50 protein-coding genes and 2 pseudogenes (1 of these 52 only partly in view) are annotated in these 56,742 nt (G+C 71.4%); 23 read left to right on the forward strand and 29 right to left on the reverse strand.

Annotated features, from left to right (window positions below; all coding sequences use genetic code 11):
* Positions 1-3,116 (reverse strand): DNA-directed RNA polymerase subunit beta (gene rpoB / locus NYZ98_RS13705; RefSeq protein WP_262843123.1); only part of this gene is annotated, 3,116 nt, incomplete at its 3' end.
* 267 nt (positions 3,117-3,383) lie between these two features.
* A complete protein-coding gene (locus tag NYZ98_RS13710) occupies positions 3,384-3,626 on the reverse strand; it encodes a hypothetical protein (protein WP_262843124.1) in 243 nt (80 codons plus the stop codon).
* Between the two features lie 126 nt (positions 3,627-3,752).
* Between NYZ98_RS13710 and NYZ98_RS13715 the strand changes: the two genes are divergently transcribed.
* A complete protein-coding gene (locus tag NYZ98_RS13715) occupies positions 3,753-4,181 on the forward strand; it encodes an NUDIX domain-containing protein (RefSeq protein ID WP_262843125.1) in 429 nt (142 codons plus the stop codon).
* Between the two features lie 152 nt (positions 4,182-4,333).
* Here the strand turns inward: NYZ98_RS13715 and NYZ98_RS13720 are convergent, their stop codons facing one another.
* Entirely contained in the window at positions 4,334-5,047 is a 714-nt protein-coding gene (locus NYZ98_RS13720) for a class I SAM-dependent methyltransferase (protein ID WP_262843126.1), read from the reverse strand.
* A gap of 115 nt (positions 5,048-5,162) precedes the next feature.
* On the opposite strand from NYZ98_RS13720, the gene NYZ98_RS13725 reads away from it, so the two are divergent.
* Entirely contained in the window at positions 5,163-5,741 is a 579-nt protein-coding gene (locus NYZ98_RS13725) for a TetR/AcrR family transcriptional regulator (protein WP_262843127.1), read from the forward strand.
* Positions 5,742-6,004: 263 nt separating this feature from the next.
* Here NYZ98_RS13725 and NYZ98_RS13730 read toward each other — a convergent pair whose 3' ends face one another.
* Positions 6,005-6,874: an SDR family oxidoreductase gene (locus tag NYZ98_RS13730; protein ID WP_262843128.1), complete on the reverse strand. Its 870-nt coding sequence runs from the start codon at positions 6,872-6,874 to the stop codon at positions 6,005-6,007.
* A 337-nt stretch (positions 6,875-7,211) separates the two neighbouring features.
* On the opposite strand from NYZ98_RS13730, the pseudogene NYZ98_RS41700 reads away from it, so the two are divergent.
* The 3 genes and pseudogenes from NYZ98_RS41700 to NYZ98_RS13755 all read left to right on the forward strand — a co-directional run.
* Positions 7,212-8,649, forward strand: a pseudogene (locus NYZ98_RS41700) (DUF4158 domain-containing protein); the annotation flags it as partial.
* A gap of 73 nt (positions 8,650-8,722) precedes the next feature.
* Complete coding sequence (locus NYZ98_RS13750) at positions 8,723-8,992, forward strand: hypothetical protein (protein WP_262843132.1); 270 nt, start codon at positions 8,723-8,725, stop codon at positions 8,990-8,992.
* A 191-nt stretch (positions 8,993-9,183) separates the two neighbouring features.
* Positions 9,184-10,350, forward strand: coding sequence for an alpha-hydroxy-acid oxidizing protein (locus NYZ98_RS13755; RefSeq protein WP_262843133.1), 1,167 nt, complete (start codon positions 9,184-9,186; stop codon positions 10,348-10,350).
* A gap of 29 nt (positions 10,351-10,379) precedes the next feature.
* Here the strand turns inward: NYZ98_RS13755 and NYZ98_RS13760 are convergent, their stop codons facing one another.
* The 5 genes from NYZ98_RS13760 to NYZ98_RS13780 form a co-directional block, all read right to left on the reverse strand.
* The gene (locus NYZ98_RS13760; RefSeq protein ID WP_262843134.1) at positions 10,380-12,083 is read right to left on the reverse strand and encodes an alpha-keto acid decarboxylase family protein; all 1,704 of its coding nucleotides are present in this window, start codon (positions 12,081-12,083) and stop codon (positions 10,380-10,382) included.
* Between the two features lie 623 nt (positions 12,084-12,706).
* On the reverse strand, positions 12,707-13,147 hold the full coding sequence (locus NYZ98_RS13765; RefSeq protein ID WP_262843135.1) for a type 1 glutamine amidotransferase family protein: 441 nt from the start codon (positions 13,145-13,147) through the stop codon (positions 12,707-12,709).
* Positions 13,148-13,364: 217 nt separating this feature from the next.
* Positions 13,365-13,568 (reverse strand): hypothetical protein, encoded by a 204-nt coding sequence (locus NYZ98_RS13770; protein ID WP_262843136.1) that lies wholly within the window; start codon positions 13,566-13,568, stop codon positions 13,365-13,367.
* A gap of 335 nt (positions 13,569-13,903) precedes the next feature.
* The gene (locus NYZ98_RS13775) at positions 13,904-14,533 is read right to left on the reverse strand and encodes a sensor histidine kinase (RefSeq protein WP_262843137.1); all 630 of its coding nucleotides are present in this window, start codon (positions 14,531-14,533) and stop codon (positions 13,904-13,906) included.
* A gap of 45 nt (positions 14,534-14,578) precedes the next feature.
* A complete protein-coding gene (locus tag NYZ98_RS13780) occupies positions 14,579-14,908 on the reverse strand; it encodes a hypothetical protein (protein ID WP_262843138.1) in 330 nt (109 codons plus the stop codon).
* A 585-nt stretch (positions 14,909-15,493) separates the two neighbouring features.
* On the opposite strand from NYZ98_RS13780, the gene NYZ98_RS13785 reads away from it, so the two are divergent.
* Positions 15,494-16,309 carry a glycerophosphodiester phosphodiesterase gene (locus tag NYZ98_RS13785; RefSeq protein WP_262843139.1) on the forward strand — a complete coding sequence of 272 codons (816 nt, stop codon included), beginning with the start codon at positions 15,494-15,496 and terminating at the stop codon, positions 16,307-16,309.
* A gap of 419 nt (positions 16,310-16,728) precedes the next feature.
* Positions 16,729-17,082, forward strand: coding sequence for a hypothetical protein (locus NYZ98_RS13790; protein ID WP_262843140.1), 354 nt, complete (start codon positions 16,729-16,731; stop codon positions 17,080-17,082).
* A gap of 163 nt (positions 17,083-17,245) precedes the next feature.
* Here NYZ98_RS13790 and NYZ98_RS13795 read toward each other — a convergent pair whose 3' ends face one another.
* A complete protein-coding gene (locus tag NYZ98_RS13795; RefSeq protein WP_262843141.1) occupies positions 17,246-18,691 on the reverse strand; it encodes an MFS transporter in 1,446 nt (481 codons plus the stop codon).
* 643 nt (positions 18,692-19,334) lie between these two features.
* Positions 19,335-19,628: a helix-turn-helix domain-containing protein gene (locus tag NYZ98_RS13800; protein ID WP_262843263.1), complete on the reverse strand. Its 294-nt coding sequence runs from the start codon at positions 19,626-19,628 to the stop codon at positions 19,335-19,337.
* A gap of 1,272 nt (positions 19,629-20,900) precedes the next feature.
* Between NYZ98_RS13800 and NYZ98_RS13805 the strand changes: the two genes are divergently transcribed.
* On the forward strand, positions 20,901-21,203 hold the full coding sequence (locus NYZ98_RS13805) for a hypothetical protein (protein WP_262843142.1): 303 nt from the start codon (positions 20,901-20,903) through the stop codon (positions 21,201-21,203).
* 448 nt (positions 21,204-21,651) lie between these two features.
* Here the strand turns inward: NYZ98_RS13805 and NYZ98_RS13810 are convergent, their stop codons facing one another.
* Both NYZ98_RS13810 and NYZ98_RS13815 read right to left on the reverse strand, forming a co-directional pair.
* Positions 21,652-22,182: a hypothetical protein gene (locus NYZ98_RS13810; RefSeq protein WP_262843143.1), complete on the reverse strand. Its 531-nt coding sequence runs from the start codon at positions 22,180-22,182 to the stop codon at positions 21,652-21,654.
* A 469-nt stretch (positions 22,183-22,651) separates the two neighbouring features.
* A complete protein-coding gene (locus NYZ98_RS13815) occupies positions 22,652-23,452 on the reverse strand; it encodes a methylenetetrahydrofolate reductase (RefSeq protein ID WP_262843144.1) in 801 nt (266 codons plus the stop codon).
* A 171-nt stretch (positions 23,453-23,623) separates the two neighbouring features.
* Here NYZ98_RS13815 and NYZ98_RS41515 point away from each other — a divergent pair.
* A pseudogene (locus NYZ98_RS41515) lies at positions 23,624-23,779 on the forward strand (pentapeptide repeat-containing protein); the annotation flags it as partial.
* A gap of 105 nt (positions 23,780-23,884) precedes the next feature.
* Here NYZ98_RS41515 and NYZ98_RS13820 read toward each other — a convergent pair.
* A complete protein-coding gene (locus tag NYZ98_RS13820; protein WP_262843145.1) occupies positions 23,885-24,766 on the reverse strand; it encodes a GNAT family N-acetyltransferase in 882 nt (293 codons plus the stop codon).
* A gap of 576 nt (positions 24,767-25,342) precedes the next feature.
* Entirely contained in the window at positions 25,343-27,004 is a 1,662-nt protein-coding gene (locus tag NYZ98_RS13825; protein WP_262843146.1) for an FAD-dependent monooxygenase, read from the reverse strand.
* 113 nt (positions 27,005-27,117) lie between these two features.
* On the opposite strand from NYZ98_RS13825, the gene NYZ98_RS13830 reads away from it, so the two are divergent.
* Together NYZ98_RS13830 and NYZ98_RS13835 are read left to right on the forward strand one after the other, a co-directional pair.
* On the forward strand, positions 27,118-27,321 hold the full coding sequence (locus NYZ98_RS13830; RefSeq protein ID WP_380707835.1) for a helix-turn-helix domain-containing protein: 204 nt from the start codon (positions 27,118-27,120) through the stop codon (positions 27,319-27,321).
* 7 nt (positions 27,322-27,328) lie between these two features.
* Positions 27,329-27,811 (forward strand): Clp protease N-terminal domain-containing protein, encoded by a 483-nt coding sequence (locus tag NYZ98_RS13835; RefSeq protein ID WP_262843147.1) that lies wholly within the window; start codon positions 27,329-27,331, stop codon positions 27,809-27,811.
* A gap of 12 nt (positions 27,812-27,823) precedes the next feature.
* Here NYZ98_RS13835 and NYZ98_RS13840 read toward each other — a convergent pair whose 3' ends face one another.
* Together NYZ98_RS13840 and NYZ98_RS13845 are read right to left on the reverse strand one after the other, a co-directional pair.
* Entirely contained in the window at positions 27,824-28,189 is a 366-nt protein-coding gene (locus NYZ98_RS13840) for an STAS domain-containing protein (protein ID WP_262843148.1), read from the reverse strand.
* Between the two features lie 257 nt (positions 28,190-28,446).
* Complete coding sequence (locus NYZ98_RS13845) at positions 28,447-28,857, reverse strand: ATP-binding protein (protein ID WP_262843149.1); 411 nt, start codon at positions 28,855-28,857, stop codon at positions 28,447-28,449.
* Between the two features lie 428 nt (positions 28,858-29,285).
* Between NYZ98_RS13845 and NYZ98_RS13850 the strand changes: the two genes are divergently transcribed.
* Positions 29,286-33,176, forward strand: coding sequence for an AfsR/SARP family transcriptional regulator (locus NYZ98_RS13850; RefSeq protein WP_262843150.1), 3,891 nt, complete (start codon positions 29,286-29,288; stop codon positions 33,174-33,176).
* A 19-nt stretch (positions 33,177-33,195) separates the two neighbouring features.
* Here NYZ98_RS13850 and NYZ98_RS13855 read toward each other — a convergent pair whose 3' ends face one another.
* Positions 33,196-33,726: a hypothetical protein gene (locus NYZ98_RS13855; RefSeq protein ID WP_262843151.1), complete on the reverse strand. Its 531-nt coding sequence runs from the start codon at positions 33,724-33,726 to the stop codon at positions 33,196-33,198.
* A 558-nt stretch (positions 33,727-34,284) separates the two neighbouring features.
* Here NYZ98_RS13855 and NYZ98_RS13860 point away from each other — a divergent pair.
* Both NYZ98_RS13860 and NYZ98_RS13865 read left to right on the forward strand, forming a co-directional pair.
* Positions 34,285-35,265 carry an ATP-binding cassette domain-containing protein gene (locus NYZ98_RS13860; RefSeq protein ID WP_262843152.1) on the forward strand — a complete coding sequence of 327 codons (981 nt, stop codon included), beginning with the start codon at positions 34,285-34,287 and terminating at the stop codon, positions 35,263-35,265.
* Positions 35,262-36,092: an ABC transporter permease gene (locus NYZ98_RS13865; protein ID WP_262843153.1), complete on the forward strand. Its 831-nt coding sequence runs from the start codon at positions 35,262-35,264 to the stop codon at positions 36,090-36,092. The genes NYZ98_RS13860 and NYZ98_RS13865 overlap by 4 nt, the downstream gene beginning before the upstream one ends.
* 71 nt (positions 36,093-36,163) lie before the next feature.
* Here the strand turns inward: NYZ98_RS13865 and NYZ98_RS13870 are convergent, their stop codons facing one another.
* On the reverse strand, positions 36,164-37,627 hold the full coding sequence (locus NYZ98_RS13870; protein ID WP_262843154.1) for an FAD-dependent monooxygenase: 1,464 nt from the start codon (positions 37,625-37,627) through the stop codon (positions 36,164-36,166).
* A gap of 354 nt (positions 37,628-37,981) precedes the next feature.
* On the opposite strand from NYZ98_RS13870, the gene NYZ98_RS13875 reads away from it, so the two are divergent.
* Positions 37,982-38,350: a nuclear transport factor 2 family protein gene (locus NYZ98_RS13875; RefSeq protein ID WP_262843155.1), complete on the forward strand. Its 369-nt coding sequence runs from the start codon at positions 37,982-37,984 to the stop codon at positions 38,348-38,350.
* Positions 38,351-38,426: 76 nt separating this feature from the next.
* On the opposite strand, the gene NYZ98_RS13880 is transcribed toward NYZ98_RS13875, so the two are convergent.
* The 4 genes from NYZ98_RS13880 to NYZ98_RS13895 form a co-directional block, all read right to left on the reverse strand.
* The gene (locus tag NYZ98_RS13880) at positions 38,427-39,569 is read right to left on the reverse strand and encodes a winged helix DNA-binding domain-containing protein (protein ID WP_262843156.1); all 1,143 of its coding nucleotides are present in this window, start codon (positions 39,567-39,569) and stop codon (positions 38,427-38,429) included.
* A gap of 111 nt (positions 39,570-39,680) precedes the next feature.
* On the reverse strand, positions 39,681-40,463 hold the full coding sequence (locus tag NYZ98_RS13885) for a TetR/AcrR family transcriptional regulator (protein ID WP_262843157.1): 783 nt from the start codon (positions 40,461-40,463) through the stop codon (positions 39,681-39,683).
* Positions 40,464-40,525: 62 nt separating this feature from the next.
* A complete protein-coding gene (locus tag NYZ98_RS13890) occupies positions 40,526-41,188 on the reverse strand; it encodes a response regulator (protein ID WP_262843265.1) in 663 nt (220 codons plus the stop codon).
* Positions 41,189-41,356: 168 nt separating this feature from the next.
* Positions 41,357-42,532 carry a sensor histidine kinase gene (locus tag NYZ98_RS13895; RefSeq protein ID WP_262843158.1) on the reverse strand — a complete coding sequence of 392 codons (1,176 nt, stop codon included), beginning with the start codon at positions 42,530-42,532 and terminating at the stop codon, positions 41,357-41,359.
* A 260-nt stretch (positions 42,533-42,792) separates the two neighbouring features.
* On the opposite strand from NYZ98_RS13895, the gene NYZ98_RS13900 reads away from it, so the two are divergent.
* The 4 genes from NYZ98_RS13900 to NYZ98_RS13915 all read left to right on the forward strand — a co-directional run bounded on the left by NYZ98_RS13900 (position 42,793) and on the right by NYZ98_RS13915 (position 47,247).
* Positions 42,793-43,710: an ABC transporter ATP-binding protein gene (locus tag NYZ98_RS13900; protein ID WP_262843159.1), complete on the forward strand. Its 918-nt coding sequence runs from the start codon at positions 42,793-42,795 to the stop codon at positions 43,708-43,710.
* Positions 43,707-44,507, forward strand: a complete 801-nt coding sequence (locus NYZ98_RS13905) for an ABC transporter permease (RefSeq protein WP_262843160.1) — start codon at positions 43,707-43,709, stop codon at positions 44,505-44,507. The genes NYZ98_RS13900 and NYZ98_RS13905 overlap by 4 nt, the downstream gene beginning before the upstream one ends.
* 328 nt (positions 44,508-44,835) lie before the next feature.
* On the forward strand, positions 44,836-45,777 hold the full coding sequence (locus NYZ98_RS13910) for a GNAT family N-acetyltransferase (protein ID WP_262843161.1): 942 nt from the start codon (positions 44,836-44,838) through the stop codon (positions 45,775-45,777).
* A gap of 249 nt (positions 45,778-46,026) precedes the next feature.
* The gene (locus tag NYZ98_RS13915; protein ID WP_262843162.1) at positions 46,027-47,247 is read left to right on the forward strand and encodes a cytochrome P450; all 1,221 of its coding nucleotides are present in this window, start codon (positions 46,027-46,029) and stop codon (positions 47,245-47,247) included.
* A gap of 134 nt (positions 47,248-47,381) precedes the next feature.
* On the opposite strand, the gene NYZ98_RS13920 is transcribed toward NYZ98_RS13915, so the two are convergent.
* Complete coding sequence (locus NYZ98_RS13920) at positions 47,382-47,705, reverse strand: ArsR/SmtB family transcription factor (protein WP_262843163.1); 324 nt, start codon at positions 47,703-47,705, stop codon at positions 47,382-47,384.
* A 300-nt stretch (positions 47,706-48,005) separates the two neighbouring features.
* Between NYZ98_RS13920 and NYZ98_RS13925 the strand changes: the two genes are divergently transcribed.
* The gene (locus NYZ98_RS13925; protein WP_262843164.1) at positions 48,006-48,971 is read left to right on the forward strand and encodes a cation diffusion facilitator family transporter; all 966 of its coding nucleotides are present in this window, start codon (positions 48,006-48,008) and stop codon (positions 48,969-48,971) included.
* Positions 48,972-49,078: 107 nt separating this feature from the next.
* Positions 49,079-50,068, forward strand: a complete 990-nt coding sequence (locus NYZ98_RS13930) for a sulfotransferase family protein (RefSeq protein ID WP_262843165.1) — start codon at positions 49,079-49,081, stop codon at positions 50,066-50,068.
* 18 nt (positions 50,069-50,086) lie between these two features.
* Here the strand turns inward: NYZ98_RS13930 and NYZ98_RS13935 are convergent, their stop codons facing one another.
* Positions 50,087-50,863: an SDR family NAD(P)-dependent oxidoreductase gene (locus NYZ98_RS13935; protein WP_262843166.1), complete on the reverse strand. Its 777-nt coding sequence runs from the start codon at positions 50,861-50,863 to the stop codon at positions 50,087-50,089.
* Positions 50,864-51,061: 198 nt separating this feature from the next.
* Here NYZ98_RS13935 and NYZ98_RS13940 point away from each other — a divergent pair, with 198 nt between their 5' ends.
* Complete coding sequence (locus NYZ98_RS13940) at positions 51,062-52,060, forward strand: LacI family DNA-binding transcriptional regulator (protein WP_262843167.1); 999 nt, start codon at positions 51,062-51,064, stop codon at positions 52,058-52,060.
* 49 nt (positions 52,061-52,109) lie between these two features.
* Here NYZ98_RS13940 and NYZ98_RS13945 read toward each other — a convergent pair whose 3' ends face one another.
* Both NYZ98_RS13945 and NYZ98_RS13950 read right to left on the reverse strand, forming a co-directional pair.
* A complete protein-coding gene (locus NYZ98_RS13945) occupies positions 52,110-53,015 on the reverse strand; it encodes a glycoside hydrolase family protein (RefSeq protein WP_262843266.1) in 906 nt (301 codons plus the stop codon).
* A 112-nt stretch (positions 53,016-53,127) separates the two neighbouring features.
* Complete coding sequence (locus tag NYZ98_RS13950; protein ID WP_262843168.1) at positions 53,128-54,468, reverse strand: aminotransferase-like domain-containing protein; 1,341 nt, start codon at positions 54,466-54,468, stop codon at positions 53,128-53,130.
* 150 nt (positions 54,469-54,618) lie between these two features.
* Here NYZ98_RS13950 and NYZ98_RS13955 point away from each other — a divergent pair, with 150 nt between their 5' ends.
* Positions 54,619-55,425: an alpha/beta fold hydrolase gene (locus NYZ98_RS13955; protein WP_262843169.1), complete on the forward strand. Its 807-nt coding sequence runs from the start codon at positions 54,619-54,621 to the stop codon at positions 55,423-55,425.
* Positions 55,426-55,485: 60 nt separating this feature from the next.
* Here NYZ98_RS13955 and NYZ98_RS13960 read toward each other — a convergent pair whose 3' ends face one another.
* Positions 55,486-55,977, reverse strand: coding sequence for a MarR family winged helix-turn-helix transcriptional regulator (locus NYZ98_RS13960; protein WP_262843170.1), 492 nt, complete (start codon positions 55,975-55,977; stop codon positions 55,486-55,488).
* 101 nt (positions 55,978-56,078) lie between these two features.
* Positions 56,079-56,742, reverse strand: the 3' portion of a protein-coding gene (locus NYZ98_RS13965) for an SDR family oxidoreductase (protein WP_262843171.1). Its footprint extends 101 nt past the window's final position; 664 of the gene's 765 nt are visible here — the last part of the coding sequence; the start codon falls outside the window, past its right edge — the gene reads right to left on this strand; its stop codon occupies positions 56,079-56,081.

The raw sequence follows: 56,742 nt of genomic DNA on the forward strand, positions 1-56,742 counted from the left end.
TTACCGCCGAGCGGCTGCTGGGTGATCATGGAGTACGGGCCGGTCGACCGGGCGTGGATCTTGTCGTCGACCAGGTGGAGCAACTTCAGGATGTACATGTAGCCGACCGCGATGGGATAGGGGAACGGCTCGCCGGAGCGGCCGTCGAACAGCAGGGCTTTGCCGCTGCTCTGCACGAGGCGGTCACCGTCGCGGTTGGGGACGGTGCTGCCGAGCAGCCCGACGATCTCTTCCTGGTGGGCGCCGTCGAAGACCGGGGTGGCCATGTTGGTGCGCGGCGCGATCTTGTCGAAGCCCTTGTCGCGGAGCCGCTCTGCCCATGCCTCCTGCATGCCGGTGATGTCCCAGCCTCTGGCGGCGATCCACCCGAGGTGGGTCTCCAGCACCTGGCCGACGTTCATGCGGCCGGGCACGCCCAGGGGGTTGAGGATGATGTCCACCGGGGTGCCGTCCTCGAGGAACGGCATGTCCTCCACCGGGAGGATCTTGGAGATGACGCCCTTGTTGCCGTGGCGCCCCGCCAGCTTGTCCCCGTCGGTGATCTTGCGCTTCTGGGCCACGTACACGCGCACCAGCTCGTTGACGCCCGGGGGGAGCTCGTCGCCCTCCTCGCGGGAGAAGACCCGCACGCCGATGACCTTGCCCCGCTCGCCGTGCGGCACCTTCAGCGAGGTGTCACGCACTTCGCGGGCCTTCTCACCGAAGATCGCGCGCAGCAGGCGCTCCTCGGGGGTCAGCTCGGTCTCGCCCTTCGGGGTGACCTTGCCGACCAGGATGTCGCCGGGCACGACCTCGGCGCCGATGCGGATGATCCCGCGGTCGTCCAGGTCGGCCAGGACCTCCTCGGAGACGTTCGGGATGTCCCGGGTGATCTCCTCAGGGCCCAGCTTGGTGTCACGCGCGTCGACCTCGTGCTCCTCGATGTGGATCGAGGAGAGCACGTCGTCCTGCACCAGACGCTGGGACAGGATGATCGCGTCCTCGTAGTTGTGCCCCTCCCACGGCATGAACGCCACGAGCAGGTTCTTGCCCAGCGCCATCTCGCCCTTGTCGGTGCACGGGCCGTCGGCGATCACCTGACCGGCCTCCACCCGGTCGCCTTCGGCGACGATGGGCTTCTGGTTGAACGAGGTGCCCTGGTTGGAGCGCTTGAACTTCGCCACGCGGTAGGTCGTCCGCGTGCCGTCGTCGTTCATGACGGTGATGTAGTCGGCCGAGACCTCCTCGACCACGCCGGCCTTCTCCGCGCCGATCATGTCACCGGTGTCGGTCGCGGCCCGGTACTCCATGCCGGTGCCGACCAGCGGGGCCTCGCTCTTGAGCAGCGGCACCGACTGGCGCATCATGTTGGAGCCCATGAGCGCGCGGTTGGCGTCGTCGTGCTCCAGGAACGGGATCATCGCGGTCGCCACCGACACCATCTGGCGGGGCGACACGTCGATGTAGTCGACCTCCTCGGCCCGCAGCAGCTCGGTCTCGCCGCCCTTGGTGCGGACCAGGACGCGCGCCTCGGCGAACGTGCCGTCGGGGTTGACCGCCGAGTTGGCCTGCGCCTTGACGAAGCGGTCCTCCTCGTCGGCGGTGAGGTAGTCGATCTGGTCGGTCACCTTCCCGTCGACGACCTTGTGGTACGGCGTCTCGATGAAACCGAAGGCGTTCAGCCGGGCGTAGGAGGCCAGCGAGCCGATCAGGCCGATGTTCGGGCCTTCCGGCGTCTCGATCGGGCACATCCGGCCGTAGTGGGACGGGTGCACGTCGCGGACCTCGAAGCCGGCCCGCTCACGGGACAGACCGCCCGGGCCCAGCGCGGACAGACGCCGCTTGTGCGTCAGGCCGTCCAGCGGGTTGGTCTGGTTCATGAACTGCGACAGCTGGGAGGTGCCGAAGAACTCCTTCATGGACGCCACGACCGGGCGGATGTTGATCAGGGTCTGCGGCGTGATCGCCTCGACGTCCTGGGTGGTCATCCGCTCGCGGACCACGCGCTCCATGCGGGCCAGGCCCAGGCGCACCTGGTTCTGGATGAGCTCGCCCACGCTGCGCAGCCGGCGGTTGCCGAAGTGGTCGATGTCGTCGGTCTCCACGACGATCTCACCGTTGGGCCCCGGCATCGAGGTCTCGGCGGCGTGCAGCCGCACGATGTACTCGATGGTGGCGACGATGTCCTCTTCGGTCAGCGTCCCCTGGTTGATCTCGGCGTCGACACCGAGCTTCTTATTGATCTTGTAGCGGCCGACCTTGGCCAGGTCGTAGCGCTTGTGGTTGAAGTACAGGTTCTCCAGCAGCGTCTGGGCCGACTCCTTGGTCGGAGGCTCACCCGGGCGCAGCTTGCGGTAGATGTCCAGCAACGCGTCATCCTGGCCGGAGGTGTGATCCTTCTCCAGGGTGGCGCGCATCGACTCGTACTGGCCGAAACGCTCGAGGATCTGCTCGCTGGTCCAGCCCAGCGCCTTGAGCAGGACCGTGACGGCCTGCTTGCGCTTGCGGTCGATGCGCACACCGACGCTGTCCCGCTTGTCGATCTCGAACTCCAGCCAGGCGCCCCGGGAAGGGATCACCCGGCAGCCGAACAGGTCCTTGTCGGAGGTCTTGTCGACCGACCGGTCGAAGTAGACTCCGGGCGACCGGACGAGCTGCGAGACGACGACGCGCTCGGTGCCGTTGATGATGAAGGTGCCTTTGTGCGTCATGAGCGGGAAGTCGCCCATGAACACGGTCTGGCTCTTGATCTCGCCGGTCGCGTTGTTGATGAACTCCGCCGTGACGAACATCGGGGCGGAGAAGGTCATGTCCTTGTCCTTGCATTCGTCCACCGAGTACTTGGGCGGCTCGAAGCGGTGGTCGCGGAACGACAGGGACATGGTCCCGGAGAAGTCCTCGATGGGACTGAGCTCTTCGAAGATCTCTTCAAGGCCCGACTGGGCCGGAACGTCCTTGCGCCCGGCCTGGCGAGCGGCCTCTACCCGGGCCTTCCACTTCTCGTTGCCGAGCAGCCAGTCGAACGACTCGGTCTGCAGGGCGAGAAGATCGGGAACCTCGAGCGGCTCCTGGATGCGCGAGAAGGAGACACGATGGGGACCAGCGGGTACTGCGGAGGCGTTGCGCGAGGCTGCCAACAGATGTCCTTCCGGAGGGCACGGATGGAATCGAACTGCGCGCACACCAAACGCCCCGGCGGAATCCAGGGCGTCGAAAAGCAGCGCGAGGCAGTAGCATAGCGCAAATTAGAAACGTATGTCCAAAATTATTATGAGTGTCAACCTCATTGCCGGTTTTCATGATGTCACAGCCTGGCGGGACTCGTCAACTCCGCTGTCGCGGGCGGGGTTATTCGATTGCGGGCCTGGCACGGGTATGCGAGTTTTGGCGGGCCGCGACGGCGATCACGCCGGGCGGGGGGAACCGGCGATCGGGGGACGGGCATGACGGTGGCCGATCCGACGGGAGACCAGGTCAGCGGGCCTGGCGGGCCTGTTGGGCCTGGCGACGGGCAGCGGACCGGGCGGGGCCAGGGCACCTACGGTCGGGACACTTACGGTCATGACGTTCACGGCCAGGATGTCGAAGGTGACGGCGTTCACGGTGACGGCGTTCACGGTGACGGCGTTCACGGTGACGGCGTTCACGGTGACGCGCTGGTCGCCACGCTCGCGCGTTACCGCCCCCGTACCCCCCTGGAAGCCGCCGACCTCGCGCGGATCCGCGCCCTGGCCGCCGGGCGGGACCCCTGGAGCCGTGCCACCCCCCTGCACGTGACCGCGTCCGCGCTGATCGTCCACCCGCCCACCCGCCGGGTGCTGCTGCGCTGGCACCCGCGCCAGCAGGGGTGGCACCAGATCGGCGGGCACGCCGACCCGGGCGAGACCGACCCGATGGCCGTCGTCCTCCGCGAGGGCCGGGAGGAGACCGGGCTGCCGGACCTCCGGCCCTGGCCCGACGACTCGCTGGTGCACGTCGTCACTGTCTCGGTGGTCGCCGGCTCGGGCGAGCCCGCCCACGAGCACGCCGACCTGCGTTACGTCCTGGCGACCGGTACGCCGCAGGACATCCGGCCGGAGAACCCGGAGGCGCGGCTGCGGTGGCTGCCCGCCGAGGAGGCGCCATGGGCCGTCACCGAGGACAACGTCCGCGAGACCCTCGCCCGCACCGCCCGCCTCCTCGACCTGCACACGACCCCCTGACCGCTTCCCCCTGACCGCTGACTCCCTGCACCCGACCCCTTGCCCGCGACCCCCTGACCACCGACCCCTGACCGCCGACCCCCTGACCGCCGGGTCCTCGGGCGCCGGGTCCTCGGGCGCCGGACCCCGGAGGGGTTCCGGCGGCGGCCACGTCAGCGGTCCGCTCCGGGCCGTGTCGCCCGCAGGTGGTACAGGACGGGACCCAGCGGGGCGGTGTCGCCCAGGACGAACCCCGCGTCTTGGAGCAGGGTGGTGAAGCGGTCGCGCAGGTCGTCACGCATCGCCGGGCCGGTGAGGCGGCCGGCGAGATAGGCGGCCAGGCGGCCCGACGGCGGGCGGAACTCGGCGATCAGCAGCCGGCCGCCGGGGCGCAGGACCCGGTACATCTCCCCGATCGCAGCGGGCAGGGCCGGCGCGGGCATGTGGTGCAGGGACACGCTGGCCACCACGGCGTCGAAGCGCGCGTCGGGGAAGTCCATCGCCTGGCCCTGGCCGATCACGTAGTCGCAGGCGCCCGGGGCGCGGCGGCGGGCGTGGGCGATCATCGCGGGGGAGGGGTCGAGCCCGGTGACCTGGCCACCGGGGTTCACCAGGGGCGCGATCAGGCGGGTGAGGTAGCCGGTGCCGCAGCCGACGTCCAGCACCCGCTCGCCGGGCCGGGCGCCGCTGAGCGCGGCAAGGCGGGTGAACAGGGCACGGCGGTGACCGGCGAAGGCCACGTTGACCAGGATCTCGTAGACGCGCGGGTGGTCGATCGTGGCGCCGACCCCGCCGACCCCGACCCCGGCCTCAACCCCGGCTCCGGCCTCGGCCTCGGCGTCGTCTGAGCGGGAGTGGGAGTGGCGCAGCAGCTTGTCCAGGCCCATGGTGGGATTCCCTCCGGTCGAACAGATTGTTCGTTTACGTATGCTCTGTTCAGACGGAGCCGAGGGTCAACGAGCAGATCGGCCTGGTCGTGCCGTACCGAACAGGAGGGGCCGGATGTCCGGGAACGGGGATCGGCGCGTGCGGCGCAGCCGGCGGGCCGTCCAGCAGGCGCTCATCGAGCTGATCCTGGAGAGGGGGTACGACCGGGTGAGCGTCACCGAGATCATCGACCGGGCCGACGTGGGCCGCTCCACCTTCTACGCGCACTTCACCGGCAAGCAGGCCGTGCTGGCCGCCAACCTGGACGATCTGTCGGACACGCTGCGCCACGGCCCCGGCGGGGCACCGCTGGACTTCAGCCTGCCGATGCTGGAGCACATCGCCGGGCAGCGCCGGCTGGTGCGGGCGCTGCTGGGACGGCGCGGGGGCGCGGTGGTGATGGCCCAGGCGGAGCGGACCCTGGCCGAGATCGTCCGCGCGGAACTGCTGGCGGCGCTGCCCGCGGGTGCGCCGCCGCCCGGCGGACTGGAGGTGGCGGTGATGTGCGTCGTGGGCGCTTTCATGACCATGCTCCGCACCTGGGTCGAAGGCGACCTGACCGCCACCCCGGCCGAACTCGACACGGCGTTCCGCGCCCTGCTGCTCCCAGGCCTCACCACATTCCTGCGACAACCGGCACCGGACCACGCATAGGGGCCCTCCCGCGCGAAGGGACCATGGCGGGGGTCCTTGGTCGGCCGGTCGGACGGGTTCGGTGGTGGAAGTAGTCGACCGGCGGTTTCGGTGGGTTCAGGGGCGGAAGACGCCGGGTGGTCGGCCGCCGGTCCGATGGTTCGGGGGCGGAAGTCGCCGGGATGGTCGGTCGGCCGGTTCGGGGGCGGATACCAGCGGGATGGTCGGTCGGGCGGTCCGGTGGGTTCGGGGGCGGTACCAGCGGGATGGTCGGTCCGATGGGTTCAGGGGTGGAAGTCGGGCGCGTGGTCGTGGGCCCATTGGGCGAAGGTGCGGGCGGGTTGGCCGGTGACCTGCTCGGATGTCGGCATCGGCCCCAGGTCGCGGGGATTCCACGCGGTCTGCTCCTCAAGGTCGGGTTCGCCGCCCGAGTAGTCCTCGGCGCCGGTGAGGAACCCGGCGTTCAGCGCGGCGAAGCCACCCTGCCGCAGGTAGAGTTCCCGCGCGCGCTCGGGGGTGATCTCCTCCAGGCGGATCTCGCCGCCGATGGCCGAGGCGATGGCGCCCACCTGCTCGCGGTGGCTGATCAGCTCGGGGCCGTTCAAGGTGTAGGCGCGTCCGGCGTGCCCGTCGTGCAGCAAAGCGGTGGCGGCGACGTCGGCGATGTCCGCCTCGTGGACGGGGTACCAGGCGGTGTCGGGGAACGGGTCGCGCACCACGCGCTCGGCGCGGATGGACGGTCCCCACAGCCACAGCTTGTTCAGCGCGAACTCGCCCGGGCGCACGTGCGTCCACTCCATCCCCGACTCCTGCGCGGCCAGCTCCACGGGAAGGTGGAACGCGGTGTCGGCACCCATGGTGACCGCCCCCGACGACAGCACCACGGCGCGCCGCACGCCCGCGCGGCGCGCCAGGCGGGTCACCTCGCGCGCGGTCTCGGCGACCGGGAACAGGTAGACGCTGTCGACGCCCTCGAAGGCGGCCGGCAGCGTCGCGGGGTCGGTGAGGTCGCCCTGGACCACCTCCACGCCGCCCGGGAAGCTCGCGCGGCCGGGTGCGCGGGTCAGCGCCCTGACCCGCGCGCCCGCCTCGACCAGGCGGGCGACCACCAGGCGGCCCACGTTCCCGGTCGCCCCCGTCACCAGAATCGTCATGGCGTCCCCCTTTCCGCCCTGTCCCGGGCGGCCTTGTCGATGTCCTACTGCGTGGAGCGGCTCTAGAATCTCCCGGGCCCCATATAAGCACATTTGATTACCAAAATGGTACACCGATGTCTCATCAGCCATTGGCGCTGACTCGGGGTGTCGGTAAGACTCGTGCAACCAGGTACACGCGATTGAGCTCGCCCAGCGCAGCGGCGGTGCTCAGATGGCGGTGAGGGATCTTTCCCGATCGTCGGGCATCGGTGATCGTAGGCGGCCAGTATGTGATCCGAATTCGTGGGGTATGCGGCGGCTGGGCTGCCCGCTTCGTGAGAGAGCCGGATACCGCGTGGTGCGTGTGCTGGAAGAGGACGAACTCGGTGGGAACTGGACGCTGGTCGGGGAGGAGTTGGATCAGCTGTCAGGTCGGCGGGGCGCGACGAAGCTGGGGTTCGCGCTGATGCTGCGCTTTTACGCGGTGCATGGCCGGTTCCCGGCGGGCCGTGCGGAGATCCCCGATCAGGTTGTCGCCTACGTGGCGCGGTTGGTGGACGTGCCCTCCTCCGAGCTGGGTCTGTATGAGTGGGACGGCCGGACGATCAAGGCGCACCGCGGGGACGTCCGGAGGTATTTCGGGTTCCGGGAGTGCTCGCTCGCGGATGCCGACTGGCTGGCCGTCAAGGTGTGCGGCAAGGAGCGGCAGGTGGACCGCGTTCGCGCCGAACTGCTGGCGTACTTGCGGGAGGAGCGGATCGAGCCGCCGGCTCGCGATCGGATCCGGCGGATCATCGGGACGGCGCTGCGGCAGGCCGAGCAGTCGCAGACCGCCCACATCTCCAGCCGGCTCCCGGCCGAGGCGATCCCGCGGCTGCTGGCCCTGATCGGCAAGAGCGCCGACCCGGGCGGGGATGCCGAATCGGAGGCCGAGGATGACGGGGTGCTGTTCGGCGTCGCGGAGGCGGCGGGGGGGTGGATGTGTTCGCGGTGATCCGGGAAGAGCCGGGCAACGTGAGCGTGAAGACGATCGAGCGGGAGGTGTTCAAGCTGGCCGCGATCCGCGCGGTCGGCCTTCCTGATGACTTGCTCGCCGAGGTCGCGCCGAAGGTGCTGGCGGCCTTGCGGGCCCGGTCGCTGCCGAGGCCCCGTCCCACCTGCGGTCCCACCCGCACGACATCAAGGTGACCCTGCTCGCCGCCTACTTGCACTGCCGGGCCCGTGAGATCACCGACACCCTGGTCGGTCTGCTCATCTCCACCGTGCACCGGATCAACGCCCGCGCCGACACCAAGGTCACCAGCGACTTCGTGGCGGAGCTGAAACGGGTGTCGGGCAAGGAGAACATCCTGTTCAAGATGACCGAGGCCGCGTTGGAGTCTCCCGAGTCGCGGGTGGAGGACGTGATCTACCCTGCGGTGCCGGGCGGCTACACGACGCTGGTCTCGCTGCTGCACGAGTTCAAGGCGAAGGGCACCTCCTACCGGCAGCACAAGCAGCGGGTGTTCAAGGCCTCCTACACCAACCACTACCGGACGGGGCTGAACCAGATCCTGGAGGTGCTGGAGTTCGGCTCGACGAACACCGTGCACGGCAGCGCATTCTGCGCACCGTGTACGAGTGCGGGGTGTTCCAGACCCTGCGGGAGAAGCTGCGATGCAAGGAGATCTGGGTGGTGGGCGCCGACCGATGACGCAACGACGCCCTAGGCGGCAGGGGCCTGGCCTGGCTGAAGATCGCCGAACGCCGGAACGCGGGCGCGATCCGGCTCCAGCCCGCTGGACGCCGCACCCGGCGCAGAACCACCAGCCTGCCCTTCGACGCCGTACGACACGCCCTGACCAGCAGCCGCGCCCGAACCCCCGCGTGGGCGGAGGCGGCCGCACCTACCTCGTGGAAGGCGCGCAGCTCAACAGGGAGAAGCTGACGGAGAACATCGAGCGGTCGATCATGATGGTGACCGCGCTGAGCCCCATGATCGGCTACGACCGGGCCGCCCGAATCGCCCACCGCGCACTGGACGAGAACCTCACCCTCCAACAGGCCGCACTGAAGTCGGGCATCACCGAATCACTCTTCGACCGGATAATCGACCCCGAGCGCCTAACCCACCCCGACACAGCCAACGGTCACTAGAGCGGCAACGCCCAGCTCACTTCCACGGGCGTCATGGGAACTTTGCACCAAATTGGAGAAACGCGAGAGGATCCTTGCCCTGACCACCGCTGACCAATCAGGAACGCAGGGAAGGCATAGGGAAGGTGCCCGGCCCTGTCGGCATCGATCTCGATTCACCCGAAACCGGCCCGTCGTGATTGGCGCACAATATGCCAGCGTATCAGTACGGCGATTTCCAAAATGAGATCTACAGCGCTGGGATCAATGGGATCGTCCCAAAATATCCCTTCGATTACGTGAGTCTGGAAAGGGCGGGTTCGGAGGTTCTTCCGTGGTGGGTCCTTTCGTATGTCGCGGGAGGGGCCGGCGATGAGCAGACCCAGCGTGCCAATGTAGCGGCGTTCAGGAAATACGGGATTGTGCCTCGCATGCTCAACGGGGCCTATGAGAGGGATCTCTCCATCTCGCTTTTCGGCATCGACCTGCCGACACCGCTCTTCATGTGCCCTATTGGCGTGATCGGGCTATGCGCCCTTGATTTCCACGGCGATGTCCAGATCGCCAAGGCGGCGGCACTGACCGGCGTGCCAATGGTGGCGTCCACGTTGATGATGGATCCGATGGAGGAGGTCGCCTCTCACTTCGGCGACACACCAGGGTTTTTCCAGCTGTACACCCCGCGCGACCGCGACCTCGCGGCCAGCTTCGTCGCACGCGCCGAACGATCGGGGTTCAAGGCGATCGTCATCACGCTGGACACGTGGACGACCGGATGGCGGCCTCGCGACCTGAACACCGGCAACCTTCCCGAACTGCGCGGTTACTGTCTGGAAAACTACTTCACGGACGACATCTTCCTGCGCCGGCTGGACAGGTCGCCGAAGGAGGACCTGAACGCCGCCAGGCTGGAGTGGCTGAAGATCTGGGGTAACTCGCTGCAATGGGAGGACCTTGACTGGCTGCGCTCCCTGACGAAGCTTCCCCTCCTGCTCAAGGGAATCTGCCATCCCGACGATGTCCGGCGCGCACGGGATCACGGGATCGACGGCATCTACTGTTCCAACCACGGCGGACGCCAGGCCAACGGCGGACTTCCCGCGCTCGACGTACTTCCCGAGGTGGTCGAGGCGGCAGGAGACATGCCCGTCCTTTTCGACTCCGGCATCCGTAGCGGATCAGACGCGGCCAAGGCCATCGCCATGGGAGCAACGGCAGTCGGGATAGGCCGGCCCTACGCGTATGCTCTCGCCGTCGGCGGGACCGACGGCGTGGTGCACTATCTCCGCTCGGCCCTCGCCGAACTCGACCTGCTGATGGCCATCGACGGCTTTCCGACCCTCCGCGATCTGGCCGCCGCGGAGGTCCGCGCGGTCTGACGTCAATCCGGCAGACTCTGGGCCGAGCATCACCCCTGTTGCGGCGGGCGCGAATTGGCATGGGCCACTCTCGCTCCCCATTTGAGCAGCTGGCGACTGCAGTCGTCGTGCTGAATCTGGCATTCGATCAGTATCGGACCACCATGGTGGTTGCGGGCTCTTTCGATCGCGGAGGCCAACTCCTCCGCCGTTGTCGCCTTAAGGCCCAGGCCATGGCCGTCCTCCGCATTCCAGGCGGGGATGAGGCCCGCGTAGTCCCAGTTCTTGATGTAGTTGTACGGGCCGTCGTGGATCTCGGACTCGACAACGTATCCCCGGTTGTTGACGAGGAAGACAAGCGTCTCCTGGCCGTGCCGGATGATGTTGGCCACCTCCTGGGCGGTCAATTGGAAGGAGCCGTCGCCGATGACGGAGATCAGTCGCCTGCCGGGTTCCAGCCCCATCGCGTAGCCGAAGGTCGCCGGGACGGCCCAGCCGATGGATCCCCATTGCATCTCGATCTCGAATCGCGCGCCGTCGGGCAGGTGGGTGTACATCCCGTTGAACCAGGAGTCGCCGGTTTCCACGAGCAAGGTCGTCTTCGCGTCGATTTCCTGCTCGATCTGCCGCCACAGCTCGGCCCGGGTCAGCGCGGCCCCGGGGTTGGAGGAGGCGGGGGGCCGAGTCTCGCCGACCGGCTTTCCCATGAGGCGTCGATACTGCTCCAGGGTCGCGTTTTTCGGGCTCACTTTCCTGGCCACGGCAGAAAGGAAGTCGGCCAGCGCGACATTGGTGCATTCGGCGTCCGGGAACCGCACATGGCCCGGTTGCGCGTCGATCAGGTGCTCGGGTGGCGGCAGGGCCGTCCAGCCCGCAGTCGTGTAGTCGGTGAACATCGGTCCTGCGGCCAGGATCGTGTCCGCCCAGTCGACGATGGGCTCGCAGCCGGGGGTGCTCACCCCGCCCCAGTAGATGCCGATGTACTGCGGATGTTCCTCGGGAAAAAACCCCTTGGCGTTCGGCATGACCGCCACCGCGCAGCCCAGGGCTTCGGCGAGTTCACGGAAAGCGTCGATCGCGCCGAAGGCGCGCAGGTGGACGCCCGCCAGGAGAAGCGGCTTCTTCGCCTCGGCGAGAAGAACGGTCGCCCGTTTGACGGCCGCGTCCAGAGCAGAGGAGCCGCTGGACCGCTGAAAGATCACGGTCTCGAACGGCCCCGGTGCGAGACAGGGCGCGTCGGAGAGATTGCACGCGATCTCGATGTACGCCGGCTTACGCTCGTGCAGCGCGGTGCCGATCGCATGGTCGATCATGGATGGCGCATTGTCGGCGTGCAGAACGCGAACGGCCGCACAGGTGACATGCCTGAACATCTCATACTGATACGAGAAGTCGTGAGTGCCAATCGTATGATGAAGGACATGATTGGCAGCCGGGTCGTTGGTGTTGTGCCCGGATGACACGAGGATCACCGGCAATCTTTCGGCATAGGCCCCGGCCAAACCATTGAGCGCAGAGAATGCCCCCACGTTGAACGTGGTGATCAGGGCACCACATCCATTGGCCCTCGCATATCCATCCGCCGCATACGCGGCGTTAAGTTCGTTGCAGCAGCCGATTTGCTCGATGTTCCTATTCGACAGGAGCTCATCGAGCAGGACCAGGTTGTAGTCCCCCGGGACCATGAAGTAGTGTTTTAGTCCAATTTGCTCCAATCTCGTCGCGAGATAGTTTCCCACCGTGAAGGCACCCATGGTTACCTCTTCTTTCCCTTGAACGCGTGGCGCAACAGGGATGCGGCCCGGAGGAACCAAAGGCAATATTACGCAATGAATTGGACTCTTCACCCGACGATAACTGAAGTTCGCCGTGAGTTTAGCGAAATCTGGTGGATGTAGCGCCGCGTTTGCAGTGGCCCAGGACGAAATTTCGGAATTTTTGCGAACAGCGCGTCAACGCGTGTGCCGGAACGATGAGCGCACACTTTCCCAGTTCCAGCGACTGATCGCCTTCGCAGTGACTTCCCGTGGCTTGCCCTTGGTCACCCGTGGCAGCGAGTCCTGCCTCGATCACTCAAGCTCGGGCATTCACGCCCTAAGGTGAGGAGATCTCCACCCAGGCGCCGAACCGGCCGAAAGTACGGTCTGGTCCGCCGTCAAGTCTCCTTTCGACCGATCCGGCATGGAAACCGGGGCCGCAGGATGAGGCCTCATGCCACCTGAAACGCTCCCCGCAACGCCGGAAACCGTCGGATCAGGGCGCGCCGTCTACCGCAAGCTCACCGAGGAAGTCGCCGAGGCCAACCGCATCGCCACCGCCCGCCGCCAGCGCCCCGCCCGCGCCTACGGCAGCGAGCCGGACCCTTCTTCTACGGACACTATGGATGACCGTAGAACTGACGTCGGTGAGCAGGGCCAGGGCGATGACCTACGGACATCGGGGGCCGTAGGACCTCCTGCTTCTCACCCACCGGCGCCGCATACTCGACCGCGGCCCGGGCGGCCTTCTCATGCCGCAAGGGATCGAGCGGCAGACGCTCCAGCAGCGTGTCGTCGGCCACGACATCACGCGTCCTGATACCGCTCCCCATCAGGACCACGTCGGCTTCGGCAACGAACTCCAGCGGCCGCTGACAGCGCACCTCCACGCCGTTCATCGACGTCACCTCGGGTGTCGGCGAGGTGATGTACGCGCTCACGTCCTGACCTTGGGCGCGAGCGCGATTGATCAGGCCGGAGGCGATGAAGCTGTCCAGCTCGTTGAATCCGTCATAGTGACGACCGCTATCTGCAAGGCCACTCCCACGCAGCTGTGCCACCCCGGATCTGCAGGGCACCCATCCGACACTCTGTAGATCATGGGCCAGCTTGGTGACAGCCGACCGCCGCAGGCAGCCGGTCCGACCGACGTGCTCAATGGGGAGCCCTCGCCTGACCGGCGGATCTTTCGGCACGAGTCGCTTCTTCACGCCGCGTCGGCGGGCCGGCAAAGTTCTATCCGACCTGGACGGTCTCGAACGTCACGTCATCGTCGGCCTACGTGAAAACGCTGAAGATCACCTTCACGCCCGCCGCTTCTGGTGCCACCATCGGGTCGGGGGGGACCTGGTTGACGGCAACGGTAATAACAGGTGGCATGGGGTGCGGAGCGTTGGACCAGTGTCTTCCGCCGGTATCACCAAGACTTTCAGCTTCAACCGCACCGTGAATTTCGGTGGCAACGGCAAGCAGCCGTGACATATCGGTGATCTTCGTATCACCGGCCCGGCTTCCACGCGTTACTCAGCGATTCGTCGCCGGATCGACCTATGGCCAATTCAACAGCACGACTCAAAACGAATGATGCCGCCGAACCGAGCGACCGCCCCGGCCCTCTAGGAAGATGGCCGGGGCGCCACGGCACCAGAGAACGCGAAAGTCTTGCCTGCGGGGACTCCACGGTTTTCGGCTCTGGCACGAATGCGGTGGTGGCGGTGCGTGGGCGATCAGGGCGGGATCCCCACGCCAGCACGCACCGATGTCCAGGTAACCCGCGCGTATCGCGCGTGCGGCAGGTCGCGTCTGGGAGTAGTCGATCACTCTGGGCTTCGGAGTCGGATCGAGTGCCGCAAGACCCAGGCGCGCTCGCTTCGTTGGCAGCGGTCCTGCTCCATTAAGCGCAGCGCCGTCCCGGTGGCGGCCAGAAGCTCGGCCAGAGTGTGGGCGCCGGTCGCTTGCTGGGCGGCCAGGATGAGGTGCGCGGCGGCTTCGGCGTCCTCCACCGGGTCGGCATGCAGATAGCTCTGGCTACCCGCGGCGTAGTCCTGCTGGTAGAGACCGGCTTGGGGGAACAGCTGCGGAGCCAGGTGGTGGAGGCGGTAGCGGCACACGCCCGGCGCTGCTGTGGCGATCTGGTCGGGGAGCAGGTCGGCCTGCACATCGACGGTGACCGGCACGAATACGCCACCGGTCAGCGCCATCAACGCAGGGCCGAGACCATCATCGAGGCTGCTGGGGCGCAGGCCGTGGGCGATCTGGCGTAGCTCGTCGATGGCGGTGCCCAGCTCGGTGACCGACTGGTCGAGCAGCCCGTTGACATCGAGGGTCGCGTCGTGGAGGTGGCGCTGCGCCAACCGTAATGCCATGCCCAGCGACACCAGCCGTTGCTGCGCGCCGTCGTGCAGGTCGCGTTCGAGCCGGCGGCGTTCGGCGTAGCCGGCGTGCAAGAGCCGCTCCCGGCTCGATTCGACGTCCCGCAGGGCCCGGTTCAGTTAGATGCGCAGCCGCACCACCTCGACCAGCAGCGCGGCCGCGGCCGCGACCTCGCGCAGCAGCTCGCGTGAACCCACCGTGCCGCGCATGATGGCGCCGATGTCGTGCCCGCCCAGCCACACCGGCGCGCAGGAGGCGGCACCCGGGTCAAGCGCCGTGCCGTTGGCGTCGACCAGACCCGCCTCACCGGCCTGGCCTGGCAGCCGGTAGCCGACCCGCAACGCCGGGTCGCGTAACGCTTCCCGCAGAGCCGACTCCAGCTGTTTCCGGGCGGGCCGTACCCGCGTGGGTGCGCCGCTGTAGGTCCTCGATCGCGGTGAGCGCGGCACGCCGGGCGGGGTAGAGCCGGCGGTCGACCCGCCGTTGCACCCGACCGCGCAGCGGGGTCAGCGCTGCGGCGCACACCGCGGTGGCCGCGGCCGCCGCCACCGGCGAGGATCCCCCCCCGCGCCCAGACCCACAACGAACGACGCGACCGTGTAGAAGCCGAGCAGAGCGGCCGTGACCCATTCGGCGAGGTCTACACCGGCGTCGTGGCGCGCCGCCCCGGACGGCTGCCGGTATCCGGCCTGTGGGTTTTCCATCACGTGTTGGCCGCACTGCGAGATGCCGCACACGAATCAACGCCGACGCTGAGTCTTCCCGGGAGGGCCGGCCGTCGACAGCCCCTCGGTAGCCGGGGCCGGAGCTGCCGGATTCCGCGAGTTTGGCGGGCTCGGCGAGTCTTACCCGGAGCCGGTATCGGTTTTCCGTGCCCCTCTCCCACGTCGGGCCATAGCGGCACGCGCGGCGCAGCGGTGCCGAGGCGACTGCTCACCTGCCGGGCATCGGCGGACCACTCCCCAGTCAGCCGGATGTCATGAAGGCGAGTCAGATTCGGGGTCGCAGGACATTCTCCGACTTCGAGGAGACCCATGTTTCGACGACTCGGCATCGCTGTCATGACCGCGCTGGCGGTGCTGGCGGCGGTCGTTCCCCCGGCCGCCGCGAAGCCGCCGGCCCCCACCACGGTCGCCCACCGCGGGGCGTCGGCGTACGCGCCGGAGAACACCGTCGCGGCCTTCGAGCTGGCGGACAAGCAGGGCGCCGACATGTTCGAGCTCGATGTCCAGGAGACCAAGGACCACGAGCTGGTCCTGATGCACGACACGACACTGGCCCGCACCACCAACGCCGAGAGGCTGTTCCCCGGCCTGGCGCCCTGGAGGGTCGGCGACCTCACCCTCGCGCAGATCCGCAGGCTGGACGCGGGCTCGTGGTTTGACGCGAAGTACAAGGGCGAGCCGGTGCCCACGCTCGGAGAGACCCTGCGCGCGATGAGCGCGAGCCGGCTCGGCCTGCTGCTGGAGATCAAGGCGCCGGGGCTCTACCGGGGCATCGAGACCCGCGTCGCCGACGAGCTGCGACGTCACCCCTCATGGCTGGCGCCCAGTCGGCTCGTCGTGCAGTCGTTCGACTGGAACTCGATGCGCACGTTCCACCGGGTCATGCCCGGCGTCCCGATCGGCCTGATCGGCACGCCCGCGATCGCCGACCTCCCGAGACTCGCGAGGTTCGCCGACCAGATCAACCCGCCCTACAACGAGCTCACCCCCGAGTACGTCAGGCGCGTCCACCGCCACCGCATGGAGGTCTTCACCTGGACCGTGGACGATCCGGCGATGATGCGGCGCGTGACCTCCTACCGGGTGGACGGCATCATCACCAACAAACCCGACCTGACGCCCTGAGGGGGCGGACCACCCACCTGGCTCCTCGTGACGACGAGCCCTCCGGCCGGGACTCCCCGGCCCCCCGGCCACGGGACGCCGCCCGGCGCAAGGGCCGAGGAGATGTCTCCCGGTGTTCACCCCGGTCAGGTGATGGCGGTGGCCGCCCCGTTGGAAGCATGAGGCCGCGAGACAGGAAACCACGACACTGGAGCACGTACGGTGACACCGATCAGCCCCGCCGCCGACGCCTCCGCCGCCCCAGGCAACGGCGCGGAGAGGATGCCGACGAGCCGGTGACCGTTTCGACCTCCGTCTCCCGCCCAGGCCTTCACAGCAGACGGTTCGGCTGTGTGTGAAGTCGATGACCTGGTTTCGGAATACTCGGCCAGTAGACCCTGCGCCCGGCGATCGCCGCAGCGCAAGCAGGGGAACAGAGTGTGAACGTCGAGGTGGACGACTTCCGGATACGACCCCGCGCTGGCGACCCGGTGGATGCGTTCGTCCAGATGGAAGGCTCTCCGCCGCAGCTGCTACATCTGACCAGGCTAAGGATCGTCAGTGCCAGCCGGGTCGATGTGCGCTCCGTGGAGTTGTCGGCCGGGGAACTGCAGGGAACGGCGTACGCCTACGGTTCGGGACAGGTAGGCGAATTCAAGGCCTTGGTGACTTTGACCGACAACGGCGATGGCACCGCCGGTCAGTTGTCGGTCCGCGTTACCGACTCCTCTGGCTCGTCCAGCGACTGGATTCGTGACCCAGTGAGCCGAGAGCTCGTTCCCCGCACCTCTTGACGGCAGGTCCCGCCAGTTGGCGCCCGATGGGCCCGAACGAGCACCTGGAGCTCATGAATTCTCTCGCAGGGCCTCATGATCCTGCAGGGCCGAAGGCGTCGGCTCGACGGGCACCCGTCGCGAGCGCACGTCGAGCGAGCGGGGATATGGGTGCCGCCCGCGGTCACCGGTCGCTTTTGACGGGCGCCGGGCTGCTTCGGTCGGGTACGGCGACGCTGTTCGCCGCGATGCGGAGGTTGAGCGCGACGACAAGGGTGAGCACCATCCCTCCTGCGATGACGAAGACGGCCAGACGTATGCCTTCCGCTGTAGCGATCCGTAGGTCTTCACCGACGAGGTCCCCGGTGCCGGAGTTGGCCACGAGAACCAGGAGGGCGAGGCCCAAGGCGGCCCCTATTCCGGAGCCGGTCGATACGATGCCGGAAGCGACACCTTGCTCCCGATCGCTGACGCCTATGCCTGCGGCGATGAACATGGTCGTGAAGATGATGCCGTCGCCGACGCTGATGGCGATGAGGCCAGGGATCAGCTGCGGGTAGGACCCGTCGGCCGCGAGGGCCCACCCTAGAGCAACGGCCCCGGTCGCACCGATCGCCAGTGCCGCGACGAGGATCGGCCGAAGACCGAAGCGGTCGACCAGCCGGCCGGCGATGCTCGAGCCGGCCACCACCACCCCGGTCGGCAGCAGGAACGCCACGCCGGTCTCGAGCGCGTCGTAACCCATCACGTCTTGGAAGTAGATCGACATGAAGTACAGCAGGGAGCCGAAGGTCACCATGAACATGAAGGCGATCGCCACCGCAAGGATCAGATTTCGATTCGCCAGCAGTCGGAGAGGTACGAGGGGATCGCGGCTCCGCCGCTCGATCATCGCGAACATCGTCGCCGACAGTGCCCCGGCCCCTGCGGCACCGAGAATCGCCGGTGAGGTCCAGCCCAGGACAGGTCCCTGCACGAGCGCGAACACGAGCAGGCTCACGCCGCCGGTGGCCGTCAACGCGCCGGGCAGATCGAACTTCCGGGATCTGTCCCTCGGTTGATCACGGCCGAGCAGCCGAGGGATGAGGACCAGCACCGTGCCCGCGAGCGGTACATTGACAAAGAACACGGCCTCCCAGCCGAGGGTCCTCGTCAGCACGCCGCCCAGGAGCACTCCGACCACCAGCCCGGCGGCTCCGGCGCCTCCCCAGACCGCCAAGGCCCGGTTACGATCACGACCCTCCGCGAACGTCGTGTTGATGACAGCCAAGGTGCCGGGAAAGACCAACGCTCCGCCGAGGCCTTGGACCGCGCGTGCCGTCAACTGCATCCCGGGCCCGGTCGCGAGGCCTCCGGCGAGCGAGGCCAGCGCGTACAGCGCGAGCCCGACCGTGAGTACCCAGCGCCGTCCGAGCAGGTCCGCAGCACGACCCCCGAGCAGTAGGAAGCCGCTCGACGCGACCGCGTACGCGCTGATCACCGCCTGCAGGGTATGAGCTGAGTATCCCAAGTCCCGTGCTATGTCGGGTAATGCGACAACCACGATGTACTGGTCGAGCGAGACGATCAGCATGGCGAACGACAGCAGTGCCAGCGTCGCGGTGCTGCGACGCCGGTTGAGACCGTTCATCGGTGATCCATTGAGGACATGCAAATCTCCTTCTCACGAATCCGGATCCAGGGCCAGGGCCAGGGGTACAGCGTACGATCGCGCGCCACCGGTCATTCCGACAGCCATGATCGGCCTCGTCGTGACCACGTGATGTCACGGATTCTGGTGGGCGTCGGCCAGCGGCCGTTCCTGTATGCCTGGTCGCTGCTGGTGGCATGGTGTTCGACAGCCTGCGGCCGTCGTCGCGGCGCAAGCTAAGGTTTCGTCACTGAATGGGCTTGTGACGGAACAGCCGGGACAAAGGGTGGAGGGTTCCCCTTTGAGGGGAGCGGAGCCGGCTGAGCGGATGCGTAAGAGCGCGGAGCGGCTGCAGCTGGTCCGGGCCACCGCCAAAGCCCTGATCCGTCAGGTCAGGGCCGGTACTCCTTCGCCGTAGGCAAAGTATCCCGGGCGGAGGTACCGGCTCCGCCGGCGCGGCGTCACACACCTCATCGGCATCGTTGTCGGCGCGTGAGCCGTGCGCCTTCACCGGGCCGGGCCGCCCTGATGCTGCGAGGCAGGGCGCCCGTGAGCTGGTGCGGTGAGGACGCAGGAACGACATCGGGGCGAGAGCGGTGTTGTCGGCGGTGGTGCGGGCGATCGCGGGTGAGGGCGCCGGCTCTCAAGCCGAGATGCGGCTCGCGGTGCCGGGCTGGTGGCGGTCGCGGTGGTGTTGGAGTTCGGTGTTGATGCGCTGGGCTTCGGCGAGCTGGTCTTCCAGGATGATGATGCGGCAGGCGGCGTCCAGGGCGGTGCCCTGGTCGAGGAGTTCGCGGGCGCGGGCGGCCAGGCGGAGCTGGTAGCGGGAGTAGCGGCGGTGGCCGCCGTCGGAGCGCTGCGGCTCGATCAGTTTGGCGGCGCCCAGGTTGCGCAGGAACGCCTGGGTGACGCCGAGCATCTCGGCGGCCCGGCCCATGCTGTAGGCGGGGTAGTCCTGGTCGTCGAACCGGTGGCCGGGTGTGTGACCCGGGGGGGTGGCGAGGAGTCCAGGCCCATCGGCCCTGTTGGCCTTGTTGGCCTTGTCGGCGCTTCTCGCGGTGTCGGCCCGTGGGGCCGGTTCAGCCGTATCGGCGCCGGCGCGGAGCCTGGGCTGCGCGCGCACGGCCGACGCCATCGGTGCTTGATCCATGCAACCTTCCCAACGATCTTCCCGAAAACGCCAACGGGGCCCCGGCGCCATGATTCGCCGGGGCCCTGCGAGGTTCAACACCATCTACCGGCCCTGGGGCCGGCTTACCTGCTTCCGCATGTGGCCGCCCAGTGCGGGCGGGGATGCGGGGATCGCGTATGCGTGACCGTAGAGCACCGTCCAATCCGGGGAACTGCGGTACCCGTGCGGCGAACATCAGCCGGCGACGGGCGATCCTGATGGCGTTCAACACTCCTTTCCCTCTTCGCTGGCGCTACTTCCTCAACTTCATGCATCACTTGCCTACCGCAGCTGCTACGTCCACGGCCGGGACCCTTCACCTGCTACCTACTGCTGGTCCTGGCACGTCCGACGGTGTTTCTGGTTTCACTGCTGTTGCTGTGGCAGCGCGTCCACGGCGAGGACCCTTCACATGCTTGGTCCCGGCACGTCCGACCTTCTGCCCCTCTTCACTGCTTCGTCTTTGTATCCAGCTATCCACGCTCGTCCGGGCAGTTCGTCGTGATGCCTACGTCCTGCTCTGCCCTGGTGGATCCGTTCCTTGCGATGCCAGGAACTCTACCCCCACCCGCCACGGATGTCTACTTCAGCCACTACAGATTTTCGGTGCCGGGACGTGAAGGGCTGCGTCTTCACGCCGTCGGGAGCAACTCGGCGACGGCGAGCTCGACGCTGTCGCGCAGCTGAAAGTGGGCCAGCAGGCCGGTACGGAGCAGCAACCGCCGCAGACCGTGGGGAACGCCCGCGAGCAGGAGCCGGCCGGGTCACCGACAAACCACAACGTGGCTTGGTCAAGGCCGGCCGCCGCGGCGCTCCGGGCGGATCGAACGGCCCCACCGCAACACCCGCCGGCCGGCGGGTCAGGCCGGCGTGGTGGGGCGATGATCGCCGCGCGCGGGGACCGCAGGTGACGGCCAAGGTGGCCAGCAGCAGATCCGCCGAAGGGCGGGGCGGGGGCAGCCCCCCGGCGGCTACACCGCCGACGCGCTGGACGCGCCCACCGGCCGCGAGGTCGTCGAGCGGCTGATCCACGGAGCCGTGGATCTGACCGCGGGCGAGAACACGCCCCACGGCTGCCTGTCCGTCAACAGCGTGCACGCCTGCGGACCCGACGCGCACAGCGTACGCGAGGACGCCATCGCGGTGCGCAAAGCCGGTGAGGCGGCGCTGCGCAGGCGGCTGGAGCAGGCCGCCGATCTGCCCTCCCACTACGAGCCTGCCGCCCTGGCCGCACCTGTCCACACGATCTCCGACGGCATCGCCGTCCAGGCGGCAGCCGGCCGCAGCCACGACGAGCTGCGGCAGATCGGTGACTTGGCGCTGCGCGCTCTGCTGGACTGAAACCCGCAGAGGGCCGTGCGACGTCAACCGCTCGGCCCCGAGCCCGGCGAGCATCGCCGTCGTCTCCCGCTGATGCCTGCCTCCCAGTGAGTGAAATTCGAACGGCATCCGGCGCGAGCCGCCTTCGGCAGAGGGCAGAGCGGCAGCTCGCTGATCAGCGGGAACCTCGTTAACGCCGGATTCCGGTCCCGTACCCCGACACCACCGACCCGTCACATCGGTCATGTACCGGGGCGCTGGAGCCAGCCCTGCGGCACCACGGTGAGGTCGGCGACCACCTGCTCCCTACGGGTCCGGCCGGACGTTTTCGTCACCGGAACGGCCACCGCGACGACCTGCCAGAGCAGCCGCAGCAGCTGGCCGTGGTAGGTTACCGGCCCGAGCGTCGGCACGAACAGCCAGAACCGGGCCTGCCCGCTCTCGGCCGGGCCCAGATCGCGGCGGCCGACTACGGCGGCACGGCGATCGCGATCCGCCCGGCCACCGCGCCCGGCGCTGGATCGACCTGCACTTCCAGCTCCCGGCGGTACACCTCGAGATTCGCCGTATGGGAGTCGTTGCCCTGCTGATAGGTGGCCGACTCGTGGCAGATCAGCTTCGCGGCCAGCCGAGGCGTGCCGGTCACCTGCCGGGACCCGCCGGAGCGGCTGAACCGGGCTACCACCACGGCGCCCAGACAGAGCAGGGGCACGCTTGGAACGACCAGCGTCGAGACGCCCAGCGCGTGCTCGAGCCGAAGATTGCGAACGCCGAAGAACACCGCGGCGCCGCCACCCACGGCGAACACCGACCCGATCCCCAGCAAGCCCAGATCGACCAGGACTCCAAAGGGTCCGCCCTCGAGCCCGCCAGCGAACATGAGCACCACCACCCCAACCAGGAACGCGACCCCGAACCCGCCGAAGACCGTCCCGCAGGAGGCCCCCAAGCAGCCCCGGCCGTGACGCGATCGATCCACGATGACCTGGGTTCCCGACATGCCACCTCCCGGTCCGCCGAGTATCCTGCGGCGGCCGGGGGATACTCAACAGCCAGGTGGCCGGCCGTTACGGGCCGCCGTTCGGCGTTCATGGGGTCCGTTCTGCTGAGTAGTAACGCCAAGGACTGAGTCGCAGGTCAGCAGGGTGATCGAGGAGTTGGGACGCTCTGGTCGGGCCCGCACCAGCAGGCCGGCCTCGGTGAGGATGTGCCGCTACCGGAGCAAGGACTGGGTCGCGGTGGACGAGCGGGAGTAGACGATCCGCACCGGCGCTCCTTGGAAAGGGGTGGGCCCCGTTCTACCTGTCGGAAAATCTTGTCGTCAATTCATACGCCGAAACGGCCGCCCGGCGGCCTGGTTCGTCGCTCGGTGTTCGATTTTCCGGAGGGCTTTCAAGGGCCGATCTGGACCTGCCGGGAAACCTTCTAATCCCGACACTCCACCGCGAAGCACGGCCGCGCCTCGGAGGTCATCGGGGATTCCTGGGAGGCTTGTGGAGGAGGGGTTCGAGGCGGGCGGCGGTCTGGCGGTATCGGCTGACGGGGACGAGGTGGACGCCGTCGAAGGCGCCGCTGTCGCGGATGGCCAGGACGTGATCGCAGGCGGCGGCGATGCCGGCGTCGGGGTCGCGTTCCACGGCTTGGACGAGTGCGTCGGGGATGGTGATGTCGGGGATGGTGGCGGCGAGACCACGGGCCATGGTCGCGCTGGCCAGGACCATCACTCCGGCATAGACGGGTGCGTCGATGGTGACGGTCTCACGCCACCGCAGCAGGTCGTCGAGGCTGTAGCTGACCTGGGCGAACACGAAGTCGGCCTGCTGCTTCCAGGAGGGCAGTGGCCGCATGCCGGAGGCGACACCGATCTGGAACTGCGGATGCCCGGCGAAGACGGGATCGGAGGTTGCGGCGCGGGCCTGGTCGAGCATGGACCGGACGGTGAGTTCGCCGGTGCGGCTTCCAGAGGCGGGCTTGTCGCCGTAGACGAACAGGAACCGCTGGACTCCGTAGGCGGCGGCGGTCAGCAGGTCCCGCTGGAAGCCGAGCAGGTTGCGGTCGCGGGCGTTCAGACAGGCGATCCCGGTCGCTCCCATCGCCTGCACCTCGTGCGCGACCGCCACACTCGACACCGTCGCCCGCCCGATGTGATTGTCGGGGATCAAGAACGCGTCCGCGACGGCATCCAGTACTCCGATCTGGTGCCGCACCCGCCGGAGATCCGGCCGGGTCGGCGGCTCGATCTCACACACGACCTCGAACCCACGTGTCATGTCATCACCCTAGACCGCCGACGACCGGGCTCGTAGAGCCATGATCAATCTCAGTGCCATCGGTTGTCCGCAGGTTCTTCAACCCGGAGTCGCGAGGCGTGATCAACACCTACCTGGCGGCTGGGGACAGTTCGGGAGCGGAGGGCCGTCAAGCACGATCCACCCGACGTGGTGATCGACTTAGCTTTCGCCAAACTCCCCCGTGTCAATCTCAAAGGCGCAGACCTCTTCGCCGGGGCAACACTCACCGGTGCGAAGCTGAATCGCGCGAACCTCACGCGAGCGGAGATCACTCGTGCAAGCCTCCAGGGAGCACACCTTGATGGCGCGTGTCTCCAGAAGGCAAGCCGTCTGAGCTCGAGCGAAGCGGAGCCCAGGAGAACTCGCGGTTGTGGGGGCCGGGTCAGGACGATGGCCCGGCCCCCGTCGTTCCTAGAGATCGAGCTGGTACTCGAATGTCGTGTGCGTCGGCGCATAGCCGAGCGCGTCGTTGATGTGCCTCATATGCGGATTGTTGTCGGCGGTGTCGGTAAGCAGGCCGCCGAGGTCCGGGTGCCGCTCAAAGGCCTGCCGGATCGAGGCGGCCTTCATCCAGCGGCCGAGACCATGCCCGCGGTGCTCAGGGAGGACGCCGGTGCCGTAGTGCTGGCCATTATCCTTGCCGTCGCCGGGGACCACCAGTTCAGTGAACCCAGCGATCGAGCCGTCCGACTCGTCGATGGCAACGACGGTGTGCAGCAGGTCACCCCGCTTTTCGATGGCCGCGGCGGCGGCCCGGACCCGTTCCAGGTCCCAGGTCACCGTGCCGAAGTCGGTGCTGCCCATCGGCATGTCGTCCATGGCGTGACGTGACGCGACAAACGTCTCGGCGAGGCCGTCAGGAACCGTACCCTCCCATGACGCCAGCCGATAGCCGGGATGTGACTGTTCGGTGATCTCGGTGAGAGCCGCGATGTCCGCCTCGGCCAATGGGAGGCGGGTGAAGGTCAGGGTCAGGACCCTGCGGAAGCCCCGGGCCGGCAGGAATCGGTCGCCGGGAGAGCCAGCCTCGGCCTGGGTGATGACACAGCGTCGGCCGTCTTGGCGTGCAGCGGCCACGGCCGCCTCCAGGAGCCGGGAGCCGGTGCGGTTTCGCCGCTCGGCCGGATGGACACGCAGGTCCAATTCGGCGAGGTGGTCCTGCCCAGTCCTGGTGAAAAGACGCAGGAATGCCGACCCGACGGGGATTCCGTCGGTGTCGGATGCCAGCCACGCCAGGCGGTGGGTGGACGGGCCGCCATTGGGGTCGATCAGCGGAGTGATGCGAACGGACAAGGTGTCTCCGTCGTGGGGAGGGGGAAGGTGTCAGGACCTGGGTTTGACTGCTGACCGTTCGTGCGCATTTGCTGCACACCTCCTTGGCGACGGCGTCGGCCTGGGGCGGCCGGCGGCCCGGACAAGGTAGCCGCTCCAACTCAGAAGTAGCAAAGGGTTTACAGGTGTCGCCCCAGGATCTCCCTGCTCAGTCCCTCATCAGGCGACCTTGAACGGGGTGCCGTCGTAGGTCCACTTGTACGGCTTGGGCGGTGACGTCCCCCGGGCCCGAGCCCCACCACGACCACCTCCCCCCTGCCGCCCGCCTCGGGTCCCTCCAGCTCGCGCACGGTCTCGGCCGCATCGGCTCGCACGCTGCCATCGGGACATTGACCTGCGGCGACGCGTGGTCGGGGACCAGACAGACTTTGGGTTCCGATCGGCCAGGAGCGCAGCACGTACCAGATAGCAAGATCCTTACCGGCAGGCCGACTCCCCGGAGGTCCCCGGCACAGGTGTCCGTGGCGTATCCAACGCCATTCAACCGCCCGCGGTAGTGACCCTCGGCAGGGGTTTTCGCGCCGTTCCCAGCGCCGTTCAACCGCCTGCGGTGGTGACCTCTTGGATGTCTTCGGCACGGGTCTCCGCGCCGAACCAGTGGGACAGTGCCGTACGTAGCGCGTCGCCCGCCTGCTCGTCCGGCTCGTCCGCCGCCGCCACCCAGGCCACGTGCCCGTCGGGGCGGACCAGCAGCGCGTCCGCCGGGGGGTCCTCGCAGCGGGCCGGGACGACGACGACCCGGTCCCGCCACCCGGCCGCGATCCGGGTCAGCGCGGTGCGGCCGGCCAGGTCCAGCAGCAGGGGGGACGCTGTGCGCATGAGCTCGGCCAGGCCGGTGGCCCCTGAGGAGGTGACCAGGCGCAGGCCGGGTACGAACCGCCCGAGCAGCGGGTGGGGCCGGGCGGCGGCGCCCGGCATGTCGTGGCACAGGTCCGACCCCGACATCATGCCCGCCACCCGCCGCACGGCCTGGGCGTCCCCCAGGAGCTCGCCGAGCAGGCCGCGCAGCGCCGCCGCGTCCTCGCCGGGTTCGGTCAGCAGGGCCTGGACGCGGGCCTGGGTGAGGAAGCGCCGCCCCGCGGGATGCCGCTCGGTCTGGTAGGTGTCCAGCAGGCCGGGCGGGGCCCAGCCGCCGGCGTGCGCGGCGAGCTTCCAGCCGAGGTTGACCGCGTCCGGCAGGCAGACGGCGAGCGCTCCGCCGGCCGGGAACAGGTGGGCGGCGTCACCGGCCAGCAGCACCCTCCCCTCGCGGTACCGGTCGGCCTGGCGGGCTTGAGGGACGACCCTCGCCGACCACAGGACCCGTTCGATGGGCAGGTCGGCACCGAGCTCACGGCGAACGGCGGCCCGCAACTCCTCCGGCGCCAGGGGCCCGGCGGGGTCCTCCGGCGCGGCCGGTTCGGCGGGGTCCTTCCGCGTGGAGGGTCCGATGGGCTCCTCCGGCGCGGCCGTGTCCGCTCCGGTGGGCAGGTGGACGCCGACGAGGTGGACGCCGGGGTGCAGTGAGGTGATCGTGAACGCGCCGTGCGGGGTGGCGTGCCGTCCGGGGCGCACCCGGCCGACGCCCGGCACCTCCACCTCGCCGGTCTTCGGGTTGATCGCCGATTCGGCCAGGACGACGCGTCCGAGCAGGGTGGTCTCCCGGGCGGCGGACCCGGGGAAGCCGATGCCGGCCTGGCGGCGGACCAGGCTCCGCGCGCCGTCGCACCCCACCAGGTAGCGGGTGCGCACCTCGTAGTCCCCCTCGGGGCCACGGACCCTCAACGTCACGCCACCGCCGTCCGCCGGGCCGGGTGGGGAGGTGGGGTCGTCCTGGGTGAAGGAGAGCAGTTCGTGTCCCCGGCGGATGGTCACCCCCAGCTCGCGGGCGCGCTCGCCGAGGATCTCCTCCATGCGCGGCTGGGGGAGCAGCAGCAGGTGGAACGGGTCGGCCTCCAGGCGTGACAGGTCCAGCGGCAGGCCGCCGAACGGGAAGGCCGGGACCGGTCCGGCGTGGGAGGCGGCGGCGGTGAACCGCTCCAGCAGGCCGCGGTGGTCGAGCATCCGCACGACCTGGCCGCCCAGCCCGTTGGCCTTGGGCACCGTGCTCGGCTCGGGCAGGCGGTCCAGGACGAGCGGATCGGCCCCGGCCAGCCGCAGCTCACAGGCCAGCGTCAACCCCGTGGGCCCGGCACCGACCACGACGATGTCGAAGGTCATCACGTACTCCCTGATGAAGGTGGAGACGGTGGGTTCTGGCGGATGGCAGGAAGCCGTCCGGCCTCTGTCAGGCTAGGTTGACGTGGGTCGGCCTGTCAATCTAGGCTGACATCATGGAAGCGGGAGATCTCTCGGAACGCGTCAGCTCCAACGACCCCGCCGTCGGGCTACGGGCGGTGGGCGCGCTGCACCGGCTGGCCGAGCAGGTGGAGGCGGCCTCCGTGGCGCTCGCCCGGGAGAACGGGTGGACCTGGGAGCAGATCGGCGACGCCCTCGGGGTGTCCCGCCAGTCGGTGCACGCCAAATACGGAAAGTGAGATCCCGATGCTCGAGCGATTCACCGCCAGAAGTCCCTTCGCCACCGTCGTCGAAGCGGCTCTGGAGGAGGCCAGGCGGCGGGGCGACCGGCGCCTGGGCACCGAACACCTCCTCCTCGGCCTGCTCCACGACCCCCACTCGGCCCCGGCGCGCGCGATCGGGGTCGACCTCGCGGCCGGGCGCGAGGCGCTGGAATCCCTGGACCGGGCGGCGCTGGCGTCGATCGGCATCGACGTCGGGGCGCTGCACCCCCTGGCGCCCGTGCCGCCGCGCAGGCATCCGCCGCTGACGCTGAGCGCGCTGAGCTCCAGCGCCCGTACGGCGCTGGACCGGGCCGTCAAGGCGACCCGCGTCACCACCCGCCACCTCGGCCCGGAGCACCTGCTGCTCGCCCTGCTGGACTGCCGCCCGCCCGACCCGGTCGCCGAACTGATGTCCCACCTCGCCATCGACCCCGCCGCCGTACGCGAGCGCGTCGGCCAGGGCTGAGGGCCGGGCCGGTCAGGAGGCCGGGAGGGCGGCGCGGGCCTCGGCGGCGGTGGGGTAGGTGTCGAAGGCGCGGGCCAGCCCGGTCAGGCGGAAGATGCGCTCGATGCGCGGGTTGAGCCCGGCCAGGGCCACGCCTCCGTCACGGGCCGCCAAGGCGCGCCGCGCCCCGAGGAAGACGCTGATGCCGGTGGAGTCGCAGAACGTCAGGTCGCTGACGTCGATGACCAGGTGGCGGCAGCGATCGCCGTAGGCGTCCTCGAGGGCCCGCTGCAGGTGCGGGGCGCTGCCGTGGTCCAGCTCCCCGGTGAGGACCAGGGTGCGCATGGGGGAGGGCCGAGCCTCGGCGGGCGCGGCGTCGACGTGCACGGAGAAGTTCATGGTTGAGCCACCTCACGAGGCGGGTGCTGGTCCGGCGAGGGACGGCAGACGCTACGGGACGAGGACGAGGACGGAAGTGATGATGGGGACGAAGGTGAGGTCGGGGACGGGACGGCCGGGAGGTTCCACCCCGCAGACGATATGCGAAGCGGGCACCTTCGCCCACCCGGACGCCATGACGGGCCTGGTATCCGGCGGTTTGCCGGGCGCGACGGGCCCGGTATCAGGGGGACGGCCGGGCGCGACGGGCCTGGCGGCTAGCCGGGCGTGGGAGTGTCATCGAGGGCCTGCCGCAACCGCACGGCCGACCCCTGCGGGCCGCGCGTGATGCGAACCTCGTCGCACAGCTGCCGCATGAGCCACAGCCCCCTGCCGCGCAGGGTGCCCACACCGGGGTTGCCGGCGTCGGCGTGCGCGGGCACCAGAAGGCCGAGGCGGTCGCTTACCTCGATCGTCACGTACCGATCGTCGTGCCAGGCCTCCACGTCGCCCTCGCCGTGGGCGTGGTCGAGAACGTTCGCGGCGGCTTCGTTGACCGCCAGCACCAGATCCTGCAACCGGATCCCGGACAGGCCCGCCTGCATGGCGTAGACCTCCACGAAGCCCCGTAAGACGCTCAGATCATCGGTGATCGGCCAGTACGCGGACACACGCCCACTGCCATCCACCGGCACCCTCCCACGCCGCTAGTCGTCCGTCAGGCGAGACTCCGCCACCGCGACGACGATAATGCCTTCGTGCCGTTGGTCACGCATGAGCCACCCCATCCATCCTGATTCATTGCCCCAGGAGGGCTTCGTCCAGGACCCCCGTACGGCCTCGGACAGACGCGACGAGGATCGCAAAGACGCCCCGACCAAGATCGCAAGACACCCGCCGGATCCCCCAGCACCGCGACATCATGATGGCACGGCGACGTCCGTGGAAGGGCAGTGAAGACCGTTAAGCCCCACTCCCGGCCGGTCCTGCGCCACCGCGGCTAGGGAGAGGCACGGCGACGGTCGTGGAGGGGGGTGGTGAAGATCGCATAGCCGCCCGGATGGTCCCGGTACCCGCGACAATGGGGGGACCAGGCCGGAGGGAAGGGCGGTGAGCCATGCGCGTCGCGATCCTCGGACCCCTGCGAGTCGAACGCGCCAGTGGCGACACCGCCGAGCTCGCCGGCGCCCGTCTCAGGGCGCTGCTGGTACGGCTGGCGCTCGACCCCGGTGCGGTGGTCACCGCCGAACGCCTCATCGACGACCTGTGGGTGCCGGGCGAGCCCGCCAACCCCCTGGCCGCGCTGCAGTCGCTGGTGGCCCGGCTACGCCGGGAGCTGGGCGGGCGGGACGCCGTCGTCTCCCACCCGGCCGGGTACCGCCTCGGCGCGCCCCCTGACGCCGTCGACGCCTGGGCCTTCGAGCGGGACGCACGCCTGGGGGCGGCCGCCCTGCGCGCGGGCGACCCGGCCCGCGCGGGACAGGTGCTTCGCGAGGCCCTGGCGCTGTGGCGGGGACCCGCGCTTGCGGACGCGACCGGGTTCGCCTTCGCCGCCGCACCGGCCGCGCGTCTTGAGGAGATGCGGCTGGCCGCCCTTGAGGCGCGGATCGACGCCGACCTCGCGTGCTCGGTCCCCGGCCTGGCCGCCGAGCTGGAGGAACTGGTCGCCGCCCACCCCGCCCGGGAGCCGTTCCAGGCCCGGCTGATGCGCGCGCTGACGGCTGGGGGCCGCCGGGCCGACGCCCTGGACCTTTACGAACGCGTCCGCGCCACCCTGGCCGACCGCCTCGGCGTGGACCCCGGCCCCGAACTACGGTCCGCCCACCTCGCCGCCCTCCACTCCACCTCCCCGACCCCGACGGCACCCCTCCCCCCGAAACCGCCGGCCGAGACAGGCGCCGGGGAGACAGCGGGACCTCGGACGCACCCGGCCACGGGACCGGAAGGGCCGAGGGCTGAACCGGGGGCGAGACCGGAAGCAGAGGCGAGGACTGAGCCGAGGGCGGGGACGAGGACGGCGGCGAAGGCCGAATCGGCGGCTGGGGTGACAGCGGGGGCGGAGTCGGCGGCGAGAGCGGAATCGGCGGCGGCGGGGGTAGCGGCGGGAGCGGAATCGGCGGCGGGAACGGAGTCCGTGGCGGGGGCGGGGGTGCGGGGTAATTTGCCGGCGCCGTTGACCAGTTTCGTCGGGCGTGGCCGGGATTTGGCACGGGTGGACGCCCTGTTGGACGCCTCGCGCCTGGTCACCCTGACGGGCCCGGGGGGCGCGGGTAAGACGCGGCTCGCCATGGAGGCGGCCAGGCGGCGGCGGGCACCCGACGGGGTGTGGCTGATCGAGCTGGCGCACGTCACCCGGCCCTCGGGGGTGGCGGAGGCCGTGCGGGCGGTCCTTGGGAGCACCGGTCTGCTCGCCGAGCTCGGCGGTCCCCAGTACGCCGGGACCGCCGAACGGCTCTACGCCTCGCTCGCCGGGCGTGAGGCGCTGCTGGTGCTGGACAACTGCGAGCACGTGATCGACGCCGTGGCCGGGCTGGCGCAGCGGATGCTGGCCGTCGCGCCCGGACTGCGGATGCTGACCACCAGCAGGGAGCCGCTCGGCGTCACCGGCGAGTCGCTGCACCCGGTGCCGGCGCTGGAGGTGCCCGGCGAGAACGCCACCCCGCAGGCGGCGCTGACGTTCCCCGCCGTCGTCCTGCTCGCCGACCGTGCGGCGGCGGTCAGCCCGGGGTTCGCCGTGGACGCCGGGACTGTGGCGGACGTGGTGCGCCTGTGCCGGGAGCTGGACGGCATCCCGCTGGCGATCGAGCTGGCGGCCGCGCGCCTGCGTTCGCTGACCCCGGCGCAGCTCGCCGGGATGATCGGCGACCGCTTCACCGCGCTGGGACGCGGCAACCGCACAACCGAGCACCGCCACCGCACCCTGCGCGCGGTGATCGACTGGAGCTGGGACCTGCTCGGCCCGGAGGACCGGGTCGCGTTGCGGCGCCTGTCGGTCTTCGCCGGCGGATCGTTCTCCGGCGGCGTGACCTCCGAGGCGGCGGCCCGCGTCTGCGGCGCCGACCTGGAAACCCTGACCTCCCTGGTAGACAGATCCCTCCTCATAGCCACCACCACCCAACCCATCACCGCCCCACCCACGGGTGGGGTTCGGTATCGGTTGCTGGAGACGGTGCGTCACTACGCGGCCGAGAAGCTCGCGGAGTCCGGTGAGCGGGACGCGTTGCGGGTCGCGCACGCGGAATGGATCCTTGACCTGACCGAAGGCGTGGAGCCGCTGCTGCGCGGCCGTGACCAGGCGCGGGTCCTTTCGCTGCTGGACGCCCACCAGGGGGACCTGGACGCCGCGCTGTCCTTCGCGATCACCGGTGGCCTGGTGGATACGGCTTTGCGGCTGTTCGCGGCGCGGCTGTGGTCGTGGGTGATGCGGGGCAGGCGCCGGGAGGCGGCCGAGTGGGCGGCGGCGGTGCTGCGTTCCGCCGGCGAGACACCCCCGCCCGGCCTGGAGGCCGAACACGCCATGTGCCTCCTCCTGGCCACACCCCCGACCCCCGCCGACCAAACACTCCCGGCCCTTCCTGACCCAGCACCTCCCACCCCTTCTGACCAGATACCTCCAGCCCCTGCTGATCGAACACCTCCGGTTCTTCCTGACTTAACGCCTCCGACCCCCGCTGACCGGACGCCTGCGGCCCTTCCCCTGTGGATGGGGGCGCGGCAGGCGGAGGCGTTGGGGCGGCTGGAGGACCTGCCTCGCGCGGCCACGCTCGGGTCGTGGGCCATCATGGGCGGTTACTTCGGCGGGGCGGAGGATCTGCGGCGCCGGGCCGGCGCGATGGCCGAACGGTTCGGTGGACATCCGGACGCGTGGACGCGTGCGACGGCGTCGCTGGTCCAGGGCATCGTGCGGTTCGAGATGACCCCCGGCGGCGCGTCCGGCGCCGAGGCCCCCCTGCGTTCGGCCCTGGAGGTGTACAGCCGGGAAGGGGAGCGCTGGGGGATGTCCTTCGCGTTGTACTGGCTGTCGCTGCTCATGGAGAACCGCGGCGAGCTGCCGAGGGCGCTGGCGTTGCTGGAGGAGTCGGCCGCGCGGGCGGCCGAGATCGGCGCCACTGATGGGCTGCCGGGCCCGTCGATGCTTCCGGTACGGCTCGGGCAGCTTCGCGCGCGCACCGGAGACCTCGCGGGCGCCGCCGCCGAGCTCGATCGGGCCCGCTTGGCGGCCGCGCGGGCCGGTGACCTGGTGGCCTCGGCGAGGACCTGGCACGCGCTCGGCGAGCTGTCACGCCGCGAAGGCGACCTCGCCGAGGCCCGCGCGCGCCTTCGCCGGGCACTCGACCTCCTGGCACGCGTCCGACGCGTCCCCCCGGCGCCGTCCGTACGACCATCCGTCCCTGTCCCTGTCCACGTTCCCTCACCACCGCCCGCGCCCGCCTCTGACGCGTCGGCGTCGCTCACGCCCTCCTCCGATGCCCGGCCACCGCTCGCGTCCGTGTCCGATGCCCGGCCATCACCCGCGTCCGAGGAGTCGGGGGAGATGGGGTCCGTACCTGATGGTTCGGAGTCGGGGGTGGTGCTCGGGGCCGTCGGTGGGGTGCCGGCGGGGGTGGGGGCGGCGTCGGTGCTCGGGGCGTCGCCGCAGTTCGTGGCGTTCGTGCATGTGGAGATGGCCAGGGTGGAGACCCTGGCGGGGAACCCGGGCGCCGCCGTCGAACCGCTGCGTTACGCGCTGGAGCTCGGCGCGGTGAGCGAGGACGACACGGCGCACGCCACCGTGCTCGAAGGCGTGGCCGAGTGGTGCCTGTACGTCGGGGACGCCGAGCGTGCGGTGGTCGCGCTGGGAGCGGCCAGGTGCCTTCGTGGCATCGAGGAGAGCGGCGATCCCGAGGTCGGTGCGCTGCTGGGGCGGTGCGCCGAGGAGCTGGGGGAGGAGTGCTTCACCGAAGCGTGGCGGCATGGCACCGCCCTGCGCCACCCGAGCTCCTCGGCGTTGCTACCCGCACCGTCCTGACTGTGCCACTGGTGGGGTTTTAGGAAGAACCCTGGCCGGTGGCGAGGCGGTGGATGGGGGATCCGGGGGCGGTGTTCTGGGTGATGGCGACCAGGCGGGCCAGCGCGTCGCGGTCGACGCGGGCGCCGAGGCCCAGTGCGTGGGCGTTGTAGGCGCGGATCACGTCGTCGAGCAGGCCGCGCCCGGCGTGCTCCACGATCACGGCGTCGGGGACGGTGATCCACATCTCCCGGGAGGCGCCGCCCTGTCGCCGGTAGGTCGTGCCCATCCCCCGAGTGGAGACGTGCTCCCAGGCCGGGTTGGCGTCCAGGTGGGCGAGCACCATGGCGACGTCGGCGTCGTCGGGGAGGAACACCGGCGCCGGGCTCGCGTCGTCACGCTCGGCCGCCAGCTCGGCGAGCGCGATCAGGACCAGATCCCCGCCGTCCAGCCCTTCGCTCTCCGCGGCCAGGATCCGGCCGCGATGGACGGCCTCGGTGGGATCGACACCCAGACGGCGGGCGATGCCGGTGATCGCGTTCAGGATCTGGGTGGTCTTCGGGTCGGGCACAGGACTCCTCGAAGTGGGGGAATGTACGGCGAAGCGCTGCGAGCACCGGTCAGGTCACGCGCCGGCTCCGGGGCACGCACTGGGTACGGGGCACACACCGGCTCCGGGGCACGCACTGGGTACGGCGCGCGCCCGGTCCAGGGCGGTCCGGTGTCCCGGGGTGGGGTGGGACGGCCGGGCGGTTTCGGTCGCGCGTTCGGCTCCGGTGGCGGCAGGAGGGGTGGACGCCCGCTCGCGTGGGCTCGATCCCGCCGCGCGGTTCATGATCAGTGAGCGGCACGGCAGCAACCTACCAACCGGCACGCCCTTCTTGATCACCCTCCACCGCCCCTCCGGGCGGCCATGTCCGCTCCTCGTGACGTGATCGTCCCTGGGCGGGGTTCGCCGCGCCGCGCGATCGGTCACGCGTCGGTTTCGGGCGGGCAGGCGCGCCGCCTTCCAGCAGGGTGTCGTTTTCGGGTTTGCGAGGGCCGTATTCAAGCTGCCGCGAAGGGGTCCGTACGTCGTACCGTATGCTGTACGGTACGACGTACGGAGTTATGGGCAGAGGAGGAGTACGTGGGTTCAACGGGACACGCGATCATCGCCGAAGGGCTGCGCAAGCGGTACGGCGGTACCGAGGCACTGGCCGGGTTCGACCTCGCCGTACCGGAGGGGACGGTGTGCGGGCTGCTCGGCCCGAACGGTGCGGGCAAGACCACCGCGGTGCGGGTGCTGACCACGTTGCTGCGGCCCGACGCCGGCCGCGCCGAGGTCGCCGGCCTCGACGTCGTACGCCAGCCCGCGCGGGCGCGCTACCGCATCGGCCTGGTCGGGCAGCACGCCGCGCTGGACGAGGTGCTGAGCGGCCGGCAGAACCTGGTGATGTTCGGCCGCCTGCACCATCTCGGCCTGGCACGCGCCCGCGTTCGGGCCGACGAGCTGCTGGAACGGTTCGGCCTGGCGGACGCAGGCGACAGGCCGGTCGAGCGGTACTCGGGAGGCATGCGCCGCAGGCTCGACCTGGCGGCGGGCCTGATCCTGGCCCCGCCGGTGCTGTTCCTTGACGAGCCGACCACCGGGCTGGACCCGCGCGGGCGCAACGAGGTCTGGGAGGCGGTCGGCTCGCTGGTGGCCTCGGGCACGACCGTGCTGCTGACCACCCAGTACCTGGAGGAGGCCGATCGGCTCGCCGCCCGGATCTGCGTGGTCGACGCCGGCCGGGTGATCGCCGAGGGCACCCCCGGCGAGCTGAAGGCGGCGATCGGCGGCGACCGCATCGACATCGTGCTGCGCGAGGCGGCCCGGCTTCCCGCCGCCGCGGAGATCCTCGCCCGGGCGGCCGGGACCGAGGCCGACCGCGATCCCGACACCCGCCGGGTCAGCGCCAGGGTCAGCGACCGGGTGGCCGCGCTCACCGAGGTCGTGCGGGCGCTGGACGAGGCCGGGATCGCCGCCGAGGACATCGCGCTGCGCCGGCCCACCCTGGACGAGGTGTTCCTGCGCCTCACCGGGCACGACGCCCGCCCGGCCACCTCGACGCCGGAGGTGGCGGCATGACGGTTCCGGTTGTTCACGGGGCGCCGGGCAACGCGGTGGCGCGGGTCCGGTGGGCGGTGGCCGACGGGTGGACGATCACCCTTCGTGACCTGGCCCACTGGGCGCGCAAACCTGCCCAGGTCGTCGTCGGCCTGCTGTTCCCCGTCATGATCGTCCTGATGTTCGGCTACCTGTTCGGCGGCGGGATGGCGATCCCCGGCGGCGGGGACTACCGGGAGTTCCTGATGCCCGGCATGTTCGCCATGACCATGGTCTTCGGCATCGAGACGACCTTCACCGCGGTCAGCACCGACATCACCAGGGGCGTCACCGACCGGTTCCGGTCGATGCCCATGGCCCCCTCGGCGGTGGTCACCGGCAGGGCCACCGCCGACATGCTCAACTCCGTCGTCGGCCTGGCCGTGATGATGGCCTGCGGGCTGGCGGTCGGCTGGCGCTGGCACCACGGCCTGGGGGCGGCGCTGGCGGCGGCCGGGCTGCTGTTGCTGCTGCGGTTCGCCCTGCTGTGGGCGGGCGTCTGTCTCGCGCTGGTCATCAGGAGCCCCGAGGCGGTCATGGCGGTGCAGATCCTGGTGTGGCCGCTGGGGTTCCTGTCCAACGTCTTCGCCTCGCCCGCCACGATGCCCGGCTGGCTCGGCACCCTCGTCGAATGGAACCCCCTGTCGGCGACGGTGTCGGCGGCCCGCGAGCTGTTCGGCAACCCTGGGTTCGGCGGTGACTCGTGGGCGGCGCAGCACGCGACGCTCATGGCGGTGGCCTGGCCGCTGCTGGCGCTGGCGGTCTTCTTCCCGCTGTCGGTCCGCCTCTACCACCGGCTGAGCCGCTGACCACTGACCACCGGCTGAGCCGCTGACCGTCGGCTGAGCCGCTGACCGCGCGCGCCGGTCGGTAGCGCGGTTCAGTGGGAGCCGAGGGCGTGCAGGTGGCCCTCGACTTCGGACGGGTCGGTGGTGGCCGCGCCGATGTACCCGTCGGGGCGTACCACCACGAACCCCTGGTCGCCGTAGGCGTCGCGGACGTGCCCGCCGTCGTCGATCAGGTCGGTCCCGACCTCGCGCACCACCACCCCGCCGGCACCGGCCACGGCGGCGGTGCCACCGAGCCGCAGCACGGTGGTGTGCGGGCCGCGGAAGACGTCGAACAGGCGGGTCGCCTCCCCGCCGGGGGTACGGCAGGGCGCGTCGGGGGCGCGGTCGCCCGCGCTCGTCCCGATGGTGGCCAGGGAGGAGCCGTGGTAGGACAGCAGGAGCTGGTTGGTGTCCTCGCCCCTGTCGGTCGCGTCCTGGTCGCCGCGCCTGGCCTTCTGGTACAGGGCGGTGCTGAGGCCGAGCACGCCGGCCGCGACGGGCAGCCGCTCCTCCTCGTAGGTGTCCAGCAGCGCGGCCGGGGCGCCGCCGAGCACCCGGCCGAGCTTCCAGCCGAGGTTGTAGGCGTCCTGCACGCCGGTGTTCAGCCCCTGCCCGCCCGCGGGGGAGTGCACGTGGGCGGCGTCCCCGGCCAGGAAGACCCGGCCCCGGCGGAACCGTTCCGCCATGCGGATGTTGACCCGGTACGTCGAGGTCCACGACACCCCGCCGAGGCGGAGCGTGGAGTCGCCCCGGGCGTCGTCCAGCATCCGCTGGTAGCCGGCCAGGGTGGCCTCGGCCACCTCGCCCTCCTTCAGCTGCGCGGTGAACTGGAAGACGTCGGTGCCCGGCAGCGGGCACAGCCCGGCACCCATGCGCCGGGTGGCCGGGTCGGCCCAGGTGTGCCAGTGCTCTCGGTCCAGGCCGGGGACGGTGACGTCGCCGATCAGCATCCGCTCGGTCTCGAACGTCTCGCCCGCGAAGCCCACGCCGAGCAGCTTGCGCACCCGGCTGCCGCCGCCGTCGGCCCCGGCCAGGTAGTCGGCCCTGACCAGCTCGGTGACGCCCCCGGGGCCGTCGAGCGTGACGGTCACCCCGTCGGCGTCCTGCTCGAACGCGGTGACCTCGGTGTCCATTTCGACGTGCCCGCCCAGCCAGGCGAGCCGGTCGCGCAGGATCCGCTCGGTGCGCCACTGCGGCTGCATGACGACCATCGGGTACGGCACGGCGGGCGTCGGGTCGGCGGGCTGGTGCATGCGTCCCTCCCACACCACCTCGGCGCCCGAGTACGCGCGGATCACCGGGTAGGGCGCCCCGGTGGCCAGGATCGGCTCGATGACGCCGAGGTCGTCGAAGACCTCCAGGGTGCGCGGCTGCAGGCCCTTGCCGCGCGAGCCGGTCGGGTGGGCGGGGGCGGCGTCCACGATGCGGAACGCGACGCCCCGGCGGGCGAGGTCCACGGCCAGGGTCAGGCCCGTGGGGCCGGCTCCGGCGATCAGCACCTGGGTGTGGTTCACGGCTGGTGTTCCCATCTGTGGGGGCGGTTCGACGGGGCCACCTTGAACGACGCCACTGCCGTCCCGCTGCCACGCCGCTGCCATCGCGCACGCGCTTCCGCGCCGCGCCCGCCGTCACTGCCACGCCACTGCCATGCCGTTCCCGTGCCGCGCCCGCCGTCACTGCCACGCCACTGCCACGCCACTGCCATGCCGCTTCCGCGCCGCGCCCGCCGTGTACGTACCGGCCGTTACTTGGGGCGTAATCGATTTCCGCGACCGCGACCGCCAAGGTTGGGGTGTGGGGCGAGCCGCCCCGAGCGATCCGACCATCGAGCCGGTCACGTCCGGCGACGACCCCTGAGGAGTACGGCGATGAGCGACGTCAGCGAACTGGTCACCCAGTACATCGCGGCCTGGAACGAGACCGACCCGGCCGCCAGGCGCGCGGCCGTGGACCGCCTGTGGGCCGAAGGCGGCACCTATGTCGACCCGCTGGCGGTGGCCGAGGGACGCGAGGCCATCGCCGCCACCATCGGGGGCGTGCAGGACCACTTCCCCGGGTTCGTGTTCCGCCCGGGCGGGCTCGTCGACGCCCACCACAACCTGGTCCGGTTCACCTGGGAGCTGGCCCCCTCGGCGGGCGCGGAGTCCGTCGTGGACGGGTTCGACGTGGCGGTGCTGACCGAGGACGGCCGCCTGCGCGACGTGCACGGCTTCCTCGACAAGGTGCCCACCGTCTGAGCACCCGGGACGAGGTGCCCGCCACCGGAACGCGTCGCGGGACGTGCACGGCTTCCCCGTCGAGGGCCCTGGGAGGTCACCCGGCGGGCAGGAGCCGGACGTCGTGGTCGGGGGCGTCGGCGGCGGCGAAGCCGAGCAGGCGGGCGCCCTCCTCGGCGAGCGCCGTGGCCTGCGCGTTCGGCAGGGGGACGTAGGGGCGGATGGTGAGCACGGCCGTCCCGCCCGCGCGGGTGATCTTCCACTCTCCGGAGGTGAAGCCGTCGACGAGCACGACTTGAGGCACCGGACCGTACGGCTCGTACGCCTGCCCGCGGTGCTCCTCGGTGACGACCCGGCCGCGATCGTCGTGGGACAGCAGCAGGTTGTCGTAGTCGTACAGGAACCTCGGCGGCGCCGGGACGTCGGGATCGGGGCGCGGGGCGCCGGGCAGGTCGAACAGCTCGCGCCCCTGCTCGTCGCGGAAGGTGACCAGCTCGGGCCGCAGCCCCTCGACCACCTCGCGCAGCCGGGTCAGCCCCGACCACGTCTGCACGTCCTTGACGGTGGCGGGCCCGAACGCGGCCAGGTAGCGCAGGACGGCCCGCCGGGGGGAGGGTTCGGCGGCGAGCCCGGCGCCGAGCCAGGACTCGGCGGTGGTGTGGGCGATCGGCCCGCTTTTGCCCCACACGCCGCGCGGTGGCACCTGCACCAGCGGGGTCCAGGCGCGGATCGCCTGGGCCAGGGAGGCGGGGTCGCGGCCGGGCCACCGTTCGGCGAGCAGCCGGCCGAGCGCCCCGAACGTCAGCGGGCGTTCCTCCACCAGCGCCCGGCCGGCCGCGACCAGTTCCCGCCGGTCGACGCCGACCAGGTTCCTGCCGAAGTTGGAGCTGAGGCCGCGCTCGGACACCGGGGCCATGACCGGGCGCAGTTCCAGGCAGTCGGCCGCGCTGACCAGGTGGATCGTGGACCGCATGAGCGCGATGCGCACCAGGCTCCGGTCGGTGAGCAGGGCGCCGGCGTCCTCGGGCTCGAAACCGGCCAGGCGCGACCACAGGCCCGTGTACCAGGTGTGCGGGGTCTGCGCCTGGAGGCCGACCAGATGCTCGACGGCCTCGACCACGGTCATCGGTGAGCGGTCGAGCAGGAGCTGGCGCTCCAGCGTGGCCCGGTTCAGCGCCCGCCGGCCCAGCACCGGGGAGGTGGCCGTCACGGGGGCGCGCGGGGCCCGGATGTCTGCCATGCCGCCGACACTATACGGGCATCAGGCCAGAAAGTGTCCTAAATACAGGCGGGCGATGGGACAGGTCGGCGCCCGGCGATACGTGGGCCACGGCCTGACGTGAAGGCGAGGTCAGGGGGTTTCGTGGCGGTGGTCGATGAGGACGCCGAGGCCGTCCAGGACGCGCTGGAGGCCGAACTCGTAGGCGTGGGCGGGGTTGAAGGCCGCGTTGTGGGCCTGGCCCGCCGCCGCGCCGACCCGCATCGCGGTCGGGTAGCGCACCGGGTCGAACACGCGGGCCAGCAGCGGGGCGCTGACCGCCCACCACTGCTCGTCGGTCATCGCGCCGTCCTGCCGGGAGGCGCGCGCGTCGGCCGCCGACCGGGCGGACGCGTGGACGAATCCCAGCAGATAGGCCAGGGCGTCGTCCATCTCGACGTCGTCAAGGCCGAGCCCTTCGAACGCGCGGAGCTCGTGCTCGTACTTGGCCAGCAGGCCCGGCCCGAGCGGCGGCCGGGTGGCCGACACGACGGTGACCCACGGGTGCGCCTCCAGCAGCGCCAGGTTGTCGCGCGCCACCGCCTCCAGCCGGGCGCGCCACGGCAGTCCCGCCAGCTCGGGGCGCGGCATCCTGCCGAAGACCGTGTCGAGCATGAGGTCGAGCAGCTCGGCCTTGCCCGGGACGTAGGTGTACAGCGACATGGCGCCGGCGCCGAGCGCCTGGGCCACCCGCCGCATGGTCAGCGCCTCGAGGCCCTCGACGTCGGCCAGGGTGATCGCGGCGTCCACCACCATGTCCACGGTCAGGCCCTGACGCGGCCCGCGCTGGGCGGGACGGGCTCCGGGGGCCCTCCAGAGCAGTTCGAGGGTGCGCGTGGGGTCCCCCGCGCTGCTGTGGTCGGTCGGCGGTGGCACGGGCACATCCTCTCACCAAGAACACGCCGTACGAAGTACGCCGATCCTCCGCCACGCCACCTTCAGAGGCGCGGCGGTGACACCAGGCCGCTGTCGTAGGCGGCCACGACGAGCTGGGCGCGGTCGCGGGCGTGCAGTTTGGCGAGAAGGCGTCCCACGTGGCTCTTCACCGTCGCCAGGCTGAGGTGCAGATGCTCGGCGATCTCGGTGTTCGACAACCCCCGGGCGATGTGGGAGAGCACCTCGCGCTCCCGCCCGGTCACCCCGTCCAGCTCCCGGGACGGCGCGCTGGCGGGTTCGGGCCTGCGGGTGAACTCCGCGATGAGCCGCCGCGTCACCGTCGGCGCGAGCAGCGCCTCGCCCGAGGCGATGACGTGGATGGCGGCCAGCAGGTCGGCCGGGCGGGTGTCCTTCAGCAGGAACCCGCTGGCCCCGGCGCGCAGCGCCGCGTAGATGTAGGCGTCCAGGTCGAACGTGGTCAGGATCAGCACCCGCACCCCGGCCGTCTCCGGCGCGCCGCAGATCCGGCGGGTCGCCTCGATGCCGTCCATCCGCGGCATCCGTACGTCCATCAGCACCACATCGGGAAGCTCCCGCCGGGCCAGCTCCACCGCCTCGTCCCCGGTCCCGGCCTCACCGACGACGGTGAGCCCCGGCGCGGTCTCCACCAGCACACGGAAACTGCCGCGCAACAACGCCTGGTCGTCCGCCACCAACACGCGAATCTCCCCACCACCGCTCGAAGAGTCGCTCACCGGCACCCACCCCCGGCCGGCTCGTACGCCACGGTGAAATCCTCACCGCTCGAAGGGACGTTCATCGGCGCCCACCTCGGGCCGGTTCGTACGGTAGTTCGGCCGACACGGTGAGCCCCTCGCCGCTCCAAGGGACGTTCATCGGCTCCCACCTCCGGCTGGTTCGTACGGCAGTTCGGCCGACACGGTGAAACCGCCGCCGGGTGCCGGGCCGGCGCGGAAGGCGCCGCCGTACATCATGACCCGTTCGCGCATCCCGACCAGGCCGTGACCGGCGACGGGCTCGGCGGGGGCGGGCAGCACCCGCGTGCCCGGACCGTCGTCGCCGACCTCGATGCGCACCCGCCCGCCGCCGCCGGCCACCACCACCCGGCACCGCGCCGGCGCGGCGTGCCTGACGACGTTGGTCAGCGCCTCCTGGACGATGCGGTACACCGACAGCTCGACCCCCTCCGGCAGGCGGTCCACGTCGCGAACGTCCAGCTCGACGCGCACCCCGGCCAGCGCCGCCCGCCCGGCCAGCTCGCCCAGCCCGGCCAGCCGCGGAGCCGGGTACAGCTCGGCCGTCTGCGGCCCCGTCTCGGACCGCAGGACGCCCAGCATGTGCCGCATCTCGGTCAGCGCACCCCGGCTCACCGCCTCGATGTCGCGCAGCGCGGCCCGCGCCTCGCCCGGCCGGGCGTCGGCTACATGGTCGGCGATGCCCGCCTTCACGGTGATCAGCGTCATGCTGTGGGCCACGACGTCGTGCAGCTCGCGGGCGATGCGCAGGCGCTCCTCGGTGACGGCCCGGCGGGCGAGCTGCCCGGCCCAGCGATCCACGTACAGGCGCCGCTCCCGTACCGCGCGGCCGACCGTCCAGGAACCGCCCATCAGCGTCGCGCCGAACAACGTCGTCACGAACATGGTGCTCCCCTCCCACCAGCCGATCGGCCCCGACAGGGCCGAGCCGACGACCACCACCGCGCTCAGCACGCCGATCGTCCGGGTGGGCACCCAGCGCAGCCCCGGGCGGGTGAGCGCGACCGGGTAGATCGCGAAGGCGGCCGAGGCGAACGAGTCGTGCGCCACGTCCACGAAGAGCGACAGCATCGTCAGCCCCAGCACCAGGGAGAACACCGGCACCGGCCACAGGCGGCGCGCGGCGGGAGGAAGGGCGATCCCGGCGACGAGCAGGCACTGCGCCACCAGCGCCGCCGCGCCCCCGGCCGGGGTACGGGACAGCGTGAAGCCCAGCATCAACGCGGTGAAAGCCACCGCCGCCAGCGAGTCCAGCACCACCAGCCCCCGCCGGCCGAACCGAGGCCCCACCACCGTCCCGAACCCCGGACCGTCCGTCTCCTGATATCCCCCCTCACCTTGGTCCAGGCTTGGGATGGGTTGTCCGGGGTCGTCCGCTTGGTCCACGTCAAGACGGTATCGGGGACGGCCGATCCTCGCCTCCCACCTGGGGATGTCATCCCCTGGACGCATGTGCCCGCCCGGCGCGACCAGGCGTTGCGTCCCCGGCCGCACGACCCGGTTCCGGCCGTGGGGCGATGTGGCCACGGCGGCCGTACGGGAGCGTTGCCGGCGTGATCGAAGTGAGAGAACTGACCAAGCGGTACGGCTCCGCCACCGCCGTGGACCGGTTGTCGTTCGAGGTGGGGCCCGGCCGGGTGACCGGGTTCCTCGGCCCGAACGGCGCCGGCAAGTCCACGACCATGCGCGCGCTCCTCGGCCTGTGCGCCCCCGCCTCCGGCGCCGCGCTCGTCGACGGCCGCCCGTACGCGTCGCTGCGCCGTCCCATGACCCGGGTCGGCGCCCTGCTGGACGCGAGCGCCGTGCACGGCGGCAGGACCGCGCTGAACCACCTCCGATGGCTCGCCCGCACCAACGGCATCGCCCAGGCGCGGGTGCCGGCGGTGCTGGAGCAGGTGGGCCTCGCCGGGGTCGCCCGCCGCAGGGTCGCGGGGTACTCCCTGGGCATGCGGCAGCGGCTGGGGATCGCGGCGGCGCTGCTCGGCGACCCCGGTGTGCTGATCTTCGACGAGCCGGTCAACGGGCTGGACCCCGACGGGATCCGGTGGATACGCGGGCTGATGCGCGACCTGGCGGCCGGCGGGCGGACCGTGCTGCTGTCCAGCCACCTGATGAGCGAGATGGAGCTCACCGCCGACCGGCTGGTCATCATCGGACGCGGGCGCCTGATCGCCGACACCTCGGTGGCCGAGCTCACCGCACGTCACGGCCGCGGCGTGCTGGTGCGCTCGCCACGCGCCGACGAACTGGCCGGCATGCTCGCCGAAGCCGGGGCCGGTGTCACCGCCGACCCCGGCGGCGCGCTGTCGGTGACCGGGATGGAGGTGGACCGCATCGGCGACCTGGCCGCCCGCAACGGCATCGCGCTGTACGAGGTGACCCCGCGCGGCGCGGGCCTGGAGGAGGCCTACATGGAACTCACCGCCGACAGCGCGGAGCATCGGGCGATCACCGAAGGAGGGGGACGATGAGCGATGTCATCGCGGCGGAGTGGTTGAAACTCCGGTCGGTCCGCTCGACGTACTACGTGCTGGCCGTGGCCGCCCTGGTCGTGCTGTTCGGCGTGCTGCTGTCGATCCAGGGGGTGACCTACTACGACCAGGCCTCGCCGGAGGTCAAGGCGCGGTTCCAGGCCATACCGCTGGAGGAGTACTTCCTGCCGTTCGTGCAGCTCGTCGTGGGGATCCTGGGCGTGCTCGCGGTCACCTCCGAGTACGCGACCGGGACGATCACGGCCAGCCTGGTCGCCGTGCCCCGGCGGGGGGTCATGCTGGGCGGCAAGGTGGCCGCGACCGGCGCGGTCACGCTGGTCATGGGGACCGCGACCATCGTGGCGGTCTTCCTCACCGGCCGGTGGATCATCGGCGGCCGGCCCTTCCCGGGCAACACCGCCCCGGTGGCCGACCGGCTGCCGCTGCTCGCCGCCATGGGCCTGTCGGTCATGGTGATCGCCCTGGTGGGGCTCGGACTGGGCACGCTCATGCGGTCCACCGCGGGCGGCGTCGTCTCGGTCGTGTTCCTGGCCTTCGTCCTGCCCTCGGTCTCCACGTACCTGCCGGATCCGTGGAAGGGCCGGATCAGCGCGGCGATGCTGCCGAACCTGCCCGGCGAGCTGGCCGGGGTGACCGCTTCGGCCTCCTCGATCACCGAAGGGCCGTTCGCCCGTATCGTCGGGCTGCCGCCGCTCGGCGCGCTGGCGGTCCTGGTGGCCTACCTGGCGCTCGCACTCGGCGCCGCGACACTCCGCCTCACCCGCACAGACGCCTGACCGCCCCCGGCGCTGGACGCGTGACCGAAACCGGACGGCGGACGCGTGACCGTACCGGGCGCGCCGGACGCGGACCGTACCCGCTGCGCCGGGTACGTGACCGCACGTGGTGCGCCGGTTCGTGGGCGTGGCCGGTGGGAAAAGTGGTTGCCGGGGCCGGCGGGGAGGGGATAGAACTTGCGGCTGGATGCACCCGCCGTCCCCGGCGGGTGGCGAGAAGAAAGGAGGGCGCGCCGATGATCACCACGTTCACCGCGCTCGTGTCCTCCCGGGGCGTACGGCGCCGCTGACCCCCGGGCGGGCGGGCGCGCCTCCACAGGAGAGTGCCTTGACCGCAGTACAGCATGACCTGACCATGCGCCCGATCACCGGGCGCGAGGAACTCGATCTCTTCTCCCGGCTGCCCTACGGGCTCGACCACGAGTTCGCCGACGACCTGGAATCCGGCCGCCGCAGGCCGGAGTGGATGTGGGTGGCCCTGCGCGGTGACCGCCTGGTCGCCCGGGCGGCCTGGTGGAGCAGGCCCCACGAGAGCAGGCCGATGCTCTTCGACGTGTTCGACGTCGCCGAGGAACCCGGGCGGGTGGACACCGGCGTCCGGCTGCTCACCGCCGCGATGGCCGAGATCCTGCCGAAGGGTGGTCGTCCGCCGGAGTTCATCCGGTTCGTACCGCCGGACTGGCGGGAGGACCCGGGTGTCCGGCGCGCCGTCGAGGACCGCGTGGCCGCCCTGGAACGGACCGGCGCCCGCCTGTTCGTGGAACGGCTCCGCTTCGACTGGCACCCGGGAACGCCCATCGCGCCGCCGACCGGCCGCCTGGCGTTCCGTCCGGTGGCCGACCGCGAGGAGCTCCTCGCGCTCATGACCCTGGTGCTGGACGGGACGCTGGACGCCCACAGCCGCGACGACCTGGGCCGGATGACCCCCGAGCGGGCGGCGGCCGAGCATTACGACGGCGAGTTCGACGGGTACACCGCCCACCAGGACTGGTGGCGGATCGCCACGCTGCCCGGCGGCGAACCGGTCGGGTTCGTCATCCCGGCGCACAACTCCTACAACCCGATCATCGCCTACATCGGCGTCGTTCCCGCGCATCGGGGCAACGGGTACATCGGGGAGATCCTCGCCGAGGGCACCCGCGTGCTCGCGGCCGAGGACGTGCCCCGCATCCGGGCGGCCACCGACCTCGGCAACGTCCCGATGGCCCAGGCGTTCCTGCGGGGCGGCTACGTGAACTTCGAACGCGAGCTGAACTTCACCTGGCCCTGACCGGCACCGTCCCTCGGGCACGACCCGGGGGACGGCCGTCCTGCTCGCGCGCCCGGTGAAGCGGGGGCGGTGAAGCGGGGGCGGTGAAGCGGGGGCGGTGAAGCGGGGGCGGTGAAGCGGGGGCGGTGAAGCGGGGGCGGTGAGGCGAAGACGGTGAAGTGGAGACGGTGAGCAGGGAAGCGGTGAGCGGGGAAGCGGGGGCGGGACGCTTCGGTGCGGGGTGAAACGATGCGGTCCTAGGGTCGCGGCATGACGACCCACGCCGATTGCGTCGCCCCGGGCCCGGACCTCGTGGTCACCGGCCACGCCGAGGTGCGCGCCGTACTGGCCGATCCGCGCTTCACCGTCCCGCCACCCCCGCCCGGCGGCACGGAGGTGCCCGGGACCGTGGCGTGGCTGCGTGGACGGGTGTCGCGGTTCAGTGCCGGGCGTTCGCATGAGCGCCGCCGTGCCCTGGTGCGCGCCGACCTCGACCTCACCGACCCCCGCGCGCTGCGTGTCGCCGCGCGGTCCGAGGCGGCGGCCGTCCTGGAGCGGGCCGGACGCGGGCCGGTCGACGTCATGTCGCTGCTCGCACGTGCCGTCCCCCTCCGCGTGCTCGGCGGTGCGCTCGGAGTCGCCGACGGCCATCTGGACGCTCTGGTGGCGGCCGTGTCGGCCGTCGCCGCCGCCTACCATCCGGGAGCGGACGCCCATCGCACCGCCCGCGCCGACGCCGCCGTGGACGAGCTGCTCACCCTGCTCGGCGGCGACCGCTCGGGGAATCTGGAGGACGACCGCTCGGGGGACATGGAGGGTGGTCGCTCAGGGGATCTGGAGGGTGGCCGTTCGGGGGATCTGGAGGTGGTGGCGAACCGGATCGGGACGCTCGTACAGGCGTGCGACGCGACCGCCGGGCTGATCGGCAACACCCTGGACGCCGCCCTCCGGCTCCCGCCCGGCCTGTCACTCCGGTGGTCCGCCGACGCGCTCGTCGCCGAGACCCTGCGCCTCGACCCTCCGGTCCGGTCCACGCGGCGCCTGGCCACCGAGGGCGCCGAGCTCGCGGGACGGCCGCTGGCACCCGGCACGCTGGTGGTGCTCGACCTCGCCGCCGCCAACCGCGACCCGCGCGTGTTCACTGCCCCGCACCGCTTCGAGCCCGGCCGGGCCGAGTCCCTCCAGGCGTCCCCTCACGTGACCTTCGACCACGGCCGCGCGGCGTCCCCTCACCTCACCTATGACCCCGGCCGGACGGCGTCCCCTCACCTCAACTTGGACCCCGGCCGGGCGGCGTCCGCTCAGGCGCCCTCTCACCTGACCTTCGGCTCCGGGCTGCGGCCGTGCCCGGGCGCCGGGCAGGGGACGGCGCTGGCCTGCGGCGTCGTCGAGGCGCTGCTGCCGGGGTACGAGCTGGCCGCCGACGAGGTCCCCCACGAGCCGTCGCCCAACCTGCGGGTCCCCCTGACCCTGATGGTCCGCCCCCGCTGAGCCCGCCCCGGCCGTCCGGCACCACGCGGTGCGGGCCGGGACCGAGCCGGGTCCATGCGGTGAGGAAGGGATCCAGGGGCCGGCGGAGGAAGGATCCAGGGCGGCGGGGGAGCAGATCCAGGGCGGCGGGGGAGTCAGGTGTCGTGGCGGGGGATGCCGGAGACCTCGTGGTCGGCGTGGAACAGGGCCTCGGCGATGAGCCGGCGGACGTGGGCGTCACGGGCCCGGTACAGGACGCGGCGGCCGTGCCTGCGGGTCTCGACCAGGCCGGCCAGGCGCAGCTTCGCCAGGTGCTGCGACACCGAGGGCCGGGCCACCTCGATCGCCCCGGCCAGCGACGACACGTCGTACTCGCCTGAGGCGAGCAGCCACATCAGGCGCAGCCGCGTCCCGTCGCTGAGCATGCGGAAGGACTCGACGGCCGTCTCCACCTGGGCGGCGGTGGGTCGCTCCTGCAACGGATGCGCACCTGATTCGTTGTCGCGTGCGTACATGACTACATATACTGCCCGCAACGGTCGTCGTCCGCAAGCGAGGAAACCATGTCCGACCAGCAACGGCCCGGTTCTCCACCCCCCAACGAGCCCCACGCCCACGACAACGACACCCCCGACGGCCCGGCCGAGGCCCGCACCCATGGCCGCACCCATGGCCACGGACATGGCCACGGACATGGCCACGGACATGGCCACGGTGGTGGGCAGGGCGCGACGGGGTGGGGGCGGTGGGTCAGGGGGGTGGTCGCGTGGGGGGCGCATGTGCTGACCCCGCACAGTCATGACAGTGCCGCCAGGACCGACACCGCACTGGAGTCCAGCGCCCGGGGGATCCGCGTCCTCGGCCTGTCGTTCGCGGTCCTGGTCGTCACCGCCGCCGCGCAGGCCGTGGTCGTGGCGATGTCCGGGTCGGTGGCGCTGCTGGGCGACACGCTGCACAACTTCGCCGACGCCCTGACCGCCGTCCCGCTCGCGGTCGCGTTCTGGCTCGGCCGGCGCGCGGCGACCCGCAGGTTCACCTACGGCTACGGCAAGGCCGAGGACCTGGCGGGCCTGGTCATCGTGATCGTCGTCGCCGCCTCGGCCGTGCTCGCCGGGTACCAGGCCGTCGAACGGCTGATCGCCCCGCAAGAGGTCCACGCGGTGGGGTGGGTCGCCGCGGCGGGCCTGATCGGCTTCGCCGGCAACGAGTGGGTGGCCCGCTACCGCCTCAGGGTGGGCCGCGAGATCGGCTCGGCGGCCCTGGTGGCCGACGGCCTGCACGCCCGCACCGACGGGTTCACCTCGTTGGCCGTGCTGGCGGGCGCCGGCGGGTCCGCGCTCGGGTTCCCGATCGCCGACCCCATCGTGGGCCTGCTGATCACCTTCGCGATCTGCCTGGTGCTGCGCGACGCGGCCAGGGAGGTGTACCACCGCCTGATGGACGCGGTCGACCCCGCCCTGCTGGACCACGCGGAGCGGGTCCTCGCGGCGACGCCCGGGGTGCTGCGGGCCGGAACGGTCCGGATACGCTGGGTCGGTCACGTGGTGCGGGCCGAGGTCGACATCGTGGTCGACCACCACCTGACGCTCATCCAGGCGCACGCGGTCGCCGTGGAGGCCGAGCACCGCCTGATCCACGAGGTGCCCCGCCTGCGCGCCGCCACCGTGCACGCCGACCCCGACGGGCCCAGCGACGCCGACCACCACGCGCCCCTGAGCGACCACCGCGAACCGAGCACGACCTGACGAGGACCGAGCACGGCCTGACGCGGACCTGGGGTCAAAGCCCGCTATTTCCTACGTAATCAGTAGGTATAATGCTCGCTGATGTCGCCTGTGCCGAGGAGATCAGGATGGCTCTACCGGATTTCCTGGTGATCGGGGCGCCCAAGACGGGGACGACCGCGCTGCACATGGCGCTCGCCCGGCACCCCTCCCTGTTCATGTCCGCGGTCAAGGAACCCAAGTTCTTCCTCACCGACGGCCCGCCGCCCACCCGGGGCGGCCCTGGGGACGCGCAGACCTTCAGGGAGCACGTGTGGAGCCGCCCGGACTACGAGGCGCTGTTCGAAGCGGCCCCTCCCGGGACGCTCACGGGGGAGTCCACCCCCTTCTACCTGTACGACCGTGGGGCTCAGCGCCGCATCCACGCGCTGATCCCGGCGGCCAAACTGATCGTCATCCTGCGTGACCCGGTCGAGCGGGCCCATTCCAACTGGACGCACCTGTGGTCGGCCGGCCTGGAGCCCATCGGCGACGTGGTCCGCGCCTGCGCCGAGGAGGAGCGCCGCGCCGCCGCCGGCTGGTCGGCGTTCTGGCACTACGTCGGCCTTGGCCGGTACGGCGAGCAGCTCCAGCACCTGTTCGGCCTGTTCCCCCGGGAGAATGTCCTGCTGTTCCGCTACCGCGACCTGGTGGACGAGCCCGTGGCGACGCTGGATCGCATCTGCGGGTTCCTCGGCGTGGCCCAGGGCGTGATCACCGAGGTGCCGCGCGAGAACGTCACCGCCCACCCCGATCCGACGCTGCGCCACCAGGCGCTGTCGCGCGTGCTCCGTACGGGCGCGACGGTGGGGCGCCACCTCCCGGGGTCGCTGGCCGCCCGCATCACCGAGCCGCTCGAACGTGCCCTGCAGGACCGGGGCCGCCCGCGCCGCCCGCTGGGCTGGGACGAGCGGCAGGCCCTGATCCCGAGGTTCGAGGACGACGTGGCCCTGCTGGAACGCGTCACCGGTGAGGTGTTCGGCGACTGGCTGGGCCCCCGCGACCGGTCGGGCGGCCTGATGGGCGACCGCCCCCCCGGCCAGCGCCAGGCCCGCAACGGCCGCCCCCGCCTCCCCTGACCCCCCGCGCGGGCCCGGTCAGCTTCTCGCCTCGGGGTCGTGGGCGAGGATCGTGCGGCCGCCGTCGACCGGTACGGTCGCGCCGGTGATGAAGCCCGCGTCCGGTGACAGCAGGTACGCGATGGCGGCGGCGATCTCGCGCGCGTCGGCGACCCGGCCCAGCGGATGCAGGCCGGCCATCCGTTGCTCCACGCGGGCGGCCTCCGCCGGTCCTCGCGACGCCAGGAGGCCGTCGTAGCGCTCGGTGCGCACCGAGCCGGGCGCCACCGCGTTGACCCGGATGTCACGCGGGCCGTACTCGACCGCCAGCGCCCGGGTCATCCCCTCGATGGCCGCCTTGGCGGTCGCGTACGGCAGCGAACCCGGGACCGCTTGGCGCGCCTGGTGGGAGGAGACGTTGACGATCGCCCCGGGGGTACCGGCGGCGAGGAACCGGCGGACCGCGGTCGCGCATCCGGCCACGGCCGCGTCCAGGTTCAGCGCGATCAGCTCCAGGATCTGCCGGGCGGTGGCCGAGTGCACCGAGGCGTCCCGGAACACGGCGGCGTTGTTGACCCATCCGGCCAGCGGAGCCGCGGCCTCGGCCGCGTCGGCTGCCCGTTCGGTGACGCGCTCGTCGGCGGCGTCGCCGGTCACGACGATCAGGCGCCCTCCAGCGGGGTGGTCGTCCGCCCAGGTCAGGGCCGCCGGATCCCGCTCGACCGCGACGACCGTGTCGCCCGCGGCGGCCAGCCGTTCGACCAGCGCCCGGCCGATCCCCCGGCCACCCCCCGTCACCACATGCGAACGGCTCATCGCTCCTCCTCGATCTCAGGCCGCATCCCCACGGCACGCCAGGGCCACCGTTCCAGGACAGCGCCAGGCCGCCGTCCAAGGACGGCGCCAGGCCGCCGTTCCAGGACAAGGGATCGGCCGTCCCACTGTCAAGTGCTTCCATGAAAGCACTTTCATCATAGGATCGACGCAGCGACCGCACCGAAGGAGAGCACACCCGTGAGCAGCCCGCCGACCATCTACGACGTGGCCACCGAAGCGGGCGTCAGCATCGCCACGGTGTCCAGGGCCCTCAACTCACCCGGCAAGGTGGGCGAGCGGACCCGCCGCAGGGTCCTGGCCGCCGTGGACGCGCTCGGCTTCACCCCCCGGCCGGACGCCGTGGCCAAGGCGCGCCGTGGCGCCGGGCGCATCGGCGTGATCGCGCCCCACACCTCCTACCCGTCGGTGGCCCGCCGCCTCAACGGCATCCTCCAGGCCGTCGGCTCGCGATCGCTGGAAGTCGTCCTGTACGACCAGGAATCGGCCGCCGAGAGCCCCGCGCCCCTGCTGGCGAGCCTGCCGATCACCGGCAGGCTCGACGGCCTCATCGTGGTCAGCCTTCCCCTGGACGCGACCGTGGCCGACCGGCTCATCGGCCTGGGACCGCCTGCCGTCCTGCTCGACATGCGCCACCCCGGGTTCGACTCGGTCCACACCGACGACGTCGCGGGCGGCCGTCTGGCCGCCGCGCACCTGATGGAGCGCGGGCACCGCCGGTGCGGGTTCCTCGGCGAGGCCCAGCGATCCGACCGCTACCTGTCGCCATCGCGGCTCAGGCTCGACGGATACCGCGCCGCGCTCGCCGAAGCCGGTCACGACCTCGGCGAGGACGACGTACGGCTGGTCCGCCACCGCGCACGGGACGCCCTGGCCGCCGCCCGGGACCTGCTGTCCCGCGAGGAGCGCCCGTCCGCGGTCTTCGCCGCCGACGACACCCTCGCCGCCGGGGTGCTGCGGGCCGCCCGCGACCTCGGCCTGGCCGTCCCCGGCGACGTCGCCGTGATCGGCTTCGACGACGGCGAGCTGGCCGAGGTCATGGACCTCACCACCGTCCGCCAGCCGCTGGAGGAATCCGGCCACGCCGCCATGGAACGCCTCATCCAGCGGCTCGCCCGGCAGGCCACCCCCCGGGACGTGGCACTGGAACTGCGGCTGACCGTCCGCGCGACGACGTGACGGACGCGACGACCGTGCCCGCCGGGTCCACCACGCCGGGACGCGGGGGTCAGCGCAGCTCGGTGCGCAGCTCGTGGGCGCCGTCGGCGCGGGTGAGCTCGTAGTACAGGCGCAGGCTGCCGTCCGGGAGCTCCAGGACGTCCAGGTAGCGCAGCCCGCCGTGGGGCGACCACGCGATCGGCTCGGTGCCGACCGGGGTCAAGGTGGCGTGGTCGGGGCCGGTGGCCAGGCCCGTGCGCTCCTCGTAGTTCTCCGCGGCGCTGGCCCGCCCGTCGTAGGCGGCGAGGATCGTGTCGCCGGCGCGGACCACCGAGGTGACCCGGGTGCCCCGCGAGTCCCAGGTGCCGGCGCGGCCGCTCAGGGCGGTGCCGTGCCAGGTCCATTCGAGGCCGTCGGCGCTGGTGGCGTAGTCGGTGACCATCTGGTCCTCCTCGCCGGGGTCGGCGAGCGGGTGGACCGAGGCCCACAGGTGCCACAGGCCGTCGTGGTGCACGATCACCGGGTCCTTGACGCCGGTCTTGGGGTCGCCGGGCAGCACGACCGAGCGCCGCGTGGCGTCGAACCGCGAGGGGTCGTCGGCCTCCAGCACCTCCACCCGCCAGTGCTTGGTGTTGTGGGTGGCGCAGCTGATGTACAGGCGCCAGGTGCCCTCGGGGGTACGCACCAGGGCGGGCCGCTCCAGGGACTCGGTGTCGACCTCCTCGCGGCCGAGGGTGTAGATCGTCTCGAACCGCTCACCCCGCTCGCCGTCGAGCGACCGGGCCACGACGACGGCGTACCCGCGCCCCTGGCCGATCGGGCGGCGCAGGCGGTAGGCCAGGTAGATCACTCCGTCGCTGAGCACCGCGCTCGGCGCGCCCGCCCAGTGGCCCGCCGCGTCCTGCGGGGGCGCCACGACGAGCACCGAGCGCTCCGGCCGGAGCGACAGGGCTACGGGGAAGTCGTTCTCTTTCATCGGCACGTCGAAACAATAGACAACATTGGCCGCCGATGCCGAAAGACGGGCCGGTAGGTGGGGCCGGTCCGGCCCCAGTTTTCTCCTGTGTTCCCCCTGGACCACCCCACAATCAGTCGGCGGCGGCGTCTTCGGGGGTGGACCGCGCGAGGGAGGCCAGGACCGTCAGCGCCTCGGAGAGCACCCCGACCGGCGGCGAGGCCAGCCCGACGCGCACCGCCGGGGGCGCGCTCCGCGTCGCGACGGCGAAGGAGGCCGCGGGCGTGACCGCGATGCCGCGCCGCGCGGCCGCCGCCACGAAGGTCTCGGCGCGCCAGGGCTCGGGCAGCTCCAGCCAGCAGTAGTACGAGTGCGGGTCCGCGCGTACGGCGAGCCCGGCGAGGCTCAGGCGGGCCGCCCGCTGGCGCGCGGCGGCGTCCTCGCGCTTGGCCCGCTCCAGGGCGGCCACGGTGCCGCCGGCGATCCACCGGGTCGCGGCCGCCAGGGCGAGGCCCTGCGCCGTCCAGGCCCCCGACCGCAACGCCGCGGCGATCGGGAGGACCTGGTCCGGGGGCGCCACGGCGAAGCCGGCCGTCAGGCCGGGGGCCAGCCGCTTGGACAGGCTGTCCACCAGGATCGTGTGGCCGGGGGCCAGCGCGGCCAGCGGCGGCCCGGCGTCCTCGCGCAGGAAGGCCCAGATGGTGTCCTCGATCGCGTGCAGGCCGAGCGCGCGCAGGGTGGCGGCGATCTCGGCGCGCCGGTCCGGGGGCATGGTGGTCCCGAGCGGGTTGTGCAGGGTCGGCTGCAGGTACACCGCGCGCAGCGGGGTGGCGCGGTGGGCGGCGGCCAGGGCGCCGGGCAGCGGCCCGTGCTCGTCGCCCGGCAGCGGGACCAGGATGACGCCGAGCCGCCCGGCGACGGCCTTGACCACCGGGTAGGTCAGCGCCTCCACGCCGAGCCGCCCGCCCGGCGGCACCAGCGCGGCCAGCACTCCGGCGATGGCCTGGCGGCCGTTCCCGGCGAACAGGACGCGCGCGGGGTCGGGTTCCCAGCCGCCTCGGGCCAGCAGGCGGGCCGTGGCGTCACGGGCCTCGGGGGTGCCGGACGGGCCCGCGGGCCGCAGCGCCGCCTCGAGGACGTCGGGGCGCAGCAGGCGGCCCAGGCCCTCTGCGAGCAGGGCGGCCTGCCCCGGCGCCGACGGGTAGTTCAGCTCCAGGTCGACCCTGGCCCCGCCGGGCTCCACCAGCGCGGGCCCGTACGAGCGCTCCGCCGCGCGCACGAACGTGCCCCGGCCGACCTCGCCGGCCACCAGCCCCCGCCTGGCCAGCTCGCGGTACACCCGGGCGGCGGTGGAGGCGGCGATGCCCCGGCGGCGGGCGAACGCGCGCTGCGGGGGGAGCTGGTCGCCGGGGCGCAGCCGCCCGGCGGCGATGTCGGCGGCCACGGCGTCGGCGACCCGCCGGTAGTCCTCCATCAAGCACCCCCTGGTAGCAAAGCTTGGATTGCACCGAGTGCAATGATGATATTGCACTCGCCGGGGTGCCCGTCCTAGCATCGCCGTCAGCGGCGGGACCGCTGCCGGGGACGCGCACCGCGCGGGCGCCGGCCGGGGGAGGACGTGGTCATGAGCAGGGCAGCGGTCAACGGGATCACCGTCGGGTACGACGACCGGGGCGCCGGGACGCCGCTCGTCCTGGTGCACGGCCACCCGTTCGACCGCACGATGTGGGCCCCGCAGCTCGCCGAGTTCGCCGGCCCCGCGTGGCGGGTGATCGCGCCGGACCTGCGGGGCTACGGCGAGAGCACGGTGGTGCCCGGCACGACGCCGCTCTCGGTGTTCGCGGCCGACATCGCCGCCCTGCTCGACCACCTGCGGCTGGACCAGGTGGTGATCGGCGGGCTGTCGATGGGCGGCCAGATCGTCATGGAGTTCCACCGGCTGTTCCCCGGCCGGGTGCGCGGGCTCCTGCTCGCCGACACCTTCGCCCAGGCCGAGACCGAGGACGGCAGGCGGGCGCGGTACGCCATGGCCGACCGGCTGCTGCGCGAGGGCATGGGCCCCTACGCGCGGGAGGTGCTGGCGACGATGGTGGCCCCGTACAACGTGGCGGCGCTGCCCGAGGTGGCCGGGCACGTGCTGGACATGATGCGCTCGGCGCCTCCCGAGGGGGCCGCGGCGGCGTTGCGCGGCCGGGCCGAGCGCCCCGACTACGCCGATTCACTGGCCGGGGTCGCGGTGCCCGCGCTCGTCGTGGCCGGGCGCGACGACGCGTTCACGCCGGTGGCCGACGCCGAGTTCATGCACCGGCGCATCCCCGGCGCCACGCTGACCGTGGTCGAGGGCGCCGCCCACATGCCGAACCTGGAACGCCCGGCCGACTTCAACCGGGCCCTGCACGACTTCCTCACGCGGGTGGGCGGCCCGCGCTGAGACCGGTTCGGCCCGGAGATGGGCGGGTCGGCCGGCGCGGCCGGGAGAGCGTGAAACCGGTCATCCCCGCCGGGAGGGTGCGGTTCCCGGCAGGTCGCGCACCCGGGTCAGGTGGCGTTCGTAGAGCTCGCGTGAGCGCCGCAGGAAGCCGGTGATCAGCCGGAGCTCCTCGACGGTGTACGCGGACAGGAACCCGGTCCCCTCCTCGGCGATCGGCCCGTAGATCTCGTAGGCCCGCCGCGCCGCCTCCGGCGTGATCCGCACGACCACCTTGCGCCGGTCGCCGGGGTCGGGGGAGCGGGTCAGGTAGCCGAGCCGCTGCAGGCGGTCGAGCATCGCGGTCACACTGCCCGTGGTCAGCCCGAGCGCGATCCCGAGCCCGCTGGGGGTGGTGGCCTCGCACGCCAGCAGGACCTCCAGGCAGCGCAGGTCGGTCCGGTTGACCCCGAGGCTGGTGGCCGCCGCCTCGTCCAGGGCGTCCACGGCGGACTGCTGCGCCTGCGCGGCCGCCCCCAGGCCCTGCTTGAGGCCGTCCGGCATTTCTCTTGGCATTCACGTACCTCGACCATCAAGCCAAATATGTCTCGAATGTCAAGGTATCGGATGTCCGAAGCGGGCGCTCGCTTTGTGGGGCACCCGGCCAGGTGCGGGTGTCAGGCGCCGGCCGGGGTGAGGCGGTGGGCGAGGCCGCCGTCGACGGTCAGTTCAGCGCCGGTGGTGAAGGTGGCGCCGAAGGCGAGGAACAGCACCGCCGCCGTGACCTCGTGCACCGAGCCGTGCCGTCCCATGGGGGTGATCCGGTCGCCCAGCCTCTCGAACGCCGCGCGCTCCTCCGGCGTCGCCTCGGCGGCGCCCATGGTCGGGGTCGATATGAAGCCGGGGCTCACCGCGTTCACCCGGATCCCCCTCGGCAGCAGCTCGGCGGCCAGGACCTTGGTGAACGAGCGCAGCGCGGCCTTGGTCCCGGCGTAGACGCTCATGCCGGGCGTGCCGGACCCGTTGGCGATCGAGGTGGTGAACACCAGCGAGCCCCCCTCACGGACCAGCGGCGCCAGGCGTTGCGCGGTGAAGTAGGCGCCCTTGGCGTTGACGTCGAAGGTCTGGTCGTAGGTCTTCTCTGTCACCTGGCCGAGCGGTTCGAGCAGCGCGATCCCGGCGTTGACGAACACCAGGTCGACCTGGCCGAGCCGGTCCCTGACCAGGGCCGCGAGCGTGTCGATGTCGGCCATGCTGGAGGTGTCCGACCGTACGACGTGCGCCCGGGGCCCGAGCTCCCGCCGCGCGGCCTGGAGGTTCCGCTCGTTGCGGCCGGTGAGC

The organism is Sphaerisporangium corydalis (assembly GCF_025506355.1).
Taxonomy (GTDB): Bacteria; Actinomycetota; Actinomycetes; order Streptosporangiales; family Streptosporangiaceae; genus Sphaerisporangium; species Sphaerisporangium corydalis.

Coding starts and splice junctions, on each gene's coding strand:
- NYZ98_RS13840 (WP_262843148.1), bottom strand. CDS start 28,189: ATGAACTTCTCCGTGCACGTCGACGCCGCGCCCGCCGAGGCTCGGCCC.
- NYZ98_RS13785 (WP_262843139.1), top strand. CDS start 15,494: ATGTTTCGACGACTCGGCATCGCTGTCATGACCGCGCTGGCGGTGCTG.
- NYZ98_RS13770 (WP_262843136.1), bottom strand. CDS start 13,568: ATGTCACGGCTGCTTGCCGTTGCCACCGAAATTCACGGTGCGGTTGAA.
- NYZ98_RS13930 (WP_262843165.1), top strand. CDS start 49,079: ATGGCTCTACCGGATTTCCTGGTGATCGGGGCGCCCAAGACGGGGACG.
- NYZ98_RS13720 (WP_262843126.1), bottom strand. CDS start 5,047: ATGGGCCTGGACAAGCTGCTGCGCCACTCCCACTCCCGCTCAGACGAC.
- NYZ98_RS13795 (WP_262843141.1), bottom strand. CDS start 18,691: ATGAACGGTCTCAACCGGCGTCGCAGCACCGCGACGCTGGCACTGCTG.
- NYZ98_RS13915 (WP_262843162.1), top strand. CDS start 46,027: ATGACGACCCACGCCGATTGCGTCGCCCCGGGCCCGGACCTCGTGGTC.
- NYZ98_RS13810 (WP_262843143.1), bottom strand. CDS start 22,182: ATGTCGGGAACCCAGGTCATCGTGGATCGATCGCGTCACGGCCGGGGC.
- NYZ98_RS13960 (WP_262843170.1), bottom strand. CDS start 55,977: ATGCCAAGAGAAATGCCGGACGGCCTCAAGCAGGGCCTGGGGGCGGCC.
- NYZ98_RS13955 (WP_262843169.1), top strand. CDS start 54,619: ATGAGCAGGGCAGCGGTCAACGGGATCACCGTCGGGTACGACGACCGG.
- NYZ98_RS13830 (WP_380707835.1), top strand. CDS start 27,118: ATGGAAGCGGGAGATCTCTCGGAACGCGTCAGCTCCAACGACCCCGCC.
- NYZ98_RS13730 (WP_262843128.1), bottom strand. CDS start 6,874: ATGACGATTCTGGTGACGGGGGCGACCGGGAACGTGGGCCGCCTGGTG.
- NYZ98_RS13875 (WP_262843155.1), top strand. CDS start 37,982: ATGAGCGACGTCAGCGAACTGGTCACCCAGTACATCGCGGCCTGGAAC.
- NYZ98_RS13755 (WP_262843133.1), top strand. CDS start 9,184: ATGCCAGCGTATCAGTACGGCGATTTCCAAAATGAGATCTACAGCGCT.
- NYZ98_RS13950 (WP_262843168.1), bottom strand. CDS start 54,468: ATGGAGGACTACCGGCGGGTCGCCGACGCCGTGGCCGCCGACATCGCC.
- NYZ98_RS13760 (WP_262843134.1), bottom strand. CDS start 12,083: ATGGGTGCCTTCACGGTGGGAAACTATCTCGCGACGAGATTGGAGCAA.
- NYZ98_RS13835 (WP_262843147.1), top strand. CDS start 27,329: ATGCTCGAGCGATTCACCGCCAGAAGTCCCTTCGCCACCGTCGTCGAA.
- NYZ98_RS13880 (WP_262843156.1), bottom strand. CDS start 39,569: ATGGCAGACATCCGGGCCCCGCGCGCCCCCGTGACGGCCACCTCCCCG.
- NYZ98_RS13945 (WP_262843266.1), bottom strand. CDS start 53,015: ATGAAAGAGAACGACTTCCCCGTAGCCCTGTCGCTCCGGCCGGAGCGC.
- NYZ98_RS13815 (WP_262843144.1), bottom strand. CDS start 23,452: ATGACACGTGGGTTCGAGGTCGTGTGTGAGATCGAGCCGCCGACCCGG.
- NYZ98_RS13935 (WP_262843166.1), bottom strand. CDS start 50,863: ATGAGCCGTTCGCATGTGGTGACGGGGGGTGGCCGGGGGATCGGCCGG.
- NYZ98_RS13865 (WP_262843153.1), top strand. CDS start 35,262: ATGACGGTTCCGGTTGTTCACGGGGCGCCGGGCAACGCGGTGGCGCGG.
- NYZ98_RS13825 (WP_262843146.1), bottom strand. CDS start 27,004: ATGACCTTCGACATCGTCGTGGTCGGTGCCGGGCCCACGGGGTTGACG.
- NYZ98_RS13850 (WP_262843150.1), top strand. CDS start 29,286: ATGCGCGTCGCGATCCTCGGACCCCTGCGAGTCGAACGCGCCAGTGGC.
- NYZ98_RS13725 (WP_262843127.1), top strand. CDS start 5,163: ATGTCCGGGAACGGGGATCGGCGCGTGCGGCGCAGCCGGCGGGCCGTC.
- NYZ98_RS13800 (WP_262843263.1), bottom strand. CDS start 19,628: ATGGGCCGGGCCGCCGAGATGCTCGGCGTCACCCAGGCGTTCCTGCGC.
- NYZ98_RS13905 (WP_262843160.1), top strand. CDS start 43,707: ATGAGCGATGTCATCGCGGCGGAGTGGTTGAAACTCCGGTCGGTCCGC.